The sequence below is a fragment of the Stenotrophomonas sp. FW305-C-20-S1 genome (assembly GCF_058783335.1).
This window is the reverse complement of record NZ_JBYTEK010000001.1, coordinates 313,272-369,730: the sequence shown is the minus strand read 5'-3', so window position 1 is coordinate 369,730 and position 56,459 is coordinate 313,272. Positions and strand designations below refer to the sequence as shown.

At 67.3% G+C, this 56,459-nt stretch carries 51 protein-coding genes and 2 pseudogenes (1 of these 53 only partly in view); 35 read left to right on the top strand and 18 right to left on the bottom strand.

Going from position 1 to position 56,459, the window contains the following annotated elements:
* Positions 1-83: 83 nt before the first annotated feature.
* The 4 genes from AC3WTC_RS01675 to AC3WTC_RS01660 are packed head-to-tail and all read right to left on the bottom strand — an operon-like array spanning position 84 to position 4,035.
* Positions 84-542, bottom strand: coding sequence for a DUF2894 domain-containing protein (locus AC3WTC_RS01675; RefSeq protein WP_492710238.1), 459 nt, complete (start codon positions 540-542; stop codon positions 84-86).
* A complete protein-coding gene (locus AC3WTC_RS01670) occupies positions 451-1,110 on the bottom strand; it encodes an OmpA family protein (RefSeq protein WP_025874313.1) in 660 nt (219 codons plus the stop codon). The genes AC3WTC_RS01675 and AC3WTC_RS01670 overlap by 92 nt, the downstream gene beginning before the upstream one ends.
* Positions 1,107-3,371: a DUF802 domain-containing protein gene (locus AC3WTC_RS01665; protein ID WP_492710236.1), complete on the bottom strand. Its 2,265-nt coding sequence runs from the start codon at positions 3,369-3,371 to the stop codon at positions 1,107-1,109. Before AC3WTC_RS01665 ends, AC3WTC_RS01670 begins: the two co-directional genes overlap by 4 nt.
* Before the next feature lie 10 nt (positions 3,372-3,381).
* On the bottom strand, positions 3,382-4,035 hold the full coding sequence (locus AC3WTC_RS01660; protein ID WP_032975341.1) for a DUF3348 family protein: 654 nt from the start codon (positions 4,033-4,035) through the stop codon (positions 3,382-3,384).
* 144 nt (positions 4,036-4,179) lie between these two features.
* Here AC3WTC_RS01660 and AC3WTC_RS01655 point away from each other — a divergent pair, with 144 nt between their 5' ends.
* Positions 4,180-5,097, top strand: coding sequence for a M14 family metallopeptidase (locus AC3WTC_RS01655; RefSeq protein ID WP_025874316.1), 918 nt, complete (start codon positions 4,180-4,182; stop codon positions 5,095-5,097).
* A 53-nt stretch (positions 5,098-5,150) separates the two neighbouring features.
* On the opposite strand, the gene AC3WTC_RS01650 is transcribed toward AC3WTC_RS01655, so the two are convergent.
* Positions 5,151-5,501: a hypothetical protein gene (locus AC3WTC_RS01650; RefSeq protein ID WP_492710233.1), complete on the bottom strand. Its 351-nt coding sequence runs from the start codon at positions 5,499-5,501 to the stop codon at positions 5,151-5,153.
* A gap of 109 nt (positions 5,502-5,610) precedes the next feature.
* Positions 5,611-10,518, bottom strand: coding sequence for a putative Ig domain-containing protein (locus AC3WTC_RS01645; RefSeq protein WP_492710231.1), 4,908 nt, complete (start codon positions 10,516-10,518; stop codon positions 5,611-5,613).
* A gap of 457 nt (positions 10,519-10,975) precedes the next feature.
* Between AC3WTC_RS01645 and AC3WTC_RS01640 the strand changes: the two genes are divergently transcribed.
* From AC3WTC_RS01640 to AC3WTC_RS01625, 4 genes are read left to right on the top strand one after another with little or no spacing between them, the layout of a single operon-like run.
* Positions 10,976-11,500 (top strand): phage tail protein, encoded by a 525-nt coding sequence (locus AC3WTC_RS01640; RefSeq protein WP_492710229.1) that lies wholly within the window; start codon positions 10,976-10,978, stop codon positions 11,498-11,500.
* 30 nt (positions 11,501-11,530) lie between these two features.
* Entirely contained in the window at positions 11,531-12,061 is a 531-nt protein-coding gene (locus tag AC3WTC_RS01635) for a phage tail protein (RefSeq protein ID WP_025874319.1), read from the top strand.
* A 37-nt stretch (positions 12,062-12,098) separates the two neighbouring features.
* On the top strand, positions 12,099-12,632 hold the full coding sequence (locus AC3WTC_RS01630) for a phage tail protein (protein WP_059064375.1): 534 nt from the start codon (positions 12,099-12,101) through the stop codon (positions 12,630-12,632).
* Positions 12,633-12,636: 4 nt separating this feature from the next.
* Positions 12,637-13,185, top strand: coding sequence for a GNAT family N-acetyltransferase (locus tag AC3WTC_RS01625; protein ID WP_481446362.1), 549 nt, complete (start codon positions 12,637-12,639; stop codon positions 13,183-13,185).
* A 43-nt stretch (positions 13,186-13,228) separates the two neighbouring features.
* On the opposite strand, the gene AC3WTC_RS01620 is transcribed toward AC3WTC_RS01625, so the two are convergent.
* Positions 13,229-13,525 (bottom strand): DUF6916 family protein, encoded by a 297-nt coding sequence (locus AC3WTC_RS01620; protein ID WP_088100127.1) that lies wholly within the window; start codon positions 13,523-13,525, stop codon positions 13,229-13,231.
* 369 nt (positions 13,526-13,894) lie between these two features.
* Between AC3WTC_RS01620 and AC3WTC_RS01615 the strand changes: the two genes are divergently transcribed.
* Positions 13,895-14,458, top strand: coding sequence for a fasciclin domain-containing protein (locus AC3WTC_RS01615; protein WP_025874323.1), 564 nt, complete (start codon positions 13,895-13,897; stop codon positions 14,456-14,458).
* Between the two features lie 278 nt (positions 14,459-14,736).
* Here the strand turns inward: AC3WTC_RS01615 and AC3WTC_RS01610 are convergent, their stop codons facing one another.
* The 5 genes from AC3WTC_RS01610 to AC3WTC_RS01590 form a co-directional block, all read right to left on the bottom strand.
* The gene (locus tag AC3WTC_RS01610; protein ID WP_492710225.1) at positions 14,737-15,351 is read right to left on the bottom strand and encodes a hypothetical protein; all 615 of its coding nucleotides are present in this window, start codon (positions 15,349-15,351) and stop codon (positions 14,737-14,739) included.
* An 81-nt stretch (positions 15,352-15,432) separates the two neighbouring features.
* Entirely contained in the window at positions 15,433-16,881 is a 1,449-nt protein-coding gene (locus tag AC3WTC_RS01605) for an efflux transporter outer membrane subunit (protein WP_492710223.1), read from the bottom strand.
* Entirely contained in the window at positions 16,878-17,762 is an 885-nt protein-coding gene (locus tag AC3WTC_RS01600) for an HlyD family secretion protein (protein ID WP_492710221.1), read from the bottom strand. The genes AC3WTC_RS01605 and AC3WTC_RS01600 overlap by 4 nt, the downstream gene beginning before the upstream one ends.
* Positions 17,759-17,974: a DUF1656 domain-containing protein gene (locus AC3WTC_RS01595; protein ID WP_025874327.1), complete on the bottom strand. Its 216-nt coding sequence runs from the start codon at positions 17,972-17,974 to the stop codon at positions 17,759-17,761. The genes AC3WTC_RS01600 and AC3WTC_RS01595 overlap by 4 nt, the downstream gene beginning before the upstream one ends.
* Positions 17,975-17,978: 4 nt before the next feature.
* Positions 17,979-19,919 carry an FUSC family protein gene (locus AC3WTC_RS01590; protein WP_492710219.1) on the bottom strand — a complete coding sequence of 647 codons (1,941 nt, stop codon included), beginning with the start codon at positions 19,917-19,919 and terminating at the stop codon, positions 17,979-17,981.
* Positions 19,920-19,996: 77 nt separating this feature from the next.
* Between AC3WTC_RS01590 and AC3WTC_RS01585 the strand changes: the two genes are divergently transcribed.
* Positions 19,997-20,812: an AraC family transcriptional regulator gene (locus AC3WTC_RS01585; protein WP_394195516.1), complete on the top strand. Its 816-nt coding sequence runs from the start codon at positions 19,997-19,999 to the stop codon at positions 20,810-20,812.
* 37 nt (positions 20,813-20,849) lie between these two features.
* On the opposite strand, the pseudogene AC3WTC_RS01580 reads toward AC3WTC_RS01585, so the two are convergent.
* Positions 20,850-20,933, bottom strand: a pseudogene (locus AC3WTC_RS01580) (nuclear transport factor 2 family protein); the annotation flags it as partial.
* Positions 20,934-20,938: 5 nt separating this feature from the next.
* Here AC3WTC_RS01580 and AC3WTC_RS01575 point away from each other — a divergent pair.
* A pseudogene (locus tag AC3WTC_RS01575) lies at positions 20,939-21,271 on the top strand (RHS repeat-associated core domain-containing protein); the annotation flags it as partial.
* A 412-nt stretch (positions 21,272-21,683) separates the two neighbouring features.
* Positions 21,684-21,995, top strand: coding sequence for a hypothetical protein (locus AC3WTC_RS01570; protein WP_312400464.1), 312 nt, complete (start codon positions 21,684-21,686; stop codon positions 21,993-21,995).
* 126 nt (positions 21,996-22,121) lie between these two features.
* Here the strand turns inward: AC3WTC_RS01570 and AC3WTC_RS01565 are convergent, their stop codons facing one another.
* Positions 22,122-22,496, bottom strand: a complete 375-nt coding sequence (locus tag AC3WTC_RS01565) for a hypothetical protein (protein ID WP_492710216.1) — start codon at positions 22,494-22,496, stop codon at positions 22,122-22,124.
* Positions 22,497-23,071: 575 nt separating this feature from the next.
* Here AC3WTC_RS01565 and moaA point away from each other — a divergent pair.
* The 11 genes from moaA to AC3WTC_RS01510 all read left to right on the top strand — a co-directional run bounded on the left by moaA (position 23,072) and on the right by AC3WTC_RS01510 (position 31,091).
* Entirely contained in the window at positions 23,072-24,052 is a 981-nt protein-coding gene (gene moaA / locus AC3WTC_RS01560) for a GTP 3',8-cyclase MoaA (protein ID WP_445513639.1), read from the top strand.
* Positions 24,053-24,060: 8 nt separating this feature from the next.
* Positions 24,061-25,059 (top strand): bifunctional molybdenum cofactor biosynthesis protein MoaC/MoaB, encoded by a 999-nt coding sequence (gene moaCB / locus AC3WTC_RS01555; protein WP_492710252.1) that lies wholly within the window; start codon positions 24,061-24,063, stop codon positions 25,057-25,059.
* A complete protein-coding gene (locus AC3WTC_RS01550) occupies positions 25,056-26,309 on the top strand; it encodes a molybdopterin molybdotransferase MoeA (protein ID WP_492710214.1) in 1,254 nt (417 codons plus the stop codon). The genes moaCB and AC3WTC_RS01550 overlap by 4 nt, the downstream gene beginning before the upstream one ends.
* Positions 26,309-26,569 carry a MoaD/ThiS family protein gene (locus tag AC3WTC_RS01545; RefSeq protein ID WP_049463966.1) on the top strand — a complete coding sequence of 87 codons (261 nt, stop codon included), beginning with the start codon at positions 26,309-26,311 and terminating at the stop codon, positions 26,567-26,569. Before AC3WTC_RS01550 ends, AC3WTC_RS01545 begins: the two co-directional genes overlap by 1 nt.
* A 3-nt stretch (positions 26,570-26,572) precedes the next feature.
* Positions 26,573-27,052 (top strand): molybdenum cofactor biosynthesis protein MoaE, encoded by a 480-nt coding sequence (locus tag AC3WTC_RS01540; protein WP_492710211.1) that lies wholly within the window; start codon positions 26,573-26,575, stop codon positions 27,050-27,052.
* Between the two features lie 174 nt (positions 27,053-27,226).
* Entirely contained in the window at positions 27,227-27,775 is a 549-nt protein-coding gene (mobA, locus tag AC3WTC_RS01535; protein WP_492710209.1) for a molybdenum cofactor guanylyltransferase, read from the top strand.
* Entirely contained in the window at positions 27,772-28,137 is a 366-nt protein-coding gene (locus tag AC3WTC_RS01530) for a hypothetical protein (protein WP_032974542.1), read from the top strand. Before mobA ends, AC3WTC_RS01530 begins: the two co-directional genes overlap by 4 nt.
* Positions 28,138-28,206: 69 nt before the next feature.
* A complete protein-coding gene (locus AC3WTC_RS01525; protein ID WP_492710207.1) occupies positions 28,207-28,983 on the top strand; it encodes a helix-turn-helix domain-containing protein in 777 nt (258 codons plus the stop codon).
* 19 nt (positions 28,984-29,002) lie between these two features.
* Positions 29,003-29,746 (top strand): molybdate ABC transporter substrate-binding protein, encoded by a 744-nt coding sequence (modA, locus tag AC3WTC_RS01520; RefSeq protein ID WP_492710205.1) that lies wholly within the window; start codon positions 29,003-29,005, stop codon positions 29,744-29,746.
* A gap of 3 nt (positions 29,747-29,749) precedes the next feature.
* Positions 29,750-30,433 carry a molybdate ABC transporter permease subunit gene (modB, locus tag AC3WTC_RS01515; protein WP_025874355.1) on the top strand — a complete coding sequence of 228 codons (684 nt, stop codon included), beginning with the start codon at positions 29,750-29,752 and terminating at the stop codon, positions 30,431-30,433.
* Complete coding sequence (locus AC3WTC_RS01510) at positions 30,423-31,091, top strand: sulfate/molybdate ABC transporter ATP-binding protein (RefSeq protein ID WP_154880598.1); 669 nt, start codon at positions 30,423-30,425, stop codon at positions 31,089-31,091. Before modB ends, AC3WTC_RS01510 begins: the two co-directional genes overlap by 11 nt.
* Positions 31,092-31,219: 128 nt before the next feature.
* Here the strand turns inward: AC3WTC_RS01510 and AC3WTC_RS01505 are convergent, their stop codons facing one another.
* From AC3WTC_RS01505 to AC3WTC_RS01490, 4 genes are all read right to left on the bottom strand, one after another.
* Complete coding sequence (locus AC3WTC_RS01505) at positions 31,220-32,755, bottom strand: diflavin oxidoreductase (RefSeq protein WP_492710202.1); 1,536 nt, start codon at positions 32,753-32,755, stop codon at positions 31,220-31,222.
* Positions 32,752-33,180 carry a PAS domain-containing protein gene (locus tag AC3WTC_RS01500; RefSeq protein WP_336028901.1) on the bottom strand — a complete coding sequence of 143 codons (429 nt, stop codon included), beginning with the start codon at positions 33,178-33,180 and terminating at the stop codon, positions 32,752-32,754. Before AC3WTC_RS01500 ends, AC3WTC_RS01505 begins: the two co-directional genes overlap by 4 nt.
* Before the next feature lie 151 nt (positions 33,181-33,331).
* On the bottom strand, positions 33,332-33,646 hold the full coding sequence (locus AC3WTC_RS01495) for an AzlD family protein (protein WP_033831264.1): 315 nt from the start codon (positions 33,644-33,646) through the stop codon (positions 33,332-33,334).
* Positions 33,643-34,377, bottom strand: a complete 735-nt coding sequence (locus tag AC3WTC_RS01490) for an AzlC family ABC transporter permease (RefSeq protein WP_033831262.1) — start codon at positions 34,375-34,377, stop codon at positions 33,643-33,645. The genes AC3WTC_RS01495 and AC3WTC_RS01490 overlap by 4 nt, the downstream gene beginning before the upstream one ends.
* Before the next feature lie 124 nt (positions 34,378-34,501).
* Here AC3WTC_RS01490 and AC3WTC_RS01485 point away from each other — a divergent pair, with 124 nt between their 5' ends.
* The 15 genes from AC3WTC_RS01485 to AC3WTC_RS01415 form a co-directional block, all read left to right on the top strand.
* The gene (locus AC3WTC_RS01485; RefSeq protein ID WP_025874361.1) at positions 34,502-34,966 is read left to right on the top strand and encodes an Lrp/AsnC family transcriptional regulator; all 465 of its coding nucleotides are present in this window, start codon (positions 34,502-34,504) and stop codon (positions 34,964-34,966) included.
* Between the two features lie 148 nt (positions 34,967-35,114).
* Positions 35,115-35,795, top strand: coding sequence for an STN domain-containing protein (locus AC3WTC_RS01480; RefSeq protein WP_032974850.1), 681 nt, complete (start codon positions 35,115-35,117; stop codon positions 35,793-35,795).
* A 16-nt stretch (positions 35,796-35,811) separates the two neighbouring features.
* Positions 35,812-36,342, top strand: a complete 531-nt coding sequence (locus AC3WTC_RS01475; protein WP_025874363.1) for an RNA polymerase sigma factor — start codon at positions 35,812-35,814, stop codon at positions 36,340-36,342.
* A gap of 69 nt (positions 36,343-36,411) precedes the next feature.
* The gene (locus tag AC3WTC_RS01470; protein WP_025874364.1) at positions 36,412-37,392 is read left to right on the top strand and encodes a FecR family protein; all 981 of its coding nucleotides are present in this window, start codon (positions 36,412-36,414) and stop codon (positions 37,390-37,392) included.
* Between the two features lie 53 nt (positions 37,393-37,445).
* Positions 37,446-37,997, top strand: a complete 552-nt coding sequence (locus AC3WTC_RS01465) for a hypothetical protein (protein ID WP_492710198.1) — start codon at positions 37,446-37,448, stop codon at positions 37,995-37,997.
* 119 nt (positions 37,998-38,116) lie between these two features.
* The gene (locus tag AC3WTC_RS01460) at positions 38,117-38,701 is read left to right on the top strand and encodes a hypothetical protein (RefSeq protein ID WP_059064331.1); all 585 of its coding nucleotides are present in this window, start codon (positions 38,117-38,119) and stop codon (positions 38,699-38,701) included.
* Positions 38,702-38,758: 57 nt separating this feature from the next.
* Entirely contained in the window at positions 38,759-39,196 is a 438-nt protein-coding gene (gspG, locus tag AC3WTC_RS01455) for a type II secretion system major pseudopilin GspG (protein ID WP_033831258.1), read from the top strand.
* A gap of 54 nt (positions 39,197-39,250) precedes the next feature.
* On the top strand, positions 39,251-40,111 hold the full coding sequence (gspK, locus tag AC3WTC_RS01450) for a type II secretion system minor pseudopilin GspK (RefSeq protein ID WP_492710249.1): 861 nt from the start codon (positions 39,251-39,253) through the stop codon (positions 40,109-40,111).
* Positions 40,108-41,274: a type II secretion system protein GspL gene (gene gspL, locus AC3WTC_RS01445; protein ID WP_492710195.1), complete on the top strand. Its 1,167-nt coding sequence runs from the start codon at positions 40,108-40,110 to the stop codon at positions 41,272-41,274. Before gspK ends, gspL begins: the two co-directional genes overlap by 4 nt.
* Complete coding sequence (locus AC3WTC_RS01440; protein WP_313248193.1) at positions 41,271-41,795, top strand: type II secretion system protein M; 525 nt, start codon at positions 41,271-41,273, stop codon at positions 41,793-41,795. The genes gspL and AC3WTC_RS01440 overlap by 4 nt, the downstream gene beginning before the upstream one ends.
* The gene (gene gspD / locus AC3WTC_RS01435; protein WP_492710193.1) at positions 41,792-44,167 is read left to right on the top strand and encodes a type II secretion system secretin GspD; all 2,376 of its coding nucleotides are present in this window, start codon (positions 41,792-41,794) and stop codon (positions 44,165-44,167) included. Before AC3WTC_RS01440 ends, gspD begins: the two co-directional genes overlap by 4 nt.
* Before the next feature lie 2 nt (positions 44,168-44,169).
* Entirely contained in the window at positions 44,170-45,606 is a 1,437-nt protein-coding gene (gene gspE, locus AC3WTC_RS01430) for a type II secretion system ATPase GspE (RefSeq protein WP_481456003.1), read from the top strand.
* A 7-nt stretch (positions 45,607-45,613) separates the two neighbouring features.
* Entirely contained in the window at positions 45,614-46,813 is a 1,200-nt protein-coding gene (gspF, locus tag AC3WTC_RS01425) for a type II secretion system inner membrane protein GspF (protein WP_481444516.1), read from the top strand.
* 255 nt (positions 46,814-47,068) lie between these two features.
* Positions 47,069-48,262, top strand: coding sequence for a substrate-binding domain-containing protein (locus AC3WTC_RS01420; RefSeq protein WP_025874374.1), 1,194 nt, complete (start codon positions 47,069-47,071; stop codon positions 48,260-48,262).
* 196 nt (positions 48,263-48,458) lie between these two features.
* Positions 48,459-56,459 carry the 5' portion of a filamentous hemagglutinin family protein gene (locus AC3WTC_RS01415; RefSeq protein ID WP_492710190.1) on the top strand. Its footprint extends 4,401 nt past the window's final position, so only the first 8,001 of its 12,402 coding nucleotides appear in the window; its start codon is at positions 48,459-48,461; its stop codon lies beyond the right edge, outside the window.

The following is a 56,459-nucleotide window of genomic DNA, read 5'->3' as shown; positions in this document are numbered from 1 at the left end:
CCCCCCCCCCCCCCCCCCCCCCCCCCCCCCCCCCCCCCCCCCCCCCCCCCCCCCCCCCCCCCCCCCCCCACTACCGCTATCCGTCAACCCGCGTTGCGCGGCTTGCGCGTGCGTTTCGGCTTTGCGGCATCTGCAGCGCTGGCGGCACCATCCTGCAACGCCTGCAGCCACGACAGCGTATCGACATAGTCGATGAAGTGGCGCAGATACCCGGGGCTGGTCGCCTGCATCATGTCCAGCATGCGCTGCACCAGCACCGCCGAGTTCAGCGGGCCGCCATCCGCCGGGGCTTCGGTGCGCAGCGAGCGGCGCACCTGCAGTTCGCTGCGCAGCTCGGACCACTCGCGGCGCACGTCGTCCAGCATCGGCACCTGCGGGTAGTGCAGCAGCGATCGCGACCCGCTGTCGAGGTCGCGCACCAGGGCACGCAATCCCTCCAAAGGCGAGGACTCAGCTGCCATTGCCGTTCTTCTCGCCCGGCGCAGCAGCCTTGGGCTTGGGAATCGGCGCGATCTCAACGCGGCGGTTGCGCGCGCGGCCATCTTCGTTGGCATTGGAGCTGACCGGCTGCTCGCTGCCGAACGCCGCGGCGAACACCGCATCGGCCGGTACGCCGTCGGCGATCAGGGTGCGGGTCACCGTCAGCGAGCGCTGTGCGGACAGCTCCCAGTTGTCGGCAAAACGGCGGTTGCCTTCCCGCACCGGTGCGTCATCGGTGAAACCGCTGACCATCAGGATCTCTTCGCGCGTGCCGAGATAGGCCGCCAGCGGCGCGGCCAGGCTGCGCAGCAGTTCCTGGCCTTCCGGCTGCAGCTGGTCGGAGTTCAGCGCGAACAGCACGCTGCCGCTGATGCCGATGCGGCCATTCACCAGCGTCACCCGGCCGGCGGCGAGCGGGCCAGCCAGCGCCTGCTCCAGCGTCTGCAGGCGCTTGGCTTCGGCCTGGCGCTGCTTTACCTCCTGGTCCAGGCGCTGCGACAACTCCAGCTGCACGGCGACCACGCCGACCAGGATCAGCACGAACGCGCCCAGCAGCACCGACATCAGATCGCCGAATGCCGCCCAGATCGGGGCGTGTGAGCCGCCGTCGACCTCCAGCTCGTCGCTCATGCGCTGCCGGCCTTGCCGCGGCGCGCGGCCAGCTGCTGCAGTTCTTCCATCACCTGCTTCTGCGACAGCAGGCTGAGGTCGACCACCTCGCGCGCCTGTGCCACGTAGTACGCCAGCTGCTCATCGCTGCGCGCCAGCGAGGCATCCAGCGCACCGCCAATCTGCTCCAGGCGTCCGGTGAGCTCCGCCGAAGCGGTGCCGAACTGCTCGACGGCAGCGCCGAAGGTGCCGGCCAGCTGGCCCACTTCACCGGCACTGCCATTGAGCAACGTGGCGATGCCATCGAGCTTGCCGGTCTCGGCCGCGATATGGTCGCTGAAACGGTTGCCGACGCGTTCCAGCAGTTCGGCCGAGCCTCCGACCAGTGCATCCACAGCGGTGCGCTGCTCGTGCGAGGCGTGGTTGATCGCGTCCAGCAGGGTCTGCACGGTGGCCAGCAGGTGGCCGCGTTCTTCCAGCATCTTGTTGTCGCGCACCAGGCTTTCGGACAGGGTGCTGCGCAGTTCGTTGATGACCTCGGCGGCGGCCTTCGGTGCTGCGGCCGCAGTCTGCAGCAGGGTGGACACTTCGGCCAGCGTGGCGCTGGCCTGGGCACGGCCGTTCTCGCCGATCTGCTGCGCGGTCTGTGCCAACGTGTCGCAGACCTGCTGCTGCTGTTCGGCAAGGCGCTGGCCATTGGCCTGCAGGCGCTCGGCCAGATCGGCCGAAACGCTCTGCAACGCATCGCTCCAGCGCTGCAGGCGCTGTTCGTCGCCTGCGAGCAGCTGGGCCTGCAACGCCGCGTGCGCCTGCTGCAGCTCGGTACTTACCGCGTCCCAACGCAGCTGGTGCTGCTGTTCGCGTGCATCCAGGCCCGCCTGCAGTTCGGCATGCGCCGTGGCGGTGGCGGCCTGTGCGGCCTGCCAATCCTGCAGGCGCTGTTGCTCGTGTTCCTGCAGCAGCGACTGGCCGGCGGCGTGGCGCTCATCCAGTGCCTGCAGCAGCGCCTGCGCACGGTCATCCAGGTGGCTGCTGGCATGCTGCAGCGCCTGCTGCTGGCGCTCGACCAGTTCACTGTTCAATGCATGCTGCTGTTCGGCAGCAGCGCGCCAGGCCTCGGCGTTGCTGCTGGCATCGGCCTGCAGGCGCTCGCCGATGCGTGCCACCAGGGCTTCACCCTGCGTGCTCTGGCCTTCGCTGAAGGACTGCAGATGCTGGCGCAGTTCGGCAACCAGCGCCTGCTGCGCGCCGGTCTGCTCGGCCACTACCTTGGCCCAGCTCGCTTCGGTCGCCACGCGGCTGCGCTCGAAGCCCTCGGCCAGACCATTCAACTGCTGCTGCACGGCCTGTTCGACACGCGAATGCAGCGCCTGGCCGTGGCTGGCCAGACCGGCCAAGGTGGTTTCGGCCATCGGTTGCAGCGCGCCACCAATGGCCGCAGCACTGGCTTCGGCCCCCTCGCGCAGCGACTGCTGCAGCGAGGTGGCCAGGCGTTCCTGCAACGCCTGGCTCTGCGTCAGGAACTCGGCCTGACCGGCCAGCAGGCGCTCATTGGCGGCCGCGCTGTGCTGTTCGAAGGTGCTGGTCATCGCCTGGAGGCGATCGATCAGCGTAGGCAGCGCCGCAGACTGCGACTGCAGCAGGCGCAGCGACTCGGCACGTTGCCAGGCTTGCGAATACGGATGCAGGTCAGTGGCGATGGCGCGGTCCAGCTGCTGCACCACCTGCAGGCGGTCACGGCGCAGCAGTGCCGACAGCAGGCCCAGCATGGCCGAGCTGGCCACGCCGGCGATGGACGTGCCGAAGGCCACCGCCAGCCCCTGCACCGGCGAGGCCAGCGAGCCGCGGATGGCCGCCATGTCGGTGGCGCTCTGCAGCGCCAGGCCGGTGCCGCGCAGGGTGTCCATCATGCCCAGCAGCGTGCCGAGCATGCCCAGCAGCACCAGCAGGCCTACCAGATAGGGCGTCAGCACCGGCGAGGGCAGGGCGGTGCGTTCGCCTTCCACGCGCAGGCGCACGGCATTGCGCAGGCCCAGCGGCACACGCTCCAGCCACGGTGCCAGGCTTTCCTTGGCCAGCGAAAGGTCAGCCAGTGCGGCGCGCAGGCCCTTGCTGGCCTGCCGGTAGCGGTACAGCTCCACGCCACCGGCGATGTAGCAGGCTGCGATGATCGCTGCCACGGCTGCACCCAGCGGGTGCACCGAGACATAGCCGACGCCGATCCAGCACACGGCCAGCAGGCCAGCAAGGAAGACAAGGACGTGGAAAACAGTTCTGGACATGGTGTTCCGGTCAGTGTGAGCGCAGGGCGGCAAGCAGCCCCTGGATCGGGTGGAAGCGCAGTTGCAGCTCGGCGAGCAGCAGCGTGCGCATGTCGTGGCGGAAGGACGCGCGCCAGCCGGGCTGGCCGTGCACGCGTTCGAATCGGGCACCCAGCACCGCCGGGGCGGTGGCGAGCAGGCTGTGCTCGCGCGGGCTCAAGGTCTGCTCCATCACCGCATCGACCTCGGCCAGCCGCGCCAGCTCCGGTGACGCCTGCACCAGCTGGTCGCGCAGGCGGCCGCGCAGGCGGCCGGTAGCGGTCTGGATGGCCTGCTGCAGCACCCGGTAGCGCTGCCGCAACGAAGCGAAGTTCGGCGCGGCGGCGGCCTCGGCCAGGTCCAGCAGGCGCTCGGCCTCGGCATCCTCGCTCAGCGAGGCCAACAGGCTCGCTTCGGCCTGGGCGCAATCGGCCAGCAGGTCATCCAGCGCTTCGGCGGCCTCGGCCGGTTCAGCCAGGCGGCCATCCAGCGCCCCGGCAAGGGCCACGGCACGGCTCCAGTCCACCCACTGGCCGAGGCGATCGGTCAGGGCGGGACTGGAGGCCGGCATCGCGCCGTCGCTGAGACGGGCGAGCAGACGGAGGAAGTCCGGTCCATCCACGACCGGCTGCGCTGCGTTCGCCATCAAGGGGGTGGGGGCCAAAAACCGTTGATTTTACAACCAGATGAGGCCGGCCGTATGAAGGCGGGGGCGAGGGGCAGCACCGATCGGGCCACAAGGCTTAAAATGGTCGGCTGTACCACCGCACCCCGACTTCTGGAGCTTGAGATGACCGTTGCGCAGTTCTACCCGATCGGCACCCCCGGACAGCCCTGGGGCGACGCCGAACGCGCGCAGTGGCGGGCCCGCCAGCAGCGGCAGCGCAGCTACCACGAAGACGTGGTGACCGCGCTGGAACGGCTGGACGAGCGCTTCGACGTGGTGCAGTACGGCCAGTTGGACTACGCCCCGGACCACTACCCGCTGTTTGCGGTGGTGAACCACGACTGGAACCCGGCCCTGCCGACCGCGCTGGTCACCGGCGGCGTGCATGGCTACGAAACCAGCGGCGTGCATGGCGCCCTGCAGTTCCTGGAGCAGCACGCCGAGCGATACCTGGGCCGCTTCAACCTGATCGTGGCCCCGTGCGTGAGCCCGTGGGGCTATGAGCGCATCCAGCGCTGGAATCCCAATGCCATCGATCCCAACCGCAGCTTCCGTGACGGCGGCCTGATCGAAGAAGCCGCCTCGTTGATGCGCTGGGTGGCCGAACGCAAGGCCAACATCCGGGTGCATCTGGACCTGCACGAGACCACCGACAGCGATCTGCACGAGTTCGACCCGGCCCGCTGCGCCCGCGACGGCAAGCCGTTCGAGCGCGACACCATTCCCGATGGCTTCTATGTGATCGGCAACAGCGAAGACCCGCAGCACGAATTCCAGAAGGCGCTGATCGCCGCCGTGGCTCCGATCACCCACATTGCCCCGGCCGACGCCGAAGGCAATCTGGTGGGCATGCCGCTGCAGTCGCTGGGCGTGGTGTGGGGCGAGTCGCGTTCCATTGGTGCATGTGCCGGCTTCACCGATGCGCTGTATGCCACCACCACCGAGGTGTACCCGGACAGCCCGCGCACCAACCCGCAGGAATGCAACGACGCCCAGGTGGCGGCGGTGTGCGCGGGGTTGGATTTCGCTCTGGCCAATTGATGGCTGCGTCGTAGCGCCGGGCCCATGCCCGGCGACTTCCAACGGCTGCAGGATCAGCCGATGCCTTCGGCCTGCAGGCGCAGGCTGTCGGCTTCGTCGACCCGTCCAAGCGACTGCAGGTAATCGGCAAGAATGGCGAGGTACAGTTTCTCGGCTACTGGAAACTCGTACCCGCCGTGCGCCGGTCCCCAGAAGCCGTAGAGCTCGACGTGACCGTCGGGGATGAACATCCCTTCCACCTCACGCTGGTACTCGTCCAGGCTATGGGGATACACGACGCCGAAGCCTCCGTTCGAATCGCCAAATCCTCGTCGCTTCAGCGCGAAGGCGGTGACCTCGGCGGGGTTGCTCCATGCGTCGATGACTTCCTTGACGCGTGCGATGGTTTCGGGTTTGGGCTGCATGCTGCAAGGATGCACCAATGGGCAACCTGCTGCAGGCCATTGCCCGTATCTGCGACGTGCAGGCCTGGCGCTGCCGGGAGGGTGGGGCGCGTCGCCGCCCCCCACGCCATCAGTACTTCTTTTCCAGGTTCAGCTGCAGACCATGGTCGGTGTCTTCGCTGCTGCCGAACAGGCCGCGGTACTCGATCCGCAGGCTGAGGTCGCGTTCAGTCTGCAGCACCGCCCCCAGACCGAAAACGAACCGGTTGCGCTTGAGTCCATCGATTTCGCTGCGGTAGAACGGGCCGCCCGGCAGATCGGCGTAACCCATCGTCACCGGGCTGGCGTCCTGGAAATCGTGCTGGTATTCGAGCCGCAGCCGTGGCGAGAGCGTGCCGAAGCGGACCGGGTAGCGATAGTCCATGTGCACGCCCAGGCTGGCGGTGGTGGTGTCCACATCCTGGTCCTCGTAGCGCAGGGCGTGGATCGCGTCGCCGCGTTCGGTATAGCCGTTCAATGTTGCACGGGCCAGGTCCAGCCGCGCATACGGACTCACCGACAAGCGGTCGCGCTGGTAGTCGCCGCCGACCGACAGCGAGGCGAACCACTGCTTGCCATCGCGGTCGCCTTGCACCATCGCGCCATTGGCGGTCACGTAGCGACGTGAGTCGAATGACAGCAACTGGTAACCCAGCAGGCCATCAACGAAGAAGTACTGCCCCGGGTGGTAGCTGCCGTACGCGGCCAGGGTGTAGCTTTCGCCGTGGCTGCGGGTGTCGTTGTGACCGACGTCGGTCGTGTCGCGGCCGTAGCCGATACCACCGCCGAAGGCGAATGCCTGGTTCACCCGGGTATCGGCACCGGCGCTGATGCCGCTGGTCTGGAAGTCGAAGCCCGCGCTGCCTGAGCGACCATCGCGATCACCGCTGTTGATCGAGCCGCCGGTCCACAGGGTCAGGGCACCGTTATCGCCATCACCCCTACGTGTGCCGCGATCCCCAGCGGCGGGCGCGACAGCAACGTCGTCCCTCAGAACAGATTCGTCCAGCGCGGTCACCTGGCGGCAATCGCCACCGGGCATGCGTCGTACCTCATCCTGGCAGCGACGATCGCGGTCGACGCCGAAGCTCAGGCCATTCTCGAAGCGTGTGCCTCTGCCGGCACCATGCAGGCCTTCCATGCGGCGCTGGAAATTGCCGATCTGCGCGGTGGCGAAGCGCCGGGTGGAGGCGGTCTGCGCGCCCAGCAGGCCCATCACCTCCGCGTCCAGGGTCGGGTCCGGTCGGCCGATCACATCAAAGTCGATCATCGCCGGCACCGAGGTCGCGAACGTGTTGCTCAGGGTGAAGGTGGCCGTGGCGGTACCGGCGAAGGTGGCCGCCGGGGTGAACGTGAGGCGATAGCCCGCGCTGGCACCACTGCCGGACGGTGCGATGGTGGCAGTGCCGGCAGTGGACGGCGACAGCGACACCAGGGTGGCTGCAGTGAACGGGCCGCCCGTTGCATCCGTCGTCAGCTCGACCACCGCCGCAACACCCGCATTTGCACTGACCCGGCGCGAGATCGCCACCGGCACCTGGTTGATGGTGATCGTGGCGGTGATCGGAGCCGAAGCACCGTAGGCATTGTTCAGGGTGTAGACGATGCTTGCCGTGCCCGATGCGGTGGCCAGCGGGGTGTAAGTGATGGTGGTACCGGTCACGGTCGTGGTGCCGGTGGCCGGCTGCGTCACCAGGGTCACACCGGTGAACGGACCGCCGGTGGCACCGACCGTGGTGTCGATGGTCAGCGGTTGGCCGGCCACGGCAGGGATGGCCGCGCGCGGCTGTCCGGCAGGGACGGGCAACGCATTGACGGTGATCGACACCGTGGCCGGGGCCGAGGTGCCGCCCGGACCGGTCGCGGTGTAAGTGAAGCTGTCGGCGCCGAAGTAGGTGCCCGTCGGCGTGTAGACAACGGTCACGCCGTTCACTGTGGCGGAGCCATGTGCCGGCGCGCTGGCCACGGCGATCGAGGTGATCACACCGCCGTCGTTGGCCGTCACCGGAATCGTCACCGGTTGCTGCGACGGCGTGGTGGCGCTGTCGTCCACCGTCACCGGCACCGCGTTGGCAATGACGAGGGTGTAGCTCTGGATGCTGGTGTAGCCGGCGTCGTCGGTGGAGCGCACCACTGCGGCATAGCTGCCGGCCGTGGTCGGCGTACCACTGAACACGCCTGCCGAACTGAAGGCAATGCCGGGGGGCAGGGCGCCGGAGTCGATCGCATAGGTGTACGGGGCGATGCCGCCGCTGCTGCTCAGGTTCTGCGAATAGGCCGTGCCGACCGCGCCGCCGGGCAGGGTGGCCGGTGCGATCACTACGGTTGCCGGGGCGATAGTGAAGGTGTACGCGCGGTTGGCGGTCTGGCTGTTGGAATCGGTGGAGCCCACCGTGATGCTGAAGTTGCCATCCGAGCGCGGGACGCCGGTCAGCGCGCCAGCGGAATTGAAGGACATGCCGACCGGCAGCGCACCACTGAGCAGAGAGTAGCTGTACGGCGCAAGGCCGCCGCTGGAGCTCAACTGTGCGTTGTAGGCCACGCCTGCGCTGCCGTTGGGCACGCTGGGTGGATCGATGGCGATTGCAGGCGTGGCAACGACGATGGTGTAGTTCTGCTGCAGCGCGAACGGCGCGCCCGCGCCGGTGCTGGAATCGGTGGTACGCACGGAGATGTTGTAATTGCCCGGTACGGTCGGCGTACCGCTGAGCAGACCGGTAGAGTTGAAGCTCACGCCCACCGGCAACGAGCCGGAGACCAGTGCGTAGCTGTATGGCGCGGTGCCACCGCTGCTGGCGAAATTGATGGTGGTGGCCATGCCGTAGTTCATCGGCAGGTTGCCCGGCGCCGGGGTCATGCTCAGGGTCGGCGCGCCAACGGTCAGCGTGAAGCCCTGGCCGGTGGTGAACGGACCGGTGCCGGTGCTGCTGTCGGTGGCAGTGGCGACGAGGCTGAAGCTGCCCGCCGCGCTCACCGTGCCGCTTACGGTCACGCTGGTGGCGGTAGTGCCACCAACGCTGAGGCCTGCTGGCAGGCCGGTGACAGTGAAGCCGCTATAGGGTGCAGTGCCGCCATTCCAGGTGAACGTCTGGCTGTAGTTGGCGCCGACCTGCGCGCTCATGGGGCCACCCGCAGTCACGGTGATGGTCGGGTTGCCGACAGTGACACTGACCGTTGCGGGCGCCGAGGTGCCGGCGGTGTTTGTTGCGGTGTAGGTAAAGCTGTCCGGGCCCGCGTAACCCGCGGTGGGCTGGTAGGTAATGGAGGTGCCGCTGGCGTTCGCACTGCCATGAAGCGGCGCGGTACCGACGGCCACCGAGGACGGCACGCCGCCAGAGATGTTCAGCGTGATCGGATTGGCGCTGCTGTTGTAGGCCACGCTCGCCGATAGCGGATTGGCGACAGGCGGGGTGTTGATGATCTGCAGCGTATAGCCGCGCGGCGCGGAACTGTAGGGCCCGGTGCCGGTGCTGCTGTCGGTTGCGGTCACGGCGAAATTGAAAGTACCCGCGGATGTAGGTGTACCCGACAGGGCGCCCGAGGAAGCGTTCAGCACGATGCCCGGTGGCAGCGCCCCGGCGGTCACTGCATAGCTGTACGCTCCCGTGCCGCCGCTTGCCGGATTCAGCATGGCGCTATAGGCCACACCCTGGGTGCCGTTGGCCAGCGTGCTTGCCGGCAGAGTGATGGTCGGCGGAGCGATCACCAGCGCATAGGCCCGGGAGCCGGTGTGCGGTGCGCCGGTGCCAGTACTGTTGCTGGTGGCGGTCACGGTGAAGTTGAAGGTGCCGCCGGCCGTCGGTGTGCCGGTGATGCCGCCGGTGCCGCCGAGGGTCAGGCCGGTGGGCAGCGCGCCTGCCGTGATCGCATAGGTGTACGGCGCAATGCCGCCGCTGGCACTGACAGACTGGCTGTATGCCGCCGCGACCGTGCCGTCGGGAAGTGTCGTCGGCGCGATCACGATCACCGGCAGTGCCACCACCAGGGAATAGGCGCGTGAACCGGTGAACGTATTGGCGTCCGTCGCAGTCACGGTGAAGTTGAAGGTGCCGGCTGCGGTCGGCGTGCCGGCCAGTGCGCCAGTACTGGTGTTGAGGCTCAACCCGGCGGGCAGCGAGCCTGCGGTGATGGCGAAGGTGTAGGGCGCGGTACCACCGCTGCCGCTGAGGGTCTGGCTGTAGCCCGCGCCAACGGTTGCACCCGGGACGGTGAACGGGTTGACCAGGATGGTCGGCGGCGGAATCACCTGCAGGGTCACCGTCTCGACCTCGGCGTAGCTGCCGGTGCCGCTGCTGCTGTCGGTGACGCGGATGCCGAAGGTGTAGCTGCCCTGGGTGGTGGGCGTGCCGCTCAGGGTCGCGCCGCTCAGGGTCAAGCCAGGCGGCAGCGTGCCGTTTTCATACGCGAACGTGTAGCCGGGCACGCCGCCGCTGGCAGTGAAGGTCACCGAGTAGGCAAGGCCCTGCGCCGCAGAGGGCGACGACGGCGCGATGGCAAGGGTCGGGTTGGCTGCTGAACCGCTGAAGGAGCGCACGCCGCTGGCCGAGGTGCTGTCGGTGGCGCGGATGGTGAAGGCGTAGGCGCCGCGCTGGGTGGGTGTACCGCTGATGGTGTTTCCGCTCAGGCTCAGGCCCGGCGGAATGGAACCGGTGTCCAGGCTGTAGGTGTACGGTCCGGTGCCGCCGCTGGCACTGAGGCTGGTGCTGAAAGGCACGCCAACCGTCAGGTTGACCGCAGGCGAGGCGGCGAGGGTGATGGCTGATGCCGGAGCGATGGTGACGGTGACGGTGATGTCACCGTTCGAGTCGTCCTGGATGACGAAGGTATCGCTGGTCGCGCTGTCGCCGTTGTGGGTGTACGTCAGCGGCAGGTTGGCACCCGACTGCACGCCGACGGTGCGGCTGCCGTGCGGGGTCGCCGCGGTGCCCGCAGAGATGCCGAAGCCGCCGTGGCAACCGTTGATGTTGATGGTCTGCGAGCCACTGTTGGCGACCGACATGCTCAGCGTCGGGCAGAAGGTCGATGGTGCTGCCGTTGCCAGCTGCGGCCACAGGCTGCCTGCGCACAACAGCACGAGGGCGAGCCAGGAGCAGAACGAAGAAAAGAAGACGTGTGAACGCGCACGCGGCGTCTGCACGCGTTGCGCTGATGACTGATGCATGTTCTGCCCCTGTTGGCACCGCGCGGGCTCGATCGTCCCAAGGACATCGAGCCAAAACGGCGAGACCTTACCCCTGTCCGCGGACACCGAGCTGGACCCGGTACCGCACCCCTTGCGAACTGCTGGCGATTATTCAAGCAGGATTCAGGGTATAAAAGGAAGTACCTATATATTCATGAAGGATTAATGTTGCATTCGCACAAAAATTTCGCTTGTACGGCGTGCGGAGTGTGAGCGAGAGTAGCGCCGGCAGCGGACATGACGTCCGTGCCACCAACCTTTCGGGGGAAAAGGTATGACCGAAGTCTTCCTCGGGCAGATAATGCTCACGGGGTTCGCGTTCGCGCCCAGGGGATTCGCCCTTTGCAACGGACAGCTGCTTTCCATCGCGCAGAACCAGGCGCTGTTTTCTCTGCTGGGAACCATTTACGGCGGTGACGGCAGAACCACGTTCGCCTTGCCCAACCTGCAATCGCGTACCCCGGTGGGCGCCGGCAATTCGGTGGATGGCAACTGGAATCCTGCGCCTTACAGCCAGGGCGAAGTGGGCGGTGTGGAGAACGTTACCCTGCTGGCCACTCAGGTTCCGGCCCACATTCCGGTGGTCAACGGAACCACCACTGCAGGTACGGCCCGCAACCCTACCGGGGGCCTGTACGGCACCAGCGGCAGCGCCATCTTCGGACCGGCCAACGGCACCCTGGTTCCGCTGCAGGGCGTGGGGCCGGGCGGCGGCAGCCAGTCGCATCCGAACCTGCAGCCCTACACCGTGATCAATTTCGTGATCGCGTTGAACGGCATTTTCCCGTCGCGCAACTGATTCTTCCGACGCCCATTACAGGAGTTCCCCATGAGCACCCCTTACGTCGGAGAAATCCGCATGTTCGGCTTTTCGCGCGTGCCCAACGGCTGGTTCGCATGCGACGGTTCGCTTCAATCGATTGCCGAGTACCAGGTGCTGTACGCTGTGATCGGCACCACCTATGGCGGTGACGGCGCCAGCACCTTCGGTGTGCCTGACCTGCGCGGCCGCGTGCCGATCCACCAAGGCCGTGGAACGGGATTGAGTTCCTACGTGATGGGGCAGATGTCCGGCAGCGAAAGCGTCACCCTGCTGCAGACGCAGTTGCCGCAACATACCCCCTCGCTGATGGCCAGCACCGTCCTGGCAACCACCGGTGCGGTTGGCGCTACCGTAGTGCCGGCAGCGTTGTCAGGCGAGACCATGTACGTCACCGACATCACTGGCGCCAACGGCGCGACCCTGGCCGCCAACGCAGTTGTCAGCATGGGTGGCAACCAGCCGCACGACAACGAGATGCCCACGCTCACGGTGCAGTTCTGCATCGCCTGGGCTGGCGTCTTCCCTTCGCAAGGCTGAGCGGCCACCTGCGCATACTCGATTCCAGGATACGACCATGACCGAACCTTTCATCGGCGAAATCCAGTTGTTCGGCTTCAACTTCGCGCCCTATGGCTGGGCCAGTTGCAACGGCGCCACCTTGGCCATCCGGCAGAACACGGCCCTGTTTTCGCTGCTGGGCACCCAGTACGGTGGCGACGGACAAACGACGTTCCAGCTGCCCAACTTCGTCAACCGCGTGGCCACCGAACAGGGCCAGGGTGCGGGGTTGTCCCCGCGCAGAATCGGTGAAACCTATGGCAGCAATTCGGTGGCGTTGACCCAGACGGAAATGCCGACGCACAGCCACTCCCTGACGATCTACAACCAGCCCGACCAGTCCAAGCGCACCAGCACCCCGGTAGCGGGCAACTACCTGGGACTGCCGACCTCAGGGGCGCCGTTCGTGCCAAACGCCACCGCCAACGCACAGTTCAGTCCCAACATGATCGGTCCGTCCGGTGGCGGCCAGCCCCACGAGAACCGCCAGCCCTACCTCGCGACGAATTTCTGCATTGCGTTGCAGGGTGTGTTTCCCAGCTTCAGCTGAAGACATGCAGGCGTCGTCGCAGCTCACTTCATTTCCGGCGGGCCGCGACGACCGCCTGCGTACCCCCGCGTGGCTGTGCGAGCGCGGGTATGCCCTGCGCCCGCTGCACGATGATGACGTGCCGTGGCTGCGCGAACTCTACGCCAGCACCCGCGCCGAGGAACTGGCTCCGGTGCCCTGGCCCCAGGCGGCCAAGCGCGCGTTTCTCGACAGCCAGTTCTCACTGCAGCACCAGCACTACCAGGCGCACTACGGCGATTCGGATTTTCTTGCCATAGAGCGTGGCGGTGTGCCGGTTGGCCGCTATTACCTGCAGCGCGGAACATCAGATCACCTGATTGTCGATGTCTGCCTGTTTCCCGGTGAGCGCGGACGAGGCCTGGCTGCGGCGCTGATCAGCCACAGCCAAGGCGAGGCCGCCGCGCTGGGCTGCGGCATGACCCTGCATGTGCAGGCCGACAACATTGCTGCGCAGCGCCTGTACCGGCGCGCAGGCTTTACCGTAATCCACGACCAGGGCTCGCATCTGCTGCTGCGTTGGGCACCGGGCTGAGCCGGCGACACGCCGCCGCAAGCCTGGCCGCGGGCTCACATTCTCAGTTGAAGATCGCCTGATACAGGAATCCGGCCTGCTCACGCGCTACCGGCACCAGGAAAATCCCCACTTCACCGATGTCGGCATGGCGCATCAGATAGATCTGCTGCGGAAACAGGAAGGCCGAGCTGTTGCGGAACAGCAGCGAAAACGGCGCCCGCGCCGGACCTGGCGGCAGCTGCGATGGATTCAGCGCCCGTGCCTCCACAAGCACGAATGGAATCTCGCCGTCGTTGATGACTGCCGAGAAGGTCTGATCAACGTGGCGGGCGAAATGATCGAGTGTCAGCAATTCCATGCAGGGTTCCCCTAAACCGAACCGCATCGTCGCCGCGCTGCACGCCCGATGCAAGTGTGCGGGCGGCCATGTTCCTGTTCGCCAGGGTTGAATGCGGACCATCAACACACGCCCGCAGCCGGTGACTGGTAGCCTGCGGCCGGGAAATGGCGCTCGCGACGCGCTGTGCACGTTGTTGAACCGTTCACTGCCCCAGCGCCAGGCGATGCATCCGGTCATCGGCTTGCGGCGTATGCCCTCATGCACGCAACGCTTCTTCCCTGCTGCTACGGATGCCCTGCATTCCCGCATGGCTGCAAGGTGGTGCAGTGACGGCAGCGAATGCTGCGCATTTCCCAGCCCGGTAGGGCGATCAACGAGGACACGAACATGCGTACCCAGATCCAGCGCCTGACCCTTGCCGCCACCGTCGCGGTTGCCTGCGCAACTGCCCCGGCCGCCTTCGCCGCCGACAACCCGATGGTGGGTGGCGTGCCGATGTACGCGAACAAGACCATTGTCGAAAACGCCTCCACCGCCCAGAACCTGAGCACCCTGGTGACTGCGGTGAAGGCGGCCGGGCTCGTTGACACGCTCAGCGGCAAGGGTCCGTTCACCGTATTTGCTCCCGACAACCAGGCGTTCGCCAAGCTGCCCGCAGGCACCGTGGAAACGCTGCTGAAGCCGGAAAACAAGGCCAAGCTGACCCAGGTCCTGACCTATCACGTGGTACCGGGCACCTACACCTCCACCCAGCTGACCGCAGCAGCGCGCAGCCACGGTGGCAGCAGCACGCTGAAAACGGTGCAGGGTGAAGCGCTGACGGTGAAGCTGCAGGATGGCAAGGTCTGGGTGGTCGACGCCAAAGGCGGCAAGTCTGCAGTAACCACCGCCGACGTGAGGCAGTCCAACGGCGTGGTGCATGTGGTCGATTCGGTGCTGATGCCGAAGTAAGCCCAGGGCCGCAACATCGATGGCAGTGCGGGAGCGGCTGGTTTCACAGGCCAGCCGCTCACGATGCCGGCGCGGCATCGGCGTTGTGCCCGCCAGAATCCACCCGCGCCTGGGTTGCGCGACGATTCGGCCGCGATACGTGTGAGCAGCGGTCCGGGGATGCGCTGACACGGTCGTTGCTCAACAGCTGCTTGAATGAACCTGCTTGGTGGATGTTTCGTGGCACAGCAACGCGCGTCCGTTGCAGTTCTGCACGCTTGGGTACCGGTGATGGCTGACTACCATTTCATATAGTGCATCAGCGACGGCGATGGCGAAATGTCCTTCGGCGCAGGCGGCTTCGATGCAGGTGGCACGGCGGGTTGGGTCAGGTTGCAGGTCTTCTTGTGCCGATACATCGCCAGGATCGGCCGTATCGCAGCGATGCGATAGAACGGCAGGCATTCCTGTGGGTAGGCCGGTCCCATGTCATCGAACCAGATCGCAATGCGGCCGTCGCGCGTGCGTGCATTGGGCACATAGGTGTGGCCAGCCACGGTGTCTATCGTGACCTCCAACCTGGCGACCTTCATGCTGGATGTCAGCATTCCCATCTCCGAACCCGCGCGCAGTTCGGAGGTCGCCTGCACGCTAAAGGTATGCTGCCCCGGCGGCAGGTGGTAGCTGGGCGTGCGCAGTCCATTCACCGACGTACCATCGATGGTGAAGACATTCAGCGCCAACTCGCGTTCGGGGTAGATTCCCTGCCCAGAGATGACCACCTGTTGTTCGGCCGGAAGCCGCGCGCTCCCCAACATTGCCGGATTCTTCAACGTGCAGCCGGTGACACCGAAGACCATGATGGCTGCGGCCACGCACAGAGGAACGGTACGGCCTTGCTTGGCGTACATCATTCAAGTGATCCCTGGTTGTGCCCAGCGCTCCCCGCCAGGTCCGCGCCACTCTACCGCAGGCAATGGAAATGCGGCAGTGTTCTATGGCGCGACCAGCGTGGTCGATTCCGGGGTGGCAGCCGGTCCCGCCCAGCCCCCACCCAGCGCCAGGAACAGATCCACCTGACGGTCCCCCAGCTGCGCGCGCGATGCTGCCAGGGCAGACTCTGCATCGGCCAGCGCAGCCTCGGCAGACAGCACGTCGATGAAGTCGATCCTGCCGAACCGGTACAACTGCCCGGCCTGGTCGCTCGCATGTGCCGCGTCGTCGCGGGCGAGGGCAAGGCTGTGCTCGCGATCGATCTCCTGCGCGTAGGCCGACAGCGCAGTTTCGGTCTGCCGCAGCGCGTCCAGCACCACGCCATCGAACGATGCCAGCGTGGCATCGGCGTTGGCGCCGGCCGCATCGATCCGCGCCCGGGTTGCGCGGCGGTTCGGCCAGCGCCACGACAGCAGCGGTCCGAAGGACGCGCCGACGCTGTCGCTGCTCAGCAGCTGCTTGAATGAACCTGCCGTGCCGGCGGACGCGCCGATGCTCACCTGTGGGTACAGGGCTGCCGTTTCCACGCCGATCATCGCGGTGGCGGCCGCCAGGCTGCGCTCGGCCGCGCGGACATCTGGGCGGCGCTGGATCAACTGGCCACCATCGCCGACCGGAACCGGTTGCTGCAGGCGCGGCGGTTGTTGGCAGTTGGCGACGTCCTGCGGATAGTCGGCTGGTACGCGTCCCATCAGCGCCGCCAGCGCGAACAGGGCCGCCTGCCGTTCGGCAACAAGACGCGGCGCCGCCGCCGCACTGCGGTTGACCGCCGCGCGTGCCCGGCTGACGTCGAACTCGGTTCCGCGTCCGCCGGCCGCCAAGCGGGTGGTGGCGTCCAACGTAGCGCGCTGCGTAGCGAGCACCCGCTGCGTCGCCGCCAGGGTGAGGTTGGTCGAACAGATGCCGACATAAGCGCGGGTGACAGCGGCGGCGACCACCACCCGCACCTGGTCACGTGCTGCAGCGACAGCCTCTGCATCGGCGCTGGCAGCTTCGATACCGCGGCGGATGCCACCTGCCAGATCCAGTGGGTAGGCCAGGTGGATGCCGAGCGCATACACCTGCGGTGGTGAGGTGGGCGAGGTATATCCCCCGGCATGGGCCAGCGTGGCCGATGCATCTGCGTCGGTGCTTACCGAGCCCTCGGCCCGGTACTGCAGCACCATCGCCGTGGCGCGGCGCAGGTTGGCATCGGCCGCGCGTAGATCGGTGTTGGCTCGCAGTGCTTCGCTGACGTAAGCATCGAGTCGTGGATCGTCGTACAGCTGCCACCAGCGATCCGGCAGCTCGGCCTGTGCGTAGGCCGCCTGGTGGCTCGATACGAATGCGCGGCGGGCTGCCGGCGCGGCGGCAACCGCGTTGGCCGGCAGCGTGTAGTCCGGGCCGGACACGCAGCCGACCAGCGACAGCGCACAGGCGAGCACGCCCACGCGTGATGCGGTGCCGATCACTTGCAGGCTCCCTGCGCGCGCGGCGTGATGGTCACGCTGGCGGTCCTGCCGACGATCAGGCGCGTATCCGGTGCTACGTCGTCCAAGTGGATGCGCACCGGTATCCGCTGCGCCAGCCGCACCCAGGTATAGGTTGACGCAACCGATGGCAGCAGGTTGTGGGTGCTCGCGCGCTGATCGTCGGCAATGCCGGCGGCGATGCTCTCCACGTGCCCATGCACGTCGCGGTCATCGCCCATCAGGCGGGCGACAGCGGCATCGCCTTCGTTGATGCAGTTGAGCTTGGTTTCTTCGAAATAGCCTTCGACCCGGAGGCTGGCGCTGTCGATCAGTGCCAGCGCCTGGGCACCCGGCTGCAGGAAGTCGCCCGGGTGCAGGTCCAGGTTGGTGACGATGCCATCGGCGCTGGCGCGCACTTCGGTGCGCTGCACGTTCAGCAGCGCCACCCGCCGCTCCGCTCGGGCCTGTGCAAGGCCGGCCACTTCGGTATCGACCTTGGCGGCATTGCGTTCCCGCGTTTCCGAAGCCACCAGGTTGCCCAGCGCGATGTCCCGCTTCGATTCACGGCGGGCAAGGGCAAGCGTGGCCTGCGCGCTGTTCACCGCGGCATCGGCCTTGTCCAGCGCGGCGGCGTAGCGCGGCTGGTCCAGCACCAGCAACAGCTGCCCGGCTTTCACCCGCTGGTTGTCCTGCACCAGCACCTGGGTGACCAGCCCGCCCATGTCCGACGCCACGCGGATCACATCGGCGCGCACGCGGCCGTCGCGCGTCCACGGCTGCGCTTCGTAGCGGTTCCACAGGGACAGCGCCGCGATCACGGCAACGACGAACAGGCAGAGCGTTGCGCTCCAGCGGCCAATGACACTCAACAGGTGCTTCATTTCAGTTTCTCAAGCAGGGGCGCGAGCTGGATCAGCAGCTCCGCCAGGATCACGAACAGCGAAAGGCCCACCAGCGGGCGATAGGCGAACAGCCGGTACAGGCCGAGGCTTGCCAGCAGCCGCGAGGCCATCATCGACAGCGCCAGCGCGATGAGTGCCACCGCCAGCAGGCCGGGAACGAAGACGCCGTCAATGGAGATATCGGAGAACATCGACTCAGTCCTCATGAGCGAGCAGGTCGCGGCGCAGGCCGGAAAGCAGTGCAAGAACATGCTCGGTTCCGGTCGCGCTGCCAGCGAGGATGACCTCGCGTGTGCGTTCGAGCGATTCCAGTAGCGGCGGGCTTGCCGGGCGAGGAGCGGGTGTGCGGAAGTGGGCAGTGGCCCTGTGCATCAGCAGCGCATGACAATCACGGCTGCTCTGGTCCATGAGCGTCCTGCCGATCACACGAAGTTCGGCCACGGCACTGGCCGCGCGCATGTCCGCAAACAGCGTCCGCAACGTGGGGGCTGCAGCCGGATGGCCGCGCAGGCGAGGGGCAAGCAGCGCAAGCCGATCCACCATGCGGCTTGTCCAGTCGCTGGCATTTCGTACCTGCCCGGCGGCGCGGCGTGCGATGTCCCGCCGGATCACATCCTGCAGGCGCGCGCGGCTGCGATTGCTGTCCAGCGTCTGCAACAGCGACATGCTGCACAGCGCCGCCGCCGTGCCCACGAACAGCGCGACGCTGCTGTTGAGCGCGCCCGCGACGTGGGTGGCATTGGTGGCACCCAACCCGGCGATGAGGGGGAAGGTGAGCACTACCCCCAATGCGGCCATGATGAACGGCGGGCGGGCGAGGAACGAGCCACACACCAGCAGTGCCGGCGCCAGTGCCATGGCCAGGCCGACGAAATCGGACAGGCCCGGAAAGATCACCAGCGCGTAGAACAGCCCGATGACCACGCCGATGGTCGACCCGATCAGATAGCGCATGACATGCCCGGCAGGTGCCTCGGTGGTCCCGAACAACACGCAGGCCGTGCCGATGATGGAGACGGCGGTTGCACCATCGGACCACGCGGTAATGATCCACAGCGCGCAGGCCAGTACGATGCCAACGAAGGCACCCAAGGCGCTGCGCAGGGCGATCCGGTGGTCACGATGCAGCACATGACCGCTCGCCTTCCTGGCAAGGTGCGCGGGCACATGCCGGCGCCAGTCCGGGCGGGCAGCGTGCAGCTGCTCTTCCAGCAGCCGGCAGTCGTGATGCGCAGCGTCGAGTTCGGCCTGACGTGCGCAGAGATCTGCACGCAGCAGGTCCGGCCATGCTGTGTGCGCCGTGCCAGCGGGCTGCGCGCGCAGCTGGGCCATTGATTCGTCCACGGCGCTGGACAGCATCAGCACATCGAGCATCCGGTCATGCAGTGCGCGCAGGATCTGCACCTGGGCGACGCCGTGCACACTGTCGAACGGCAGGTGGATGGACAGCGTGTGCAGGTCGAGGAGATCTGCGGCTACCTTGGAGCGATCCGCAGCCAGTACCGTTTCGTTTGCGCCAGCGCGCATGTCCCGCGTCCAGCGCTCCGCATCGGCGAGGATCGATGCCAAGCGCGCGTGCACACGCGGCGAGACCCGGCGTGGCCACAGCAGGCCATGGACCAGCGTCGCCGCAAGAATGCCGATGGAGATTTCCTGCACGCGGGTGATGGCGATGGTGAAGACGTCATCGGGCACCATCACCGCCGGGAAACCAATCAGGCTGGTGGTATACCCGGCCAGCAGGAAGGCGTACGCACGCGGTGTGCGGTCGAGCATGGCCAAATACAGGCACAGGCCCATCCAGGCGGCCAGTACCACGCTCAACACCATCGGCGCGTTCGCGAACCGCGGCACCAGCAGCACCGTAGCAACCGCACCGCCGATCGTTCCCAGCAGCCGGAACAGGCCACGGCTGAGTGTCGCGCCGGACATCGGCTGCGACACCAGGTACACAGTGCCGATCACCCAGAACGGGCGGGTCAGGCCGATGCGCAGCGAGACATACAGCCCGAGGATCACGGCGAGCAGGCATTTGAGCGAGAACAGCACCGCTTCGCGGTCGACCTTCAATGCGGGCGACGTCAACAGCGCGATGGGGCGCGAACGCCAAGGGCGGGTAGGGGCGGGGATGTGCATGGCGCCATCGTATTCAGCGAGCCCCGCCGCCGAATTTCGCTAGAATGTCAGTCTATCGCTGAATCCGGTCATCGAGAATGACTCGCATTTCACTGCCTGGCTTTGATCTGGACCCGGACGCGACGGATCGGCCGGCAGTGGCCAGCCGCCTGCAGGTGGCCGACCACGATGCCGAGATTCCAGTGCATGACCACCGCAAGGGACAGCTGATCCTGGCACTTCATGGCGCGGTGACCTGCGAGGTGGCCAATGCGTTGTGGATCGTGCCGCCACAGTGCGGCGTGTGGATTCCGGGCAGCATGCCGCACAGCAACCGGGCCACCGCCAACGCCCGCCTGTGCTATCTGTTCGTCGAGCCAGGCGTTGTCGACCTGCCACTGCACTGCGTGACGCTGTCGATCTCGCCGATGGTGCGCGAGATGATCCTGCACCTGGCCGATGCACCGCAGGACTACCCGCGCGGCGGGCACACCGATCGCCTGGCGCGAGTGCTGCTGGACGAACTGGTGCAGATGCCGGCCGAGCGGTTGTACCTGCCTGTGAGCGACCACCCCAAGATCCGTGCGCTGGCTGCGGCGCTGTCGGTCAATCCGGCCGACCGCAGCACCATCAGCGAGTGGGCCAAACGCCTGGCGTTGGGTGAGCGCACGTTGACGCGGCTGATTGATCGGGAAACCGGTCTGTCGTTCGGGCGCTGGCGGCAGCAGCTGCATCTGCTGGTTGCGATTCGCGAGCTTGCCGGCGGCGCGGCGGTGCAGCGGGTTTCTGAAACCCTGGGCTATGAATCGGTGACGGCGTTCATCACGATGTTCAAGAAAGCGCTGGGGCAATCGCCTACGCGGTATTTTGCGGCGCGGTTGCGGAATCAGGATTCTGCTGCTCGCGGCGATTGACGTTGACTGGCTGACGTTGATTGGCTGAAAGGAAGTATCAGCTCTCCGCGGGACTGCGTTTGTCACGTATCGAATAGATCACCGAAAAGATCTTCCAGCCCCGCTCGGTGCGGACCAGCTGGACCCCAACCGGACCATTTAGGCACGCCGCGCGTGGTGATCGACCCCGTGCACGATGTTGCGATCTGGGAGTGGAGCAACAAGAGCGAAGTGTTCGGTGATCAGATTCCTACTGCTGATCCGGATGGCGATGGCGTGGCGTTCGACTTGGCGCTGCGCTTCCCCGGCCAGCAGTCGACGGATGCGAGTGGGCTGTTCTATAACTACCAGCGCGAGTATGACCCCGCAGTGGGGCGGTATTCGCAGAGTGATCCGATTGGTCTGAGTGGCGGGATCAACAGCTATCTCTATTCATCTGCTATGCCTGCAGGCCGGACGGATCCGCTTGGACTGAAAGACTATTCAGCATGTGAGACAAACGAGGAACTGACGTACGCAAGGCGCAGCGCCCTCAATCCACTTGGAGTCACGATGGTTTTTTTGAATAGCACCACCATTCTTGACTATAGGGCAAAGAATGATGGTCGAATCGGAAAGGATCGAGATACCTTTTTGGTGGACGGAAATAGGTTGAGTGCAGAGAGCTTCGGAAACTACGTTGCGGGATATGGTGCCGCCTACCTTTGGGGCCCAGTTGGCTGGGGGGTGACGAGTCTCGCGGGTATGGTGTATGACATCGAAGACGTGTTTCAGGGGCGACCATACAACTGGGATATGGATAGCACAGCCGATATCGACGCCGGTGCAATCAGAGCGATGCATGAGATGTTGGGGAACCGGCCTACGGGCTGCGGCTGCGGGGGATAGGACAATGATCTGGACGCTGGTTACTTTCTACGCAGTTCTCTCGGTACTTACGTATTTCGCAATGGTCGGCAGAACTCCTACCAGACGGCTGTTCTCCTCGATCGGAATCGTTGTTGTTCAGATAGCTGCACTTGTGTGGATTCAGATCATTGCCAGAGCGCTGGGTTCGCAGGCAAATCATGGGTCTTTTTCTCTGGGAGTCGGTGAGCTCTACCTCGCCATACGGCCCATCCTCTTGTTCAACCTGGCGGTATGCATCGCCCTTGTTCTGATCTTTCTGGTTGCTCTATCCGGAAAGAGAGCAACAGGCGAGTGAGCGTGGGGCAATGCCATTGTTGAGACGGAGGAATGCGGGAGACAAAGGGGGCGTGTGGTATCGACGGGTTTTTTCCCGTTCGCTGGTGAGCCTGGAGGCGCAGGGTGCATTCCAAACGGTTCGCGTTTACCGTTCCACCTGCAATCGCCCCACAGCCTGCGCACTCAACGCCAGGCACGCCAGCATCAGCCCCTCCATCACCTGGTCGCCCACGTAGTCCTCGGGCTCGCCGTTCTGCCGGGTCCGCTCCGCTGCCAGCAGCACCTCCTGCACCACCCGCAAGCCGGCCAATGCGCAATCGGCATCGGCCAGCGCCATGCAGCGCCCGGGCAACTGGTGTCGCTCTGGCCAGGGCTGCCCGTCGGCGGCGGCGCCTTTGCCGATGCGTCTCAGGTTGGCACTCAGGGTGTTCGCATCCGCACGGGGCACAGCCTCTGCCAGGTCATCGGCGTTGGCCGGGTCACTGTAGGCGTGCAGGTGGGGAAGGTCAGATCCGTTCATGGCGAGGCTCCGTGCAAGGCAATCGGTAGCCGCCACACAGAGGTGGCGGGCGGTACGTGGTTCGAATCCGGGTTGACGTCAAGCCGGTGGGCGCGAACGCCCCCACGCACCGCCCGCCATAGCCGGCAGACGGATTGCCAGCCGGCGCCACGGAATGTGGACGCCGGCTGGCAAGCGCAATCACTCAACGCCAACACGGGATTCGAAACCCGGCCACCCGTTTTCGGTGGCACGCCATCTGAGCCCGCGTCGCTGTGCAATGCCAATCAGAAGAGTTGCAAATAGCTCACGATTGGAGACGCTTTCGGCATTGAACCACGCTGTTAAGTACCGGCACTGCTGGCTGCCGCGATGACCCACCGCGACCAGGTAATCTGCGACAGGTGTCGTGGTTGGGTGAAGAAGCGGGACGTAGCGGCCGGTTCGAAAACGACAGGGTTGAAGGCCGTACCCCCCAGCGCCACCGCAGTCGAGCGCCGGGTTGACGCTTTCAGCGCCCCGGCGCACTCTGAGGGCTCGGGTCGACAACCTGTTCAGGCGCCCAGCGGCATGGTGGGCTCAGGAGTGAAACAGCCATGAGCCAACTCACCGACGGGTTCGGACGCCGCTTCCCGTATCTGCGTCTGTCATTGACCGAGGCCTGCAACTTCCGTTGCAGCTACTGCCTGCCCGATGGCTATCAGGCCGACGGCCGCCCGCGCTTCCTGGCGGTGGACGAGATCGCGCGCCTCGTGCGCGCGTTTGCCATGCTGGGGATGAGCAAGATCCGCCTTACCGGTGGCGAGCCCAGCCTGCGCAAGGACCTGGACGAGATCATCGCCACGGTGGCGGCCGTGCCGGGCATCCGCAAGGTGGCCATCACTACCAACGGCACGCTGCTGCCGCGTCGCCTGCCGGGCTGGCACCGCGCCGGCCTGACCGCGCTGAACGTGAGCATGGACAGCCTGCAGCGCGAGCGCTTCAGGACCATCACCGGCCACGACCGCCTGCCGGACATCCAGCAGGGGCTGGAGATGGCGCAGGCACTTGGCCTGCCGGCCATCAAGCTCAACGCGGTGCTGCTGCGCGGCCTGAACGACGACGAGCTGCCGCAGTGGATGGACTTCCTGCGCGACCGTCCTTTCAGCGTGCGCTTCATCGAACTGATGCGTACCGGCGACAACGAAGCCTATTTCCAGCGCCACCATCTGCGTGCCGATGTGGTGATCGAGCAGCTGCTGGCCGCTGGCTGGCACGAGCGCCCGCGCGCGGACGACGCCGGCCCCGCGCGCGAGTTCAGCCACCCGCAGCATCGCGGCACGGTGGGCATCATCGCCCCGTACTCGCGTGACTTCTGCAAGGGCTGCAACCGCCTGCGGGTGACCGCCAAGGGCGACCTGCGGCTGTGCCTGTTCGGCGAATTCGGCGTGCCGCTGCGCCCGCTGCTGCAGAGCGACGACGACCAGGACGCGCTGCTGGCACGCATCACCACACAGCTTGGCCTGAAAGCGGCCGGGCACGGATTGCACCAGGGCCAGACCGGATTGATTCCGCACCTGGCTTCGATTGGAGGATGAGGAACACGATGCCGGGTGATCTGAAGGCGGCCTTCCACATGGCCGATGTGCGCGACAAGCGTATTACCCGCCGCCGCGCGGTGGCGGTGGGCGAGCTGCATGCCGGCCCGGTGGCCTACCCACTGATTGTCGAGCGCCGGTTGCCCAAGGGCGATGCGCTGGTGATGGCCGAGATTGCCGGGCTGCAGGGCGCCAAGATGGCCTCGATGCTGATGCCGCTGTGCCACCCGCTGCCGCTGGAACTGGTGCAGGTGTACTGCGCGCCGGTGCCGGAGCGGCAGGCGATACGTGTGTGGTGCGAGTGCGCCAGCGAGGCCCGCACCGGTGTGGAGATGGAGGCGCTTGCCGGCGTCAACGCGGCACTGCTGACCCTGTACGACCTGAGCAAGCCGGTGGAGCCGGCGCTGCGCATCGAGGGCGTCCGCCTGTTGTTCAAGGAGGGCGGCAAGCGCGGCCTGTGGCTGCATCCCGACGGCATGGACGAGGGGGAGCGCGCGCGCTTCAGGCCGCGCCCGCCAAAGGGCCTGAACGGTGCGGCCTGCGCGGTGATCACCCTGAGCGATCGCGCCAGCGAGGGTGGCTATGCCGATGAGTCCGGGCCGAAGCTGGTGAGCGGGCTGCAGACGCTCGGTGGCGAGGTGGTGACTGCCGAGGTATTGCCCGATGGCATCGAGCCGCTGGCGGGCCGGCTGCGTGCGCTGGCGGGCGAGGGCGTACGCCTGTGCCTGTGTACCGGCGGCACCGGGCTTGGCCCGCGTGACCTGACCCCGGAGGCGCTGCGTTCGTTGAATGCGCGACCGGTGCACGGCTTGGCGCAGATGGTGCGCGCGTTGAGTGCGCAGCACACGCCGATGGCCTGGCTGAGCCGGGCCGAGGTGGTGCAGCTGGATGACATGCTGGTGTTTGCGCTGCCGGGCAGCCCGCGTGCGGCCGCGCAGTGTCTGGACATTCTGGCGCCGGTGCTGGGCCACGCGGTGGCGATGGTCGATGGCGGTGGCCACGCATGATTGCCTACAGCGAAGCGCTGCAGCACCTGATGGAGGCGGCCACGCCGCTGCCGGCCGAGCGGCTGGCATTGCATGAGGCTGCGGGTCGCATCCTGGCCACGGACATCATCAGCGGGCAGTCGTTGCCGCCGTTCGACAACTCGGCGATGGACGGCTTCGCGCTGTTCGCCGATGGCGCCCCGCTGGAAAGCGATACCGAATTTGTGGTGCAGGGCTGGCAGGCGGCGGGCGACGCCGGTGCCGAGGGCGGCGACGGTGCATGGGAAATCATGACTGGCGCGCGCATGCCGGTTGGGCTGGATACGGTGGTGCCGATCGAGAACGTGGAGATCCTTGCCAGCGAGCAGGGTCGCCCGACCCGCATTGCGTTGAAGAGCGGGGTGAAACCTGGCCAGAACGTGCGCCTGCGCGGACAGGACGTGGAAGAAGGCGAGCGCGTGCTGCAGGCCGGGCAGGCCTTGGACATCAATGCACGCACTCTGCTGCACGCCATCGGCGTGGCCGAGGTGGCGGTGGTGGCACGGCCGAAGGTCGCGGTCATTGCCACCGGCAAGGAGCTGGTGACCGAAGCGGCGCAGGCGCTGGACTCCGGACAGATCCGTGACAGCAACCGGCCCTACCTGATCGCCCGCCTGCAGGCCGCCGGTGCCGAGGTGGTGTGGCAGGGCACGGTGGGCGATGACGTGGCTGCCTTCGATGCGGTGCTGGACGACGCGCTGGCTGCGGGTGCGAAGGTGCTGATCAGCACCGGCGCGGTGTCGGCCGGCCGCTACGACTTCATTCCCGATGCGTTGCGCGCCCGCGGCGCCCGCATCGTGTTCCACAAGGTGGCGATCCGCCCGGGCAAGCCACTGCTGTTTGCAGTGCTGCCCGATGGAGCGCTGTATTTCGGCCTGCCGGGCAATCCGGTGTCGGCGGCGGTGGGGCAGCGTTTCTTCGTTGAACCGGTGCTGCGTCGCCTGCTGGGCCTGGCCGCAGAGCCGCTGCTGCAGCTGCCGTTGCAGGCCGATGTGCGCAAGCCGCCGGGCCTGCGCTTCCACGCGCGTGCGCGGGTGGACGTGGACGCGCAGGGGCGCTTGAGCGCGCGCGTGCTGTCTGGGCAGGAATCGTTCCGTTTGAAATCCATGCTGCAGGCCAACGCCTGGGTGGTGCTGGAGGGCGAGGGGGACCTCGTCGCGGCCGGCACACCGGTGCGCGTGCAGGGCTGGGGCCATCAGGACCCGCTGCAGCTGGCAACCCAGGAGTCATGATGAAACAGGTGAATCTGCAGTTGTTCGGTGCGTTTTCCGATCTGGATGCCAGCCGCGAGATCGCGCTGGAGGTGGCCGGTGGCACGGTGGCCGATCTGCGCCAGGCGCTGCGTGAGCTGTTGCCGGTGCGCTTTCCCGGTTTCCGCGCCGGGTTGCTGGACTATTCGGCCTTTGCCGACCAGCAGCGCGTGCTGCGTGACCACGAGGCGCTGCCTGCCGATGGCAAGGTGGCGATCCTGCCGCCGGTGAGCGGGGGCTGAGCCATGAGCAGCAACGCGACGGCAAAGGTGGTGGACCGTGCGCAGCACGCCATCGACCCGGCCGAAGGCATCGCGGCGGTGTCCGACCCGGCATTCGGCGGCATCGATGTGTTCATCGGCAAGGTGCGCGACTTCAATGTGGGGCGGCCGGTGACCGGCATCACCTATGACCTGTTCGAACCGCTGGTGCTGAACGAGATCCAGCGCTTCGCGGCGGAGATCGAAGCGACGTTCGGGCCGAAGCTGAAGCTGTATGTGGCGCATGCCAAGGGCCGCTTGGGCATTGGCGATGTTGCGGTGGTGGTGGCTGCGGGCAGCCCGCACCGTGATGAAGCGTTCCGCGCGTGCCGGCAGTTGATCGAGGCGGTGAAACACCAGTGCCCGATCTGGAAGCAGGAACATTACGAGGACGGCGACAGCGAGTGGAGCGAAGGCTGCACGCTGTGCCACGCCGATGGTGAACCGGCGCATGATCACCACTGACGGCAGTAGATCCACGCCATGCGTGGATGGCGCCTTCCCCTCGCGCTTGGCAGAAGCAGCCACGCATGGCGTGGCTCTACTGAGGCGTACCTGCACGGTTGCTCCATGCTTGGATGGCGCCTTCCCCTCGCGCTTGGCAGGAGCGGCCACGCATGGCGTGGTCGGGTTTCCCGCGTGAAAACGCCCATTGCCGGCATCGTGCTGGCCGGCGGCCTGTCCAGCCGGATGGGCCGGGACAAGGCATTGCTGCCCTGGCAGGGTCGCACGCTGCTGGAGCACATGCGCGGCACCTTGCGGCTGGCCGGGGCAGACCGGGTCTGGGTGAGTGGACGCTATCCGGCGTTCGGCGGCGTGCCGGACCAGATCACGCGCTGCGGGCCACTGGGTGGCCTGTACAGCGTGGCGATGCAGATGCCCGATGGCCCTGCCTGGGTGGTGCCGGTGGATACACCCCGGTTGACCCCGGAGCTGTTGCAGCAGCTGCGTGAGCGACATCGCGGCGCTTGCACGATCTTTGAGGGGCATCCGCTTCCGATGCTGTTTAATGTAGGCAATGAAAGCCGCACGATCCTCGAAACCATGATCCACGATCCCCTCGGCCCGCGCTCCCTGCAGGCCCTGCAACACCGGCTGGACGCGCAGACCCTGCGCCTGGCCCATGCCGATGAAGGCGCCCTGGTCAACTGCAATACGCCCACCCAATGGGAGGACGTTGCCTCATGAAGGTGCAGTTGCAGGAACAGACAATGCGCTTGCGCCTGGACGAGGCCGAGCTGGCCACGCTGCTGGCCGGTGAAACGGTGGAGAACCTGACCCGGTTCGGTGGCAGCGGCGGTTGGGGCACGGCCGTTTCGTTGCACGGCGGCGAAAGCGCGGTGCTGCTCGACAGCGGCACCGATTGCCGCCTGGTATTGCCCCGGTCTTCCGTGGAGGACCTGGCTGGGCGCCTGCCATGCCGCGATGGACTGGCCTTTGCGCTGTATCTGGACGACGGCACCACGCTGCAACTGCAGTTCGATGTGGATGTGCGCGACAGCGTGCGCCAGCGCGGCGCAGGCCGGCGCGGCACGTCACCTGCGGCGTGACCCGTGCAGTGCACGGAAGGCGATGGGGCCGTGCCGTATGATGGAGGCTTCCGTTCGAGCGTTGCCGTGATGTCTTCGATTCCGTCCCCTCAGCCGCGCCCCGGCCGGGCCACGCCGAATCCTGCCGCCGCCGATGATGGCGACGCGCTGCATTTCTGCAGCACTTGTGCCTTCTCCGATGCTTGCATGTCGCAGGGCTATGACAAGACGGCGCTGGGCGAACTGCATGTGCTGGTCGACCACGTGGGGCCGTTCCATGCGGGGGAATACATCTTCCGTGCGGGTGAGGCCTTCGATTCCATCGCCGCTGTGCGCGCAGGCATGGTCAAGACCTTCGTCGACGACAGCCAGGGCAACGAGCAGGTGCTGGGTTTTGCTCTGCCGGGCGAGGTAATCGGGCTCAACGCGATTCACGGTTCGCGCTTCCCCTGCAATGCGGTGGCACTGGATACGGTGCACCTGTGCCGCATTTCGTTCCCCAAGCTGAGCCTGCTGGCCACCCGCATGCCGGGTCTTCAGGCCAAGCTGTTCAGCCTGCTCAGTGCGGAGATCGGCAAGGTCGCCACGCTGGCGGCCAACCACCGTACCGACGAGCGCATGGCCGCCTTTCTGATGGACATGTCCGAGCGCTATGCACGGCGCGGGTTCTCCGCGACCCGCTTCAACCTGACCATGGCCCGCACCGAGATCGCCAACTATCTGCGGATGGCGCCGGAGACGGTCAGCCGGGTGCTGCGGCGGCTGAGCGATGAGGGTGTGATTGCAGTCAACCAACGTGAGATGCTGCTGCTGCAACCCGAGCGGCTGGCGGCGCTGGCCGTGGCCAGGGATTCCGAACCGGATTGAACACGGCCAAGGAGCCGATATGAAGACGCTGGGCGTGTTGTTGCTGGGGATGGTGGCTGCGCTGCCAGCGTGGTCGGCCGAACTTACGGTGTCGGCGGCATCCAGCCTTACCGAAAGCTTCCGCGAGCTGGGCGCAGCCTATGAGAAGGCGAACCCGGGCAGCAGGGTCGACTTCAACTTTGCCGCTTCCGGCGTACTGCTGCAGCAGATCGCGCGCGGCGCACCGGTGGATGTGTTCGCTTCGGCCGATGAAGCAACGATGGACCAGGCTGCGCAGCAGAAGCTGCTGGCGGCCGGTACGCGTGGGGTCTTCGCGGTGAACGCGTTGTGGGTGGTCGTGCCGCCGCAGGCGAAGGCGCCGCCGCGCGCACTGGCCGATCTGGCGGGTGCCGGCGTGCAGCGCATCGCAGTGGGCAACCCGGACAGCGTGCCGGTGGGCCGCTACGCGCAGGGCGCGCTGCGGGCCGCCAAGCTGTGGCCGGCCGTGCAGGGCAAGGTGATCAGTACGCAGAACGTGCGGCAGTCGCTGGATTACGTGGCGCGGGGCGAGGTGGATGCGGGGTTTGTCTACGCCACCGACGCGCAGGCAATGCCTGATCGGGTGCGGCGCGCGTTCCAGGTTCCGGTTGCCGGACGCATCGCCTATCCGCTGGCGGTGGTGCAGGCCAGCACGCAGCCGGTGGAAGCCAGGCGCTTCGCGGCGTTCGTGCGCTCGGCGCAGGGCCAGGCGATCCTGCACAAGCACGGGTTCGGCAAGCCCTGACGGATGGACCTGGACTGGAGCGCACTGGGATTGTCGTTGAAGGTGGCCGGCTGGGCCACGGCGATCAATCTTGTTGCCGGCGTGGCGCTTGGCGCGCTGCTGGCGCGGCGGCGCTTTCCGGGTCGGGAACTGCTGGATTCGATACTGACCCTGCCGATGGTGCTGCCGCCGACGGTGCTGGGCTATTACCTGCTGGTGCTGATCGGGCGCAATGGCCCGATCGGCGCCTGGTTGCAGTCGTGGTTCGGCATCAACCTGGTGTTTACCTGGCAGGCGGCGGTGATTGCTGCTGCGGTGGCGTCGTTTCCGCTGGTGTTCAAGCCAGCTCGCGCTGCATTCGAGGAAGTGGACGGTCAGTTGGAGCAGGCCGCGCGCACGCTGGGCGTGTCCGAAGCGGCGGTGTTCTTCCGCATCACCCTGCCGCTGGCATGGCGCGGGATTCTGGCGGGCCTGCTGCTGGCGTTCGCACGGGCGATGGGCGAGTTCGGCGCCACGCTGATGGTGGCCGGCAGCATTCCGGGCCGCACGCAGACCTTGTCGATCGCCATCTATGAAGCGGTGCAGGCGGGGCAGGATGGCAAGGCCAATGCGCTGGTGATCCTGACGTCGGTGGTGTGCATCGTGATCCTGCTGCTGGCCGCGCGGCTGGTGGGTGGGCGCCGCCGGGAGCTGCGCGATGTGGCTTGACCTGCAGGTGCAGCGGCGATTGCAGGCGTCCGGCCAGACGTTCGAGCTGGACGTTGCACTGCAGTGCACGCAGCGGCAGGTGGTGCTGTTCGGGCCTTCCGGTGCCGGCAAGAGCCTGACGCTGAAAGCGGTGGCCGGCCTGCTGCGCCCGGAGCATGGGCATGTGCGCCTGCACGGGCAGACACTGTTCGATGCGGGAGCGGGGGTCGATCTGCCACCGCAGCGTCGTCGCCTGGGATATGTGTTCCAGGACTACGCGCTGTTTCCGCACCTGAGCGTGCGCCAGAACGTGGCGTTCGGACTGCAGCGGGGCTGGTTGAATCCACCGCGCGGCACCCGTATCGAGGCAGTGGAGCAGTGGCTGCAGGCATTCCGCATCGAGCACGTGGCGGATCTGCTGCCGTCGCAGGTATCGGGCGGACAGCGCCAGCGCACGGCGTTGGCGCGTGCACTGGTGACCCGGCCGCAGGCGTTGCTGCTGGACGAACCGTTCGCAGCGCTCGACCACGACCTGCGCCAGCACCTGCGCCAGGAGCTGGAAACCGTACTGGATGAAACCGGTATTCCACTGCTGCTGATCAGCCACGACCCGCAGGATGTGGCGGTGTTCGGCCAGCAGGTAGCGCGGGTGGTGGACGGGCGCGTCGTCGGCGGATGACGCGCGGCGGTCGTGCCGGGCCATATCCTGGCGCGCCGTGTATCCACGCGGGTAGTGCCGGCCGCTGGCCGGCAGCGTCGTAGCGCCAACAGCAGCCGGCCAGCGGCCGGCTCTACCCGAAGGACGGTTCAATACAGCTCGCAGTGGGTGCGGCCCTCACCGCGCAGGGCATCCCAATGGCCTTCGCCGCCGATCGCGTCGATGGCTTCGCGCATCGCACCTTCCAGGTGGCTCTTGTTGCCACACAGGTAGATGTGGCCGCCACGGGCCAGCACTTCCCGCATCTGCGTGGCCTGCTGCTGCAACACATGCTGCACATAGACCTTCTGCGCAGCATCGCGCGAGAACGCTGTGTGCAGGCCAGCCAGTACGCCACGCGCCTGCCAGTCCTGCAGCTGCTCGCGGTACAGGAAGTCGTGCTCGCGATGCTTCTCGCCGAACACCAGATGGACCTCCCGTGCGTCGCCGGTGGCCTGCAGTTCCTGCATCAGGCCCATCAGCGGCGCGATGCCGGTACCGGTGCCGACCAGCAGCAGGGGCGCGTCGCCGCCTTCGGGCAGGTGGAAGCCCGGATTGGAGCGGCAGTACACACGCGCCGTGTCGCCGCCGTGCAGCAGGCTGCCAGTGGCGGTGCCGAAGCGTTCGCGGCCACGCAGGGTGTAGCGCACTTCGCGCACGCACAGGCTCAGCTGGTCGTCGCGCGGATGCGAGGCAATCGAGTAGGCGCGCGGCAGGCAGGGTGAGAGCAGCTCGCGCAGCCGCGCCAGCGGAACCGACTGCGGGGTGGCGTGGTCCTGCAGCACGTCCAGCAGGTCCAGGCCATGCAGGTAGGCGTCCAGTTCGCGTTTCTGGCTGATCTTCAGCAGGCTTTTCAGTACGTCGCTACCCCCCAGCCTGGCCAGTTCGCGCAGTACGCCCTTGCTGAGCAGGCGCAGTTCGCGGTCGCGCAGCGCGTCGACGGCGCTGGAATCGCCATACCAGCTTGCCAGGGCCTGCAGCAGCGCAGGATCGTTTTCTGCAACCAGATGCAGGGTGTCGCCGGCCCGGTAGGCCATGCCGCTGCCCGCGATGTCCAGCTGCAGGTGCCAGGCGGCGGGGGTGCTGTGATTCAGTCGGCGCCGTTCGACAATGCCGGCGGCGAACGCGTTGTCTTCGCCGTAAGCCGTCACCTGCAGGCGCAGATCCTGGCCGGCGGTCGCATCACCGTCCAGTACCTGGCCCAGCACCGGCCGCCACTGCTGGAAGAACTGTTCGTAGCCGAGGTCGGCGTCGACACGGTGCAGTAGTGGCTGCGCCTGACGATCACTCAACGCTGCATCCAGCGCCTTGGTGAAACCGCAGAAGCTGGGGTAGCCGGTATCCCCCAGGCCGAACACCGCGTAGCGCAGTCCGGGCAGGGCGGGCGCCTGTCGCAGCGACTCGAAGAAGCGCTCGCCATTGGCCGGTGGCTCGCCGTCGCCGAACGAGCTGGAGATGGCCAGCAGCACATCGCCGTGGCCGAGGCCGGCCACATCGATGTCATTGAACGGCAGGACCTGCGGTCCATGCGGCTGCAGTTCCGGGTCCGCACCCAGGCGTTGGGCCAGGGCGCGGGCGTTGCCCGACTCGGAGGCGAAACCCACCAGCAGCCGGCTGATGGGCCTGCGTGTGGGGATGGCGTTCACGCAGCCTCGTAGAAGTCGTCGAACTTTTCCTTGCTGAACTCGACAAGGTCGTAGTTCTGCATCAGGTCGTTCACCACGCGGCGGATGCTGATGTACGAGGTGATGTTGCCATCGGTGTCGAACAGTGGCTGCACGGTGGTGTCGACCACGTAGAGCACGCCGCCCTTGCCAAGGTTGGGGACGATGCCCGTCCAGGTCTTGCCGGCCTTGATGGTGTCCCACATGTCCTTGTAGACGGCCTTGGGTACGTCAGGATGGCGGACGATGCTGTGCGGCTGGCCGATCAGTTCCTCGCGCGCGAACCCGGTGAGCGTGCAGAACAGGTCGTTGGCATAGGTGATGTTGCCCTGCAGGTCGGTGGTGGAGATCACCATCACGTTCTGCATGGCGTTGAGCAGCTGGGCGTTGTCGGGGGTGTAGCTCATCGCAGGTCCTTTGGATGCCGGTGACGCCGGCGTATTGGGTTCCTGCATAGAGATACGCGCCCGTGGCGTGGGGCGGATTGATATAGGTCAAGCGTGTGCCCGGAGGGGGCTGCGACCGGCTGTCGCAGGGAGGGGCGGCGCTAGTGGGCGCTCACCCCATCACATACCGCAGCACACCCGCCGATACCACGCCGATCAGCACCGTCGGCAGCATCGACAGCCGCGTGGCCGCAAGCAACGTGATCGCCAGTGCGGCCAGATCGGCCGGCTTGTCGGCCACGAAATCCGGGGCGATCACCGAGATCAGCACGCAGCCCGGGGCGGCTTCCATCACCGTCACCGCGCGCTTGCTCAGGGTGCGGTTGCGCAGCGCGAGGAAACCGATGATGCGGGTGAGATAGGTGGCGGCGGCCATCAGGATGATGGTCAGCACCGAGGTCCAGTGGATCAGTCCGTTGAAGATCATGCGGCGTCCTCGGCCAGCAGCCACGCAGCGGCCAGACCGGCCAGCGCGCCGCTGGCGACGTACCAGGCGCCGGGCACCAGCAGGTAGGTGCCCGCTGCCACCACCAGGCTGACCAGCCATGGCCGCGCGGCGCGCATGCCTTGCCACATGCCGCGCAGCAACACCAGGAACACGGCGGGGAAGGCCATGTCGAAGCCGTAGGCGTGGATGTCACCGAGCAGTGGGCCGACGATCGCGCCCAGCGCGGTGCACAGCACCCACACGGTGTACAGGCCGGCCGACACGCCGAGGTAGTAGGACAAGCTGAAGCCCAGTGCGCGACGGCGCGCATCGGCCACGCCCAGTGCCCAGCTTTCATCACACATGAAGAACAGCGCCGGCAGCACGCGACGGCGCGGCAGGTGCTGCAGCAACGGCGCCAAGCTGGCGCCCATCAGCAGATGGCGGCTGTTGACCAGTGCGGTGATCGCTACGATCAGCGCGATGTGTGGCGGCGAAGTCCACAGTTCGACCGCGGCGAATTCAGACCCACCGGCAAAGTTGAGGCCGGTCATCAGCGGCACTTCCAGCGCCGACAGGCCCTTCTGGGCGGCCTGGGCACCGAGCACCAGGGCGAAAGGAATGAAGCCGATCATCACCGGCACGGCGGCGCGCAGGCCGCGCAGGAATTCGGCGCGCGGTGCGGTGTCGCACGCGGGATCAGGCAGGGGCAGGGTAGTCCGGGCGTCCATGGATCAACAACGGGTGGGGGTGGCCCATGCTAACGGTCCGATCACGAAATCGGGTTGCGTTGATGCCATTGAGTCGACGGAATGTGGAATATCATGTGGCCATAAGCCTGATGGGTGAAATTTCATGCAGTACCAGCTCGACAACCTGGATCGCCGCATCCTCGACGCCCTGCAGCGCGATGGTCGCCTGCAGAACCTGGAGCTTTCGCGACAGGTGGGGCTGTCGCCGTCCGCCTGCCTGCGCCGGGTCCGCCTGCTGGAAGAGGGCGGCTACATCGATCGCTACGTGGCCCTGCTCAACGCGGCGAGGATCGGGCGTGGGTTCACGGTGTTCGTCCGCGTGTGGCTGCGTGGCCAGGATGAAGACACCACCAACCACTTCATCAACAGCATCAAGTCCTTCCCGGAAGTGCTTGAATGCCATCTGATGGCGGGCGACTGCGACTTCCTGCTGCGGGTGGCCGTGGCCGACCTTGATGCGTACCGGCAGTTCCAGATACAGCACCTCAACCGGATCGCCGGGGTGCAGAACACCAAGACCGAAATCCCCATGCAGCGGATCAAGCAGACCACTGAACTGCCGGTCTGAACGGCCCGGCGCGTCCCCTGCGCGCCGCCGTCATCGCAATGACACGTGACGCCGCTACGGTTTGACCCGCTTGCCGGCCGTGCGCAGGTCGACCCGCCTGGTCGCACCGCGCTTCGCCGCTGCAGCTGATGTCGCTGCCGAGGGTCATGTGTTCTACGTCAGGGGGCTGAATGGACAGCATGCGATCAGACGTTGGAGGGTGGCGGCCGCCGCCGGGTTGCTGTTCGCCTTCGCTGCCGCCGCACAGGACGACATCCGCGCCTATGACATTCCCGCGCAGCCGCTGGAACAGGCGGTCGAGCGCTTCAGCGTCGTCAGCGGCTGGTCGGTGATGTATCCCGGCGACCTCGGCACGGGCCGCAGCAGCCATCCGCTGCAAGCCAGCCTGCCGCCACTGCAGGCGCTGCAGGTGGTGCTGCAGGATACGGGTGTCGAGGCCGAGCTGATCGGCGCGCAGCGCGTGGTCCTGCGCCGCGCCGCACGCGCCGCTGCCGAGGCCTCTGCGACCGGTGTGGCCAACGACCTCGGGCAGCGTCGCCGCTTCGGCGACCTGCAGCAGCGGCTGCGCACTGCGTTCTGTGGCGACCCTGACCTTGCACCGGGCGCCTATGCGGCGACGCTGCGCTTCCGCATTGCCAACGACGGCCAGGTGCAGGAACCCGAACTGCTTGCCGGCAGCGGCAGCACCCGCCGCGATGCGCGTCTTCTGCAGGCGATGCAGGCGCTGCGGCTGGACGCCGATGCTGCCGCGCTGCCGCAGCCGGTGACCCTGCAGATTCGTCCTTCCAGCGCGGGCCACGACTGTGGCCGGCGCCCGCCCCAACCATGACGTCAAGGAATCGAACATGAGCAACAGCACGGCTGGGGCGGTAGACCTGATGGACCATCTGCTGGGCGCGTACGACGAACTGAAGCGCCGCCTGGTGCGCAAGCTGGGCTCGGAAGAGCTGGCCGGCGACGCGCTGCAGGACACCTGGATGCGCCTGAGCACGCGCCGCGATCGCCTGGACCCGGTACAGAACCCCGCGGCGTACCTGCTGCGCATGGCGATGAACACCGTGATCGACCGCCAGCGCGCCGACCATCGCCTGCTGAGCCTGGAAGAAGTGGATACGTTGATGGACATGGCCGATCCCGGCCCGGGGCCGGCACAGGCGGCCGAGCAGGAGATGGCGCTGGAAGACATGGTCGGGCTGCTGCAGCGGATGCCCGAGCGCCGCCGCCGGATACTGCTGGCGATCCGCGTGGACGGCCTGCAGCAGCGCGATGTGGCCGAGCACCTGGGCGTGTCGTTGCGGCTGGTGCAGCGTGAGCTGAAAGCCGCACAGGATTACCTGGCCGAACGCAGCGGGCAGGGACGGCAGGTGCGGTTCTGAGGCACGGCATCCGTCTACACTTTGACGCCGAGCAGAACCCCGCAGCGTGCGGGGACGGCAAGAGCCCTCATGGACGCTGACGACCAACCGCACCGCCCGCTCGACGCCGTGGAGCGCCAGGCCCACGCGTGGGTGGTACGGTTGACCTCGGGCGAAGCCACTGCGGCCGATGCCAGGAAATTCCGCCAATGGTGCGAGGCCGATCCCGGCCATCGGCACGCCTTTGCGCGCGCGAAACGGCAATGGGAACAGGTACGCCTGGCCGGTGAGCAGCTGCCTGCCGCTGCGCGCCAGCCGCAGCCTGCAACCCCGGCACAACGCTGGAGCCGGCGCGCATTCCTGGGTGCGGCCGTGGCGGCACCTGCGAGCCTGGCCGTGGTGGCTGCGCTGCACCCGCCACTGGGCCTGTGGCCTTCGGTGACGGCGATGACCGCCGATTTCCATACCGGTACCGGCGAGCGGCTGCAGATTGCGCCGACGCCGCACCTGAAGATCGAACTGGATACGCAGAGCAGCCTGCGCCGGCGCAGTGATGCCCAGGGTGAAGGCTTCGAGCTGGTGCAGGGACAGGCGGCGATCGAGGCCGCTGCGGGAGCGCGCCTGGCGCTGTTCGCCGGGCCGGGTTGCCTGGTGGCCGACGAGGGCGCAGCACGCCTGGATGTGCGCAATACCGATGGCCAGGTGCGCGTGACCTGCCTGCGCGGCAGCGTGCGCATCGAGCATCCGCAAGGTCGCCTGCAGCTGCAGGCCGGCCAGCAGACGGTGTATGACGAGCGCCTCAGTGGCGTGGTGGCCGAAGCCGTGGCGGCCGAAGTCAGCGCCTGGACCGAAGGCATGCTGGTGTTCCGCCGCGCGCCACTGCGTGAGGTGGTGGCCGAGATCAACCGCTACCGGCGCGGCAAGGTGCTGCTGGGCGAATCCGCATTGGCGCGGGCGCCGGTCAGTGGTCGCTTCCGCATTGATGATCCGGATGCCGCACTGGAGCAGCTCGGGCAGACGCTGTCACTCGGCCTGCGTCGCTTTCCCGGTGGAATTGCCGTCTTGGGGTAAGACCCTGGCTGCGCGCGACGCGCACGCCCGCTGCATGCATGGAGAGGCCAAGGATGCGCAACGAGACCATCGGTGTGTTGGATCTGCGCCGCAATCTGTCGGCGCTGCTGGAAACCACCCAGCGGCGGCCGCTGATGGTGCACCGCTATGGCGCGCCGTGGGTATGCGTGGTGTCCGACCCGCAATGGCGGCAGCAGGCGGTGCTGCTGGAGTTCGAGCCACAGGACCATCCGTTGGCGACGCTGCTGCGGTTGCAGCGGCAGGCGCTGCCACTTTCGGAATCGGGAATGCTGCCTGCCGCTGCACTGGCACGTGCCTTGTTGCTGATGGCCATGCACGGCATCGAGGGTCTGGCGGCACTTCACGATCACGTGCGCTACCACCGGTTGTGGCACTGGTTCGTGGCCGCCAGCGATGCACAGATGGAGGGATGGCAGCTGCCACTGCTGCAGGCGACGACGGCGGCGCTGCTGGATGACGCGGACGCGATGCACGCGCTGGCGGCATTCGCGCAGCGCAGCGACGTTGCCGTGCTGGCCCGGCGGAGTGGCGGAGAGGCGCCGCGCCTGGACCTGCAAGCCTGCAGGCGGATGACGTTGCGGTGACATTCCCGCGATGCTGCCACGCACTGCTCAACATCGCATTCGTGCTGTCGCTTCGGTTGCCTTGCTGACGTCTTCTGCAGAGTACGACGCTCCCGCGTCGCGGAGCGCAGGCGACGCCGATGAACGACAGTCGCAGGATCAGCATGCTGGAGCTGGACCGCCACCTGAGCCAGTCGCTGGAGCAGGCGCGGCACGCCCCAGTGAATGTGCAGCGCTATGGGCAGCCGTGGGTGTGGATGCTGTCCAGCGATGCCTGGGCCGATGCGGCAAGGTGGTCAGCGCTGGATGTCAGCGGCCATCCGTTGATGCTGCTGCGGCAGGCGCTGGACGCATGCCTGCAGCCGTGGCCTGAAGCGGCCTTGGCCACGCTTGCGCAGGAGAGCGCGGAGGTGCGCATGGTGCAGCGTGCGGTGCTGCTGATCGCGCTGTGCGCCCCTGGCAGCGTGCAGCGCCTGCACGACGATCTTCGCTATCACCAGGTGTACCGGCAATTCATCGGCTTCGATCATGGCATGGCCTGGTCGCCCCTGCAGTGCATGCGCCTGCTGCAGGCGTGTGCCGCGCCACTGCTGCAGCGCTGCGTGGAGGAAACGCTTGCGCGCGTTCCGTCGTCGCTGCTGGACGCTGCCTGCGTGGGGAATGCGCGCGGTGTGGGTGATCGGCTGCAGGAACGGCCGATTTCCGCAGGATGTTTATCGTACTGACACATGCGCCGCTGACCATGGGGCGGCGGTCTCTTCCAGGATGATGAGGGCGGAACAATGGCAATGCAGATGGGTGGTCGCAGGGCTCGGCAGCAGGGCTTCAGCCTGATCGAGATCATGGTGGTGGTGGTCATCATCGGCATTCTGGCTGCACTGATCGTGCCCCGGCTGATGGATCGCCCGGACCAGGCCCGCGTGGTGGCGGCACGCCAGGACATCGCCGCACTGATGCAGGCCATGAAGCTGTACCGGCTGGACAATGGGCGTTACCCCAGTGCCGGGCAGGGGCTGCAGGCGCTGCTGAAACCGCCGCAGGGCAGCGGCGCGATGCCGGTCACGCCGTACCTCGACCGCCTGCCGGATGACCCGTGGGGGCACCCCTACCAGTACCAGAACCCCGGCACGCACGGCGATATCGATGTGTTCTCGCTGGGGGCCGACAGCAAGCCCGGCGGTGAGGCCGGCAACGCGGACATCGGCTCCTGGCAGCTGTGAGGCCGGACAATGGCACGCCGGAACATTCCAGGTGCGTTTGCCCGCCAGCAGGGCATGGCGGTGATCGTGGCGATGCTGGTGGTGGCACTGGTGGCGGTGATCGCCACTGCGCTGCTGACCCGGCAGGCCGCACAGCTGCGTGCGGTACGCAGCGACCAGCTGCGCATGCAGGTACGCATGGCGGTGGACGTCACGCTGGAACGCGCGGCGCAGCAGTTGCGTGACGACGCGCGCGAGCAGTTGACTACCGTTGGCAACGGGCGCTGGGCGCGGCCGGTGCAGCTGCAGGCGCCACTGCCGGTGCACCTGCAGCTGGTGGACGCGCAGTCGAGGTTCAACCTGCGCACGCTGCTGGCTGACGGCCAGCCTGCCGTAGAGGCACTGCGTGCGTTCACTTCGCTGTGTGTGGGGCAGGGGCTGCCCCGCGCGGCCTGTGCCAGCGCCGCAACGCAGGTCCAGTCGCGCCTGCGCGATGGCGATCGGCAGGCGCGTGCACCGTTGCCGCGTGAGTCGCTGATCGAGCAGGTGCTGGCAGGCGCCGATCCGGTGGCGATACAGGCACTGGCGCGGCGTACGGTGGTGCTGCCAGCGCAGACCCTGGTCAACGCCAATACAGGTGATATCGCCGTACTGCAGGCGGTTGCACCGGGGGTGGAAGCCGGGCGCCTGCAGGCGCTGCTGGGCGAGCGCGATCGTGGCCACTGGCTGCTCAACCGCGGCGACATCGCCAACCGGCTGCAGCTGAGCAACGAACAGATGGCGCTGATGCCGCTGGGTATCCACAGCGAGTGGTTCCTGGCGGTAGGGCAGGTACAGGCAGACGGCGCATCGGTGGATTTCCGCGCATTGATCTGGCGCGAGTACCGTGATGACAGCGTGCGTGTGCAACGGGTATGGACAAGGATCGGCGCATGAGCCTGCAGCTGAGAGTGCGCCTGCCGGCGCTGGAACGATTGGATGGGGACAGCGCGGTTGAGTGGGCGCAGCTGCACAAGGACCGCGTGCTGGCCACGGGCAGCGACCCTCTGTCGACGCTGGGCCAGCGCTTTCCGCAGGCGAGGGTGCATGCGAGCCTTGATCCGCAGGACCTGATCCTGCTTGAGCTGCAGCTGCCGCCGCTGCCCGGGCGACGCCTGCAGGCGGCCCTGCAGGGTGAAGTGGAAGCGATGCTGCTGGATGATCTGCAGGAGGTGGCGCTGGGACATGGCACCCAGGCGGCCGATGGCACGGTGGCGGTGGCGTGGCTTGGCCTGCAGGCGATTGCGCGCGTACAGCAGCAGCTGCAGGAGTGCGGGCTGCAGTTGCAGGCGCTGCACCCAACGCCCTTGCTGCTGCCGTGGGCGGTCGGCCAGGCCACCCTGCAGCTGTGTGGTGAGCAGGTACTGGTCCGCTGTGGCCGTGATCGTGGCTTCGTGCAGTGGTGCGGTGGGCGTGACCTGGCCTCGGTGATGCAGGTGCTGGCCGTGCGCTTGCAGCAGGCCGGGGTGCAGGCAGTGCAGTGGATCAATGCCGTGCCGCCCGCTTGGGCCGAGCGTCTGCCGGCCAGCGTGCTGACGCAGGCGGTGCAGTGCAGCGGTCCGCTGCCTGGCTGGTCACTGCCGTTGCCGGCCTCGGGTGCAGGTGCGCCACGCCTGGCCATCGGTCTTGCGCTGGCGGCGGCGGTGCTGGCTGCACTGGGCCTGCAACTGCAGGTGTCGCGCTGGCACAGCGAGGGTGAAGCCCTGCAGCATGACATGGCGCGGCAGTTCAGCACGCACTTCCCCGAGATCCACGATGTGGTCGATCCGGTGGTGCAGGCACGGCGGGCACTGGCGGCGCCGGCAGCGCCACGGGCACTTCCTGCCGTGCAGCAGCAGGTTGCCGGCGTGCTGCAGGCCATCCCCGAGTTGGCTGGCCAGGTTCGCAGCCTGCGCTATCAACCGGGCCAGATGGAATTGGAACTGGACGCTGACGCGCAGGTGTTGGCCGAGGACGCGCAACGGCTGGAGCGCTGGCAGCAGGCGATGCAGGCACAAGGGCTGCAGCTTGCGCACGAAGCCGGTGGCCGCTTGCGGATCAGCAGCGGGACTGCGCCGTGACCACAGCGGAACTACGGCCGGCGGGCTTCGTGCGCGGACTGTCGCAGCGTTGGCAGCGGCTGGCGGCGCGCGAGCGCGCGATGCTGCTGTTGATGTCTGCAGCGATAGCGGCGGCCGCACTGTGGCTGGGCTGGCTGCAGCCGCTGCTTAAGCAGCGCAGCCATTGGCAGGCTGAGCTTCCACGGCTGCAGGCGCAGGCGGCAGCACTTGCACCGCTGCTGCGCGCCCGTGAACAGCAGCAGGCGCAAGGCCGGCGGCCGACACTTGCAGGCCTGCGCCAACAGATCACCGCTGCGGGCCTGGCCGGCAGCCTGCATATCGAAACGCGTGACGGGCGCTGGCACCTGCAGGTGCGCAGTGTGCCCGCCGATGCGCTCTGGAACTGGCTGCTGCCCTTGCTGGCCGACCCGGCCATCGAACTGCAGCAACTGCAACTGCAACGAACAGGGGACGCGAACATGCCGGCGGCACGGATTTCCGGAAACATCGTGATGGCCGCCCAGGGCGGTGGCCATCCATGAAGGCGATGCGCAGCCTGGGCTGCAGCGCGGCATTGGCACTGGTGGTGGGCCTGGCCCATCTTCCCGCGCCGGTGCAGGCGCAGAACGCCAATGGCGAACCGGTGCAGCTGAACCTGGTGGACACCGATATCGGTGGGGTGCTGCGCATGGCGGCACGCTTCACCGGCCGCCAGTTCCTGGTCGACCCCCGGGTGAGCGGCAAGATGACCGTGGTCTCCGATGGGCCGGTCAGCCGCGTGCAGGCTTACCAGCTGCTGCTGGGTGCATTGCGCATGCGCGGCTTCGCCGTGGTTGAAAGCGGGGGTGTCAGCCGGGTGGTGCCGCAGGCCGATGCCAAGCTGCTGGGCGGCCGCGTTGGTGCCGGTGGCGCGGGCGGCGAAATAGCCACGCGCACGTTTGCCCTGCGCTACGAGAGTGCCGCGGCGCTGGTGGCGGTGCTGCGGCCGATGATCACTGCGGACAATCCGATCACCGCCAACCCCGGCAACAACACGCTGGTCATCACCGACTACGCCGACAACCTGGAGCGCATCGCGCGGGTCATCGCCAGCGTGGATACGCCGGCCGGCATGGACACCGACGTGGTGAAGCTGCAGCAGGGCATTGCCGTGGACGTGGCTGCGATGGTCGCACCGCTGCTGGATGCGCAGGGCGCGGAGCCGGCGCAGAAGGTGGTGGTGATGGCCGACCCGCGCAGCAACAGCGTGCTGCTGCGTTCCAGCAGCCCGGGCCGCACGCGCCTGGCGCGGCAGCTGGTCGAGAAGCTGGACAAGGCTCAGGACGAGTCCGGCAACCTGCATGTGGTGTACCTGCGCAACGCCCAGGCGACCCAGCTGGCCGGGGTGCTGCGGGGCGTGGTGGCCGGGCAGAGCGATGCGCCGGCAATGGGCAGCAGCGACGGCATCACTGCATTGCCGGGCGAGGCCAGCCGCAATGCCAGCCCGCCGCCGCAGCCTGCACAGGGCAAGAACAAAGGCAATGCGCTGGAATCGCCGCGGCTTGATCCCGGCCGCCGCGAACCGATCGATGCCGGCAGCACCGGCTTCAGCCAGAACGGCATTTCGGTGCAGGCCGACATCGCCACCAACACCTTGCTGATCTCTGCCCCGGAGCCGGTGTACCGCAACCTGCGGCGGGTGATCGATCAGCTGGACCAGCGTCGGGCGCAGGTGCTGGTGGAGAGCCTGATCGTGGAGGTCAACCAGACCGACGCCGCCGAGCTGGGCGTGCAATGGATGCTGGGCAACGGTCGCACCTTCGGTGGCACCCACTTCGGCGGCACCACCGGTGGTAGCGGGCTGAACACCACCGCGCGCACCACGCTCGACGTGCTGCCGAAGGACGGGCTGAACGTCGGCGTGATCGACGGCACGATCAACCTGCCGGGCGTGGGCCAGATCCTCAACATGAAGGCGCTGGCCAACGCACTGCAGAGCAAAGGCGGCGCCAACATCCTCTCCACGCCGAACCTGATGACGCTGGACAACGAGGCGGCCAGCATCATGGTCGGGCAGACCGTGCCCTTCGTCAGTGGCCGCTATGTGACCGATGGCGGTGGTGGCAGCAACAACCCGTTCCAGACCATCGAACGCGAGGACGTGGGCCTGAAGCTGCGGGTGCGCCCGCAGATTTCCGAGGGCGGCACGGTGAAGCTGGACATCTACCAGGAAGTCAGCAGCATCGATGCGCAGAGCTCGGGCAGCGCCGGCATCATCACCAACAAGCGGGCGCTGGACACCAGCGTGCTGCTTGATGACGGCCAGATCATGGTACTGGGCGGCCTGCTGGAAGACAGCGTCAGCCATGGCCGCGATGCTGTTCCGGGGCTGGGAAAGATCCCGGTGCTGGGCGCGCTGTTCCGCAGCGACACGCGCAAGCGGGCCAAGACCAACCTGATGGTGTTCCTGCGCCCGCACGTGGTGCGCGACCCGGCCGCCGGACAGCGCCTGACCCGCGACCGCTACGACTACATGCGCAACGCCCAGGCCGCTGCACAGCCGGTACAGAGCTGGGCGTTGCCGGCACTGTCGGCACCGCAGCTGCCGCCGCAGGATCTGTCGGTGCTGGGCCAGGGCAATGCACGTGATGGCCAGGGCCAGCCGCTGCAGAACGGCAGCCTTGCGGCGTTGTATCCGGCCAGCGAGGGCACTGTGCAGGTGGTGCAGTTCGCGCAGGGGCTGGATGCAGCGCGTGCCACGCAGGCCGTGGCACAGGTGCGCGCGCTTGGCCTGCAGGCCTATGCCGAAACCACGCCGGGCGAAACCGGACAGCGACTGCGGGTGCGGGTGGCACGCGACCCGGCCACGCTCGACCCGGCGCTGCAGCAGCTGCGCGGGCTGGGCTACACCCCGGAACTGGTCATCGGCCCATGAGCATGGCCACGCCGCCGCCAGCGCTGCCGTATGCCTGGGTGCGCAGCCACGGCGTGATGCTGGCCGAAGCAGGTGGCGCGCCGGTCCTGCTGGGAACTGCCGAGACCGCCGCCTGGGCGGTGGCCGAGCTGCGCCGCCGGCACGGGCCGCTGCCGTTCCAGGTGCTGGATGCGGCGGCCTGGCAGCAGCGGTTGGGCGAGCAGTATCGTGACGGTGGCGATGCCGCTGCGGTGGTGGGCGCGGCCGAAAGTGAAGTCGATCTCGACCGGCTGATGCAGGACATGCCCGAGGTGACCGATCTGCTGGATGCACAGGACGACGCGCCGGTGATCCGCATGATCAACGCCCTGCTGGCACAGGCCGCGCGTGACGGTGCAAGCGATCTGCACATCGAACCTTTCGAAACCCATTCGGTGGTGCGCTACCGCGTCGATGGCACCCTGCGTGACATGGTGCAGCCACGACGTGCGTTGCACGCGGCGCTGGTCTCGCGCATCAAGATCATGGCCCACCTGGATATCGCCGAGAAGCGCCTGCCGCAGGATGGGCGCATTGCGATCCGCGTGGGGGGCCGGCCGCTGGATATCCGCGTCTCCACCGTGCCCACCGGGCACGGCGAACGGGCGGTGCTGCGCCTGCTGGAAAAGGATGCCGGGCGGTTGCAGCTGCAACGCCTCGGCATGGCCGACGATACGCTGGCCACCTTCACCGGGTTGATCCGCCAGCCGCATGGCATCGTGCTGGTGACTGGGCCGACCGGCAGTGGCAAGACCACATCGCTGTATGCGGCACTGGGGCAGCTCGACAGCAGCACCAGCAACATCCTCACGGTGGAAGACCCGGTGGAGTACGACTTCGCAGGCATCGGCCAGATCCAGGTCAACGCGCGCATCGGCATGAGCTTCGGCACGGCATTGCGCGCAATCCTGCGCCAGGATCCGGACACCATCATGATCGGTGAGATCCGTGACCTGGAAACGGCGCAGATCGCGGTGCAGTCGTCGCTGACCGGTCACGGCGTGCTGGCATCGCTGCATACCAACGATGCGATTTCGGCGGTGACCCGACTGGCGGACATGGGCGTGGAACCTTTCCTGCTGGCCTCATCGTTGCGTGGCGTGCTGGCGCAGCGGCTGGTGCGCAGGCTGTGCCTGCAGTGCCGGCGTGCCGAAGTGGATGCCGAGGGCCGCACCGTGTGGCGGGCCGTAGGCTGCCCCGCCTGTGCGAACAGCGGCTACCGCGGGCGCACCGGTATCCACGAACTGTTCGTGGTGGATGAGCGCGTGCGGGCACTGATCCATGAAGGGCAGGGCGAACCTGCGCTGCGCGAGGCCGCGCGGCGCGCCGGCATGCGCACCCTGCGCCAGGACGGGCAGCGCTGGGTCGACAGCGGGGTGACTACGCTGGAGGAGATCCTGCGCGTGACCGGCGACGACTGAGGCGCGCATGGCACTGTTCGACTACCAGGCCGCCAACGCACAGGGGCGCATCGAGAAGGGGCAGCTGGACGCGGACAGCGCGCGCGGCGTGCGCCAGCAACTGCGCGGGCGTGGGCTGACACCGGTACAGGTATCAGCCGCACGAAATTCCGGCAGTGGCTGGGGCACGCGCAGGTTGTCGGCCAGCGAACTGGCCTGGGCCACGCGGCAACTTGCCAGCCTGCTGGCCGCCAGCCTGCCGCTGGAAAGCGCGTTGAGCGCGGTGATCGAACAGGCCGAACGCCCGCACGTTGCGCAGGCACTCACTGCGGTGCGTGCCGATGTGCGCGCCGGCCAACGGTTGACCGTGGCGCTGGCGGCGCGGCCGCGCGACTTTCCCGCGATCTATCGTGCCCTGGTGGGCGCGGGCGAGGATTCCGGCGATCTGGCGCGGGTAATGGAGCGCCTGGCCGACTACATCGAAGAGCGCAACGCGCTGCAGGCGAAGGTGCTGACGGCGTTCATCTACCCGGCGGCGATCAGCCTGGTGTCGGTGGCGATCGTGATCTTCCTGCTCAGCTACGTGGTTCCCCAGGTAGTGACTGCGTTCGTGCAGGCGCGGCAGACGTTGCCGATGCTGACCCAGGTGATGCTGGCGGCCAGTGCGTTCGTACGCGCGTGGGGTGCATGGACGGGGATCGGTATCGGCGCGTTGGTGGTGGGCTGGCGGCTGGCCCTGCGGCGGCCGGATCTTCGCCTGCGCTGGGACACCCTGCTGCTGCGCGTACCGATGGTGGGGCGCTTCGTGCTGGGCGTGAACAGCGCACGCTTCGCATCGACACTGGCGATCCTGCTTGATGCCGGTGTGCCCTTGCTGCGCGCACTGGACGCCGCACGACAGACACTGGGCAATGCGCTGCTGGCGCGCTGTGCCGATGATGTGGCCGCACGCGTGCGCGAAGGTACTTCGCTTGGCGCTGCGCTGAAGGTGCAGAAAGTGTATCCGCCGATCCTGGTGCATCTGGTGGCCAGTGGCGAGAAGACCGGTTCATTGGCGCCGTTGCTCGACCGCGCTGCACAGACCATCTCGCGCGAGATCGAACGCCGCGCGATGGCACTCACTGCACTGCTGGAGCCCACGATGATCCTGGTGATGGGGGGCGTGGTGCTGACCATCGTGCTGGCCGTGCTGATGCCGATCATGGAAATGAACCAGCTGGTGCAGTGATGCGCGAAGCGCATCACGGGTAGCGACGGGCCATGCCCGGCGAGCGCGCAGCGCGGCAGGCTTTCGATTCTCCACACAATCCTCCACACCTTTTTTCGATCTTCCACAGGTTTCTTAAGCGGCCTGTCATCGGCGGCGCCCAGCATGTCCCTGTCGCCGCAGAGTGGGCTGGGAGGCCCTCGGCGGCAGCAGGCGTGTAGTGACCGTTCCTCCCTTGGTGTTTCACCTTCGCAGTAAACCCTTCAGGAGAAGATCATGACCAAGTACAAGACCCTGGCCGCGCTGGTTGCTACCGCGCTGCTCGCCACTGCTGGTGCCGCGTCGGCCCAGACCGCTGTCACCGGCGGCGGCGCTTCGCTGCCGGCCGACCTCTACAAGGGCCAGGCCGACAGCATCCTGCCGGCCAACTTCAGCTACGCCGTGACCGGTTCGGGCACCGGCAAGAAGGCCTTCCTGGAAAACAACTCGGCGCTGTTCTCGACCACCGGTACCGTGCATTTCGCCGGCAGCGACTCGGTGCTGAGCAGCACCGAGCTGAGCACCTACAACAGCACCTACAACGTGGCTGGCGATGCCAACCGCTTCGGCGCGCTGGTGCAGATCCCGTCGGTCGCCACCTCGGTCACCATCCCGTTCAACAAGGCCGGTTCGGCGGTTGATCTGTCGGTCACCCAGATCTGCGGCATCTTCTCCGGCAAGATCAATGACTGGAGCCAGCTGGCTGGTTCGGGCCGTACCGGTGCCCTGCAGGTTGTCTACCGTGGCGAGAGCAGCGGTACCAGCGAGCTGCTGGCCCGCTTCCTGACCAGCGCCTGCCAGCCGGCGGACGTCTCCGGCACCACCCTGAAGCTGACCAACGGCGTGCCGGCGTTCTCGGTGCAGTCGACCTTCGCCAACCTGTTCACCACCGTGCCGTCGAACTTCATCGCCGCGCCGGCCACCGGTGGCACCTCGCTGTACAACGCGGTGTACGCCGTTGACGGCCGCATCGGCTACGTTGGCCCGGACGTCATCCCGAGCCTGACCGATGCCACCAAGGTGGCCAAGGTCAAGTCCTTCTCGCCGGATGAAGTGAGCGTGCAGGCGACCCTGGAAACCGCTGCGCCGCCGACCGGCGCCGCTGCTGAAAATCCCGCCAACTGGGTGCCGGTGTTCGGCAACCCGAGCGCGGGCTACCCGATCGCTGGCTACACCAACTTCGTGTTCGGCCAGTGCTACAAGAACGCCACTGTCGGCGCCAACGTGCGTGGCTTCCTGACCCGCCATTACGGCAGTGTCGTGGTCGCCGGCGTCGAGCAGGGCCCGAACGATGCCGCGATCCGCGCGCACAAGTTCATCCCGCTGACCAAGGCCTGGCGTGATGCGGTCCGTGCCCGCTTCGCGACTGCCAGCAATGCTGGCGCCGTGAACAACCCGAGCACCTGCGCCAGCATCGGCCGTCCGCTGTAACTGTCTGCAAGGCAACACCTGCTGATCGAAGCGCCGGCCGAAATGCCGGCGCTTTCCTTCGTGGTGGCACCGCATCCGCGCTGAGCTGTCGTCTTCACGCCGCGGCCACCGTCTATCAGGTGCAGGGCATGCGTTACGCAGGCCCCCTTCGTACTCGCCGCGGCCGACGCGGCCCATCAGGTTGACGAGGTCCCCGATGTCGCACCCGCATTCGCCCGCCGCCCGTTTCTCCGCCTCCCTCTGGCGCAGCCACCCGATGGCCTGGGCCGTGGCCGTGGCGCTGGGCAGCGTGGTCGCTCCTGCCAGCCAGGCGCAGCAGGCCTTCAGCCCCGGCTGGTTCGCCGACCGCGGCGCCGCCCAAGGTGCGGCAGCGCAGAGTGGCCGTATGCCCAATGGCGCGCCGATCCAGTTCCAGCTGCCTGCACAACAGCAGGATGCGGCGCGACAGAAGCTGCAGCAGTCGATCGACAACCTCGGCACGGCCGCGCAGGCCATCGCATTGCAACAGCGCATGCAGGAGCAGGCCAGGCAGGCGCGACGCGAGGCGGGCTTCGTGGTGGCCGATGGGCTGGGCAAGGATGGCCTGAAGGTGGACGAGAATCCGCTGACCCGTGGCTGGATCAATGCCCGCGAAGCGACCCAGTCGCTGGGCGCCGACGGCCGGGTGCAGGTCAGCATCGAGCAGACCGCCGACCACGCGATCCTGAACTGGGAAACCTTCAACATCGGTGGCAACACCACGCTGAATTTCCTGCAGAACGCTGACTGGGCCGTGTTGAACCGGGTCAATGATCCGGCCGCAAGGCCCAGTCAGATTCTCGGCCAGCTGAAGGCCAATGGCACGGTGTTCGTTGCCAACCGCAATGGCGTGGTGTTCGGCAACAACAGCCAGGTCAACGTCCGCAACCTGGTGGCCGCTGCAGCACGTATCAGCGACGCGCAGTTCCGTGACAACGGTCTGTACAGCGTTGATGCGAACACGTCCGCCCTGACCGATGCGGTGGGCAAGATCATGGTTGAACGTGGTGCGCGCATCACCACGCATGAGCCCACCAGCGCAACGCGCGGCGGTGGCTATGTGCTGCTGGCCGGCCACAGCGTGGAGAATGCGGGCCAGATCGAAACCCGGAGGGGCCAGACCCAGCTGGCGGCCGGCGACAGCTTCGTGATCCGCCGTGGCGCGGGTACGGCGCAGAACACGGCTTCGACCACGCGGGGCAATGAGATCGCGCCGCGCTTCGCCACCGACAGCACGGCCGGCAGCGTTCGCAACAGCGGTCTGATCCAAGCGCGCGAGGGCGACGTCACTCTTGCCGGTCGCACGGTCGAACAGGCCGGCGTGGCTGTGGCCACAACGACGTTGAACCAGCGCGGCACCGTGCATCTGCTGAGTTCGTCCTCAGACAGCAAGGGCAGCGTGACCCTGGCCACGGGTTCGACGACGGCGGTGCTGATCGAAGATGATGGCAAGACCACCGCGCTTGACAGCCAGCGCGACGCCCTCATCAGGGAATCGGCCGAGCAGGACAAGCTTCGTGGCGCCAGCAACAGTGGCACCTTCGACAATCTCTCGCGGCTGCAGGACCGCCGGGAGCAATCACGCATCGAAGTCGTCTCCGGCGGCGATGTGAACTTCCAGGCCGGCTCGCTGGCGGTGGCCACCGGCGGCCAGGTGATCGCCGACGCCAGCCGGCGCAGCTACCTGGATGATGGCGCGCGCGTGGACGTCTCCGGTGCGGTGGGCGTGCAGGTGGCGATGGAGAGCAACAACGTCAAGGTGAAGGTGCAGGGCAACGAGCTGCGCGATTCGCCGGACAACCGTGACAGCGGCAAGCTGATCAGCAGCGAGGTGTGGATCGACCGCCGCCAGTTGATCGAAGTTGGCGCCGGTACCGGTGGCTATGAAGGTACGCGCTGGTATGCCGGCGGCGGCCTGCTGGAAGTGGGTGGCTACCTGGACAATCAGGGGCATTCGATCAGCGAATGGGCGGCGCAGGGCGGCACCGTCCAGCTGGCAGGCAGGGAAGTGGTCAGCCACGCCGGTTCGCGCATCAATCTGGCCGGTGGCAGCCTGGATGTGCAGTCCGGCGTGGTCCAGCAGAGCTGGCTGCGTGGGCGCGATGGCCAGTTGTACCGGCTTGACGATGCGCCGGCGGAGATGCTGTACGACGGTCTGTACCAGGGCTACGAACTGAAGCAGGAGCGTTGGGGGGTCACCGAATCCTTCCGCAATCCACTGGTTGCCCCTGGCCAGCGCTTCGACAATGGCTACACCGTGGGACGCGACGCCGGCCGCCTGTTGATCTCGGCGCCCACGGCCGTCCTGCAGGGCCAGGTGGATACGGTGGCCTTCCAGGGCGTGCAGCAGACGCGCCGCCCAGACCAGGGACAGGACGGGTACGCGCAGGCGCAGACGGCGGCGGCCCGCAACGCCCAGCTTTGGCTTGGGCGTTTCGACAACACCGGGCGCAGTGCAGTGTTCGATTCGCAGGTCCGCATCGGAGAGCTCCAGGCCGACACCCGGCCGTGGACGCTGCAGGCGCCGGTCGGGGAAGCACAGCGCAATACCGTGTGGTTGGACAGTGAGGTCCTGAGCGCCCAGCGTTGGGGGCAGGTGGACCTCGCTTCGGCCGGCCGCATCGATCTGGACGGCACGCTCAGGTTGCAGGAGGGCGGCCGGCTTGGCCTTGCCGCAAGCCGCGTCAGCCTCGGCGGAACGGTGCAGATTGCCGGCGGCCAGGTGGAGGCCGGCAACCTGCTTCTGGTGCTCGGCAGGCCGACGGCCCTGCTGTCCTCCGGACGCGGCGCGCTCGATGTTGCGGCGGGCGCGCGGATCGATCTTGGCGGCGGCTGGAGCAATGCGCTTGCCTCGCCGGAAGGCGGTCCCGCACAGGCGTGGATCGACGGTGGACAGCTGCGCTTCAACGGCAGCCACGACATCAACGTGGGCGAGGGTGCACGGATTTCGGTGGATGCCGGTGGTGTCATCGATGCCAATGGCAAGGGGCGCGTGGGCAAGGGGGGCAGTGTCAGCCTGCTCGCGGCCAGCACCGAGGTCGCCACCGACGGCAGTGGCCGGCTGCGTATCGGCAAGGACGCTCGCTTCAGCGCGCTCGGCAATGGCAGCGGCAACTTCACTTTGGCAACAGGCGGTGCGGTGGCCATCGGCGCGCCTGGCACGGACGCATCGGCGGCGTCGCTGCACTTGCAGGAAGCGCTGTTCAAGAGTGGCTTTGCCGGCTATGACATCGCCGGTCACAACGGCTTGACGGTTGAAGAAGGTACCCAGCTGCAGGTGGAACGACCGGCGCTGCGCCTGGCCGAGGGCGCACAGCAGGCACTGGCCCGCGAGCAGGGCATTCAGGCCTGGACGCCATCGTTGTATGAGGCCGATCCAGCCAGCGGACGCGTGTCGCAGCGTGGCGGCGCCAGCCTGACACTGCGCGCCGGGCATCTGTTGTCCACGGCCGACCTGCGCGTTGGCAAGGGGGCCAGGATCGAGGTCGACCCGGGCCAGTCGATCGAACTGTTCAGCGCCGGCAACCTGACTGTGGCCGGTAGTCTGAAGGCGGCCGGCGGGCGCATCCGCCTGGACGAGGCATTCGATCCGTCGGGCGTACGCGGCGATGCACGCCGCGAGCGCCAGTGGACGATCGCCGATGGCGCACTGCTTGACGTGAGTGGCGACACCGTTTCCCTGCCCGACGCGCGCAGGACGTTGCGCGGGCAGGTGCGCAAGGGCGGAACCATCGAGATCGGGGGGGCGCTGGACTGGGAAGACCAGGACAACGTGCGCCACCTGCCGCCCGATACCTTCGTGGTGGTGGAGCGCGGTGCACGGCTGGATGCGTCCGGTGCTTCGGCGCTGCTCGATATCGATGGCAGCGGGCGTACCCGGGTCGACAGCGATGGCGGCAGCATCGTGCTGCGTGCGGGCAATGCCCTGTACCTGCACGGCGAACTGGATGCAGCGGCGGGCGGCGACGGTGCGCGCGGTGGCACCCTTGGTGTTGCCTTCGGTGGCGGCACCTACGGCAGAACGGCAGACGGTAAGGAGGTGCTGGCGCCGCGGGTGATCTCGCTGACCCAGCACGCCGCGCAGACGGCGAGCCTGCCTGCACGCCTTGAATACGGCCATGCGGCACTGTCGGTGGAGCAGGTCGAGGCCGGTGGTTTCGATCATCTGACCCTGTTCGGCGATATCCGCGCCCAGGGAGATGTCACTCTGCGCATGGACCAGAGCCTGCGCCTGCAGGGCGTGAACGAGCGTTACCTCGGCTTCGTCCCGGGCAACAGCGCGGGCAGCCGCCTGCAACTGGCCGCGCCGTATGTCCGCCTTGCGCAGGGGCGCTGGTGGCAGCCGGCCGGGGAAGGCACGCTACGCCCGCTGGAGGCACCGTTCGATACCGGCCGGCAGCATCGCCTGGAGGTGGACGCCGATCTGATCGACCTGCGCGACGTCACCTGGCTGGCCGGCTTTGATCAGGTCGGGCTGCGCAGCAGCGGCGACATCCGCATGCTGGCGCCAGTCGCCAGCACTTCACGAATCTCCACGCTGGCAAGCCCGGGTTCGATCGATATCAGCGCCGCACGCCTGTTCCCTGCGGCCAGGGCCCAGGGACGCATCGTGGCCGGCGTTCCCGACATCGGTCCTTCGGGGGTGCCGTCCTGGCAGAACCCCGACGCCGTGCTGCGCATCCATGGCATTGCGGGCGGCGCGCAGCCGGCACCGGATTCTGCGTTCGGCAGTTTGGAGCTGGTGGCGGCAACGGTGGTGCAGGGCGGCACGGTGCAGGCGCCGTGGGGCCGCGTGCAGCTGGGCGGCAACGAGTTCAATTCGAATCGTGCCAGCCGTGTCGATCTGCTTGCCGGCAGCGTGACCTCCATCAGTGGCGCCGGGCTGGTGCTGCCCTTTGGCGGCACCGTGGACGGTGTGAGCTGGCGCCGCAACGGCGCCGACTTCGATGTACTGGGCCCCGGCTCGATCAGCATCCCGATCGGTATCGACATCGTGGCCAATGCCTTCAGTGGCGCGGCGGGCAGCGTGCTGGATGTGTCCGGCGGAGGCGAGCTGTCCGGTGCCGCGTTCGTGGCAGGGCGCGGTGGCTCGGTGGACATCCTGCGGCATGCGCTGGCGGATGCGAACCCGCGCTACCGCTTCAGCGGCAGTGACAATGCGGTCTACGCGATCATGCCGGGACACTCGGTCACGCAGGCGCCGCTGGGCACCGCTGACGGCAGTGCCGATCCGCGCGTTGGCCAACAGATCGTCATAACCGCCGGCGTTCCCGGCCTTCCGGCGGGAACCTACACGTTGCTGCCGGCCAGCTACGCCCTGCAGAAGGGCGCATTCCGCGTCGAAGTTGGCGCCGAAGGCGCCGTCGGCAGCCGCCAGCCAGTGGCGACCGGCACTGGCTCCTGGCGCGTCAGTGGACACCAGGCGCAGAGCCTGGGCGGTGGTGTCTCACCGCTGCTCACCGATCTGGTGCTGACGCCGGCGGAGGTGGTGCGCCGCCATGCCAGCTACAACGAGACCTCCTACAGCGCGTTCGTGCAGGGCGTGGCCGAGCGGCGTGGCGAAGCGCTGCGCTGGCGGCCGACCGACGCCGGCAACCTCAACCTGGTGTTGGGCGACGGCGCAGGACGTTCGGCCGTGCCGGCCGCGATCTTCCAGGGCCTGTCCCATTTCAACGCCGGCAGCAATGACGGGCGCGGTGGCACGCTTTCGGTCAACCTGCGCACCTCCAATGGCGCGGTGCTGGAGATCGCCACCGAAGGCGACAGCGCCGGCAGCGGCAGCGGTGCAACCATCTTCGACTCCGCGCTCAATGCGTTCCGCCCGGAAACGATGCTGATTGGCGGCGTGCTGCGACGTGACGCGACGACCTATTCGCTGGAAGGCAGCGCGCAGCACATCGTGGTGCGCAACGGCGTCACCCTGACGGCGCAGGAAGTGCTGCTGTCGGCCGCCTTCGGAGGCAAGGGGATCCTGATCGAGCAGGGCGCTGCGATCGACACCTTGACCGGGGCCGATTCGTCGCGTGTTGCGCAGCCCACGGCGCCCTACCTGGTGTCGGGCGGCCTGCTTGCCGTGTCCAACCAGCGCCTGACGGCGCTCAGTGCACAGGGCGGAGGCGCTGCAGGTCCGGTGGCGATCGACATCGGCGGATGCGCGTTGGACTGCAGCGGCCAGACCCGGTTGCTGTCGGCAGGCAGCATCAACGTGGTCACCGACGGCGCCCTGAACATTGGCGACGCGGTGAGCTACGGCACGCGCCAGCTCGGCCTGGGCATGTCGGCACTCAACCTCGGCAGCGCCGAAGCCATTGCGGCGGCATCGGCGGCCGGCGGCCTGCCGGTCGGCATGACCATGAACCAGGAGGTGTTGCAGCGATTGCTGCGCGGAAACACCGCCACCGGCGCGCCGGCGCTGGAGGCCCTCAGCCTGACCGCGCGCGATGCCATCAATGTCTTCGGCAGCGTGGACCTGGACACCCGTGAGGGCGCAACCGGACGCAGCAGCCTGCGCAGCCTGGTGCTGGGCGCACCGGCCATTCACGGTTACGGCACCGCTACCGATCGCGCACGCATCTTCGCCGATACGCTGGTCTGGGACGGTACGCTGGCCGGCACCACGTTGCCCGGCGGTGAGCAGACCCAGCCGGCCGGCGAGGCGATGGTGGGCCGGCTTGGCCAAGGGCAGCTGGAAATCAATGCAAGGGCGCTGGAGCTGGGCCGTGCGCCCTTTACCCGGCCCAGTTCGTCGGTGGCCGCGGATCGCCAGGTGCTCGGCTTCGCCGGCGTTACCCTGGCAGCATCGGATCGCATGTTGTTCTCCGGCAAGGGCAGTCTGGATGTCTTCCAGCGGCAGGGCGATTACGCGGCAGGCAGCGGCTGGCAGTTCAGCGGCGGCGCGCTGGATATCGTTACCCCGCTGCTGACCGGCAGTGCGGGCGCGCAGCTGGCAATCCGCAATGGCGGTACGGTGCAGTTGCGCGGTGCTGCGGCAACCGCGGGCAGCGATGCGTTGGGTGCGGAGTTGTCCATCACGGCCGAACGCGTTGTGATCGACAGCGGGGTGGCGCTGGCGTCCGGCCGGTTCGAAGCCAATGCCCGCCAGGGCGTGGCGCTTGGCAGCAATGCAGTGCTGGACATGGCGGGGCGGAAGGTCAGCCTGTTCGACGTGGACAAGTACAGTTGGGGCGGCGACGTAGCGCTGTCGAGCCGTGACGGTGACATCGTTGCCGACGCGGCGTCGCGCATCGATCTTTCCGCCCGCAACAACCGCGGCGGCCGCTTGACGGTCGCTGCGCTGGGCGCGCAGGGCGGCCGTGTGGATCTGGCAGGCACGTTGCTTGGCGGAGCCAGCGGCCGCTACGACGCCGGTGGCTCCGAAGTGCCCTACGACGGCGGCGAGCTGGTAGTGCGTGCCCGCCAGTTGCAGGACTTCTCCGGCCTGAACACCCGGCTTACCGCCGGTGGCATTACCGGTGGCCGGACGTTCCAGTTGAGCGTAGGCGACCTGGTGATCGGCGATGAAGTGAAGGCACGCAACGTTGATATCAGCGTCGATGGTGGCAGCCTGCTCGTCAATGGCCGCATTGATGCCAGTGGCGAACAGGTCGGCAGCATCCGCCTGTCGGCCCGTGATGTGCTGCGTATCGATGGCACATTGGACGCGCATGGCAGCGCCTTGCGCGTGGACAGCTACGGCAAGATCATCGACAGCCCGAACCGGGCCATGATCGAACTGACCTCGGCCAATGGCAGCGTGCAGCTGGGCGTTGCCTCTTCGATGGACCTGCGCGCCGGCACGTCGGTGGCCGCGGGGAGCGGCCCCGGCCAGAATGATGGCCACGCACGCGGCAGCGTCAAGCTCAACGTGCCACGCGTGGGCAGCAACGACGCCGCGATCAACGTGGCCAGCGGCATCCGCATCGCCGGTGCCGCCGACGTCCAGGTCAACGCCTTCCGCAGCTATGATTCGGCGCCGCTGGCCAGCGCTCCGGATGTGCATGGCCATCGTCCGCAGGTGATCAACCAGCAATGGCTGGATACGGTGGTGGACCCGGACAACAGCCAGTGGATGAACGCCGCGCTGGTCAATACGGGATTGCAGCAGCGCACTGCCGCCTTGGGCAGCTACCGCCTGCGCCCCGGCGTGCAGATCGTGGCGCGGACCAGCAGTGACAACCCG

Coding starts and splice junctions, on each gene's coding strand:
- AC3WTC_RS01670 (WP_025874313.1), bottom strand. CDS start 1,110: ATGAGCGACGAGCTGGAGGTCGACGGCGGCTCACACGCCCCGATCTGG.
- AC3WTC_RS01635 (WP_025874319.1), top strand. CDS start 11,531: ATGAGCACCCCTTACGTCGGAGAAATCCGCATGTTCGGCTTTTCGCGC.
- AC3WTC_RS01470 (WP_025874364.1), top strand. CDS start 36,412: ATGGACGCTGACGACCAACCGCACCGCCCGCTCGACGCCGTGGAGCGC.
- gspL (WP_492710195.1), top strand. CDS start 40,108: ATGAGCCTGCAGCTGAGAGTGCGCCTGCCGGCGCTGGAACGATTGGAT.
- AC3WTC_RS01640 (WP_492710229.1), top strand. CDS start 10,976: ATGACCGAAGTCTTCCTCGGGCAGATAATGCTCACGGGGTTCGCGTTC.
- moaA (WP_445513639.1), top strand. CDS start 23,072: ATGAGCCAACTCACCGACGGGTTCGGACGCCGCTTCCCGTATCTGCGT.
- AC3WTC_RS01530 (WP_032974542.1), top strand. CDS start 27,772: ATGAAGGTGCAGTTGCAGGAACAGACAATGCGCTTGCGCCTGGACGAG.
- AC3WTC_RS01475 (WP_025874363.1), top strand. CDS start 35,812: ATGAGCAACAGCACGGCTGGGGCGGTAGACCTGATGGACCATCTGCTG.
- AC3WTC_RS01600 (WP_492710221.1), bottom strand. CDS start 17,762: ATGAAGCACCTGTTGAGTGTCATTGGCCGCTGGAGCGCAACGCTCTGC.
- AC3WTC_RS01490 (WP_033831262.1), bottom strand. CDS start 34,377: ATGGACGCCCGGACTACCCTGCCCCTGCCTGATCCCGCGTGCGACACC.
- AC3WTC_RS01460 (WP_059064331.1), top strand. CDS start 38,117: ATGAACGACAGTCGCAGGATCAGCATGCTGGAGCTGGACCGCCACCTG.
- modB (WP_025874355.1), top strand. CDS start 29,750: ATGGACCTGGACTGGAGCGCACTGGGATTGTCGTTGAAGGTGGCCGGC.
- AC3WTC_RS01550 (WP_492710214.1), top strand. CDS start 25,056: ATGATTGCCTACAGCGAAGCGCTGCAGCACCTGATGGAGGCGGCCACG.
- AC3WTC_RS01545 (WP_049463966.1), top strand. CDS start 26,309: ATGAAACAGGTGAATCTGCAGTTGTTCGGTGCGTTTTCCGATCTGGAT.
- AC3WTC_RS01540 (WP_492710211.1), top strand. CDS start 26,573: ATGAGCAGCAACGCGACGGCAAAGGTGGTGGACCGTGCGCAGCACGCC.
- AC3WTC_RS01500 (WP_336028901.1), bottom strand. CDS start 33,180: ATGAGCTACACCCCCGACAACGCCCAGCTGCTCAACGCCATGCAGAAC.
- AC3WTC_RS01650 (WP_492710233.1), bottom strand. CDS start 5,501: ATGCAGCCCAAACCCGAAACCATCGCACGCGTCAAGGAAGTCATCGAC.
- AC3WTC_RS01655 (WP_025874316.1), top strand. CDS start 4,180: ATGACCGTTGCGCAGTTCTACCCGATCGGCACCCCCGGACAGCCCTGG.
- AC3WTC_RS01675 (WP_492710238.1), bottom strand. CDS start 542: ATGGCCGCGCGCGCAACCGCCGCGTTGAGATCGCGCCGATTCCCAAGC.
- AC3WTC_RS01420 (WP_025874374.1), top strand. CDS start 47,069: ATGACCAAGTACAAGACCCTGGCCGCGCTGGTTGCTACCGCGCTGCTC.
- AC3WTC_RS01595 (WP_025874327.1), bottom strand. CDS start 17,974: ATGTTCTCCGATATCTCCATTGACGGCGTCTTCGTTCCCGGCCTGCTG.
- AC3WTC_RS01665 (WP_492710236.1), bottom strand. CDS start 3,371: ATGTCCAGAACTGTTTTCCACGTCCTTGTCTTCCTTGCTGGCCTGCTG.
- AC3WTC_RS01525 (WP_492710207.1), top strand. CDS start 28,207: ATGTCTTCGATTCCGTCCCCTCAGCCGCGCCCCGGCCGGGCCACGCCG.
- moaCB (WP_492710252.1), top strand. CDS start 24,061: ATGCCGGGTGATCTGAAGGCGGCCTTCCACATGGCCGATGTGCGCGAC.
- AC3WTC_RS01610 (WP_492710225.1), bottom strand. CDS start 15,351: ATGATGTACGCCAAGCAAGGCCGTACCGTTCCTCTGTGCGTGGCCGCA.
- AC3WTC_RS01570 (WP_312400464.1), top strand. CDS start 21,684: ATGATCTGGACGCTGGTTACTTTCTACGCAGTTCTCTCGGTACTTACG.
- AC3WTC_RS01585 (WP_394195516.1), top strand. CDS start 19,997: ATGACTCGCATTTCACTGCCTGGCTTTGATCTGGACCCGGACGCGACG.
- AC3WTC_RS01630 (WP_059064375.1), top strand. CDS start 12,099: ATGACCGAACCTTTCATCGGCGAAATCCAGTTGTTCGGCTTCAACTTC.
- AC3WTC_RS01620 (WP_088100127.1), bottom strand. CDS start 13,525: ATGGAATTGCTGACACTCGATCATTTCGCCCGCCACGTTGATCAGACC.
- AC3WTC_RS01465 (WP_492710198.1), top strand. CDS start 37,446: ATGCGCAACGAGACCATCGGTGTGTTGGATCTGCGCCGCAATCTGTCG.
- gspE (WP_481456003.1), top strand. CDS start 44,170: ATGGCCACGCCGCCGCCAGCGCTGCCGTATGCCTGGGTGCGCAGCCAC.
- AC3WTC_RS01485 (WP_025874361.1), top strand. CDS start 34,502: ATGCAGTACCAGCTCGACAACCTGGATCGCCGCATCCTCGACGCCCTG.
- AC3WTC_RS01495 (WP_033831264.1), bottom strand. CDS start 33,646: ATGATCTTCAACGGACTGATCCACTGGACCTCGGTGCTGACCATCATC.
- AC3WTC_RS01625 (WP_481446362.1), top strand. CDS start 12,637: ATGCAGGCGTCGTCGCAGCTCACTTCATTTCCGGCGGGCCGCGACGAC.
- gspD (WP_492710193.1), top strand. CDS start 41,792: ATGAAGGCGATGCGCAGCCTGGGCTGCAGCGCGGCATTGGCACTGGTG.
- gspG (WP_033831258.1), top strand. CDS start 38,759: ATGGCAATGCAGATGGGTGGTCGCAGGGCTCGGCAGCAGGGCTTCAGC.
- AC3WTC_RS01660 (WP_032975341.1), bottom strand. CDS start 4,035: ATGGCGAACGCAGCGCAGCCGGTCGTGGATGGACCGGACTTCCTCCGT.
- AC3WTC_RS01645 (WP_492710231.1), bottom strand. CDS start 10,518: ATGTCGGTCGCCAACAGTGGCTCGCAGACCATCAACATCAACGGTTGC.
- modA (WP_492710205.1), top strand. CDS start 29,003: ATGAAGACGCTGGGCGTGTTGTTGCTGGGGATGGTGGCTGCGCTGCCA.
- AC3WTC_RS01565 (WP_492710216.1), bottom strand. CDS start 22,496: ATGAACGGATCTGACCTTCCCCACCTGCACGCCTACAGTGACCCGGCC.
- gspF (WP_481444516.1), top strand. CDS start 45,614: ATGGCACTGTTCGACTACCAGGCCGCCAACGCACAGGGGCGCATCGAG.
- AC3WTC_RS01615 (WP_025874323.1), top strand. CDS start 13,895: ATGCGTACCCAGATCCAGCGCCTGACCCTTGCCGCCACCGTCGCGGTT.
- AC3WTC_RS01510 (WP_154880598.1), top strand. CDS start 30,423: ATGTGGCTTGACCTGCAGGTGCAGCGGCGATTGCAGGCGTCCGGCCAG.
- AC3WTC_RS01590 (WP_492710219.1), bottom strand. CDS start 19,919: ATGCACATCCCCGCCCCTACCCGCCCTTGGCGTTCGCGCCCCATCGCG.
- gspK (WP_492710249.1), top strand. CDS start 39,251: ATGGCGGTGATCGTGGCGATGCTGGTGGTGGCACTGGTGGCGGTGATC.